Raw genomic sequence first — 52,138 nt, 5'->3', positions numbered from 1 at the left:
CCAGCATGCCGACCTCGCCGGGTTCGCCGGCCGGGACGTTCTGGTTGTCGGCGCAGGGCAGTCCGCGCAGGAGAGCGCGGCGCTGCTGCACGAGGCCGGGGCCAGGGTCCGACTGCTGGCCCGGGCCAGGGATCTGGTGTTCGGGGCGGGGCCGACGCCGGGGCCGCACTGGCAGCCGGACACCCCGCTGGGCCGGTCCTGGGCGCTGTACGCGGTCGTCCATCAGGCGGCGGCGTTCCGCTTCCTGCCTGAGGCCACCCGGCTGCGGCTGGTACGGCGGGTACTGGGGCCGTTCGGCTCCTGGTGGCTCAAGCCCCGCCTTGACGGGGTCGTCCCCGTGAGGTTGGGGGAGCAGATCATCGGCGCGAGGCGGGACGGCGACGGCGTCAGCCTGACCACCCGGGACGGCGACGGGCGAACCCACACGATGGAGACCGGGCACGTCCTGACCGCGACCGGCTACCGGGTCAGTCTGGACGCGCTGGACTTCCTCGCTCCTGAGCTGCGGGCCGAGCTGGCGCGTACGGGAGGGTTCCCGCGTCTCGACGCCGGGCTGCAGTCGTCTGTGCCCGATCTGTACTTCACCGGTATCCAGGCGGCGGCGACCTTCGGTCCGCTGATGCGCTTCACCTGCGGCACCCAGTTCGCGGCACCGCGGCTGGCGGCTGCTTTGGCGGCGCGTCTCTGAGGGCAGCGGGGTGCGGGCGGCGCTCCGTGTGAGCGCTGTCCCGCATCCTCCGGCAAGTCACCGATGCGGCATAGCGTAGTCAGTCGAATACGCTGTGTAGGTGATCGGACTGCGGGTCGAGGCGAGAGCCACCGGGCGTTCGGGCCGGGTCGGCCTGCTGCTCGGCCTCGTCGTGCTGATCATCACCCATCTCGCCGGCACCGGGCACGGCGCGTCTTTCGCCGGACCGCACGTGAGTGCCGCCGTCGAGGTCTCTGCCCACCACCACGAGGACGCCGACGACGGAACGCTCGCGCCGTCCCCCGGGCACGACCACGACCACGGCCACAATGCGGACGGACACGATCATGCGGCGGACCGGCCTCGCGCCGCCGTTGACGACACGGTCGCCGACGCCGGTCAGGATGGGCTCTCGCCGATCCCGCCCGTAGCCCCCGGGTCTTCTGCCGGGCGCGCTGCCTGGGATCGCCCACCTGGCGTTGCCCGCTCTCGGGACGGCCCTTCCACCCTCGCGCTCCACTGCGTCTGGCGGCAGTAGGCGCTGCCCGCACGCTCCGACCCGACCGGGCCTGTCGCCCGGGGGCTGAGGCGTGCCCGCGCGTCCATCGAACCGCCTGCACCGCACCCCTGCCTCCGTGCGGGGTGCGAAGGAGCCGTACGCACATGAACTTCTCCCTGCTCCACCTCCCCCTCGGGGCACATGCCCCTCTGCCCGTGATCGCCCGATGTCCCGCTCAGCTCGTGGGCAACACCCCCGTCCTGTGGATCGACGAACCCTTCGCGCCGCCCGGCCGCGGCTTCTACGCCAAGCTGGAAGGGGCCAACCCCGGCGGCATCAAGGACCGCCCGGGTCTGCACATGGTCCGTGAGGCCCGGCGCCGCGGAGAACTCACACCCGGCGCGCCGATCGTCGAGTCCTCCAGCGGAACCCTCGGGCTGGGCCTCGCCCTGGCCGGACTGACGTACGGGCATCCCGTAACCGTCGTCTCCGACCCCGGCATGGAACCGTCCATGGTCCGGCTGCTCACCGCCCTCGGCGCGCACGTCGACCAGGTCGCCGCCCCGCACCCCGAGGGCGGCTGGCAGCAGTCCCGGCGCGAGCGCGTCGCCGAAGTGCTGGCCGGCACTCCGGACTCCTACTGCCCGGAGCAGTACCACAACCCCGACAACGTGGCCGCCTACCGGCCCCTGGCCACGGAACTCATTGCCCAGCTCGGACGCGTCGACGTCCTGGTGGCCGCGGTCGGTACCGGAGGACACTCCGCCGGAACCGCATCCGTACTCCGTGAGTCCTTCCCCGGCCTGACCCTGATCGGCGTCGACGCGACCAGCTCGGCGATCTTCGGGCAGCCCGCCGGCCCCCGGCTGATGCGCGGCCTGGGCTCCAGCATCCATCCCGCCAACGTCGACTACGCGGCCTTCGCCGAGGTTCACTGGGTCGCCCCGGCCGAAGCGGTCTGGGCCTGCCGTCAGCTGGCTCGCCGCCACTACGCGTCCGGCGGCTGGAGCGTGGGTGCGGTCGCTCTCGTGGCCGGGTGGGTCGCCCGTACGTCCTCCGCCGGGACCCGGGTCGCCGCGATCTTCCCTGACGGCCCACATCGCTACCTGGAAACCGTCTACAACGACGCATGGTGCGACGAACACGGACTCCTCGGCCAGGAGCCGCCGCCGGAGCCGGACGAGATCGCCGAGCCCGACGAGTGCGTGGTGACCGGCTGGACGCGGTGCAACAAGGTCCGCGATCCGCTGGGCCGCACGCCCGCCGCCGACCGTTCAGAGGCAGGTGTCCGATGAAGGGCGGGAGCCTGCGGGTCCAGGTGGCCTCCTTCGACCGCCCGGCGCAGCTGTTGATGGTCAACCAGTTCGCCATCAACCTCGGCTTCTACATGCTCATGCCCTACCTCGCCGACCACCTCGCCCATGGCCTCGGCCTCGCGGCCTGGGCGGTCGGCCTGGTCCTCGGTATCCGCAACCTCTCCCAGCAGGGCATGTTCCTCATCGGCGGCACCCTCGCCGACCGCTACGGCTGCAAGCCGATGATCCTGGCCGGCTGCGCCCTGCGCACCGTCGCCTTCGGGCTGCTCGCGATCGCGGACACGCTGCCCGCGCTGATCGTGGCATCGGCGCTGACCGGCCTGGCGGGCGCGCTGTTCAACCCGGCCGTACGCGCCTACCTCGCCGCCGACGCGGGCGAGGAACGTCGCGTCGAAGCCTTCGCCGCGTTCAACGTCTTCTACCAGGCGGGCGTCCTCATCGGCCCGCTCGCCGGCCTCGCGCTGCTGACCTGGGACTTCAGCGCCGTGTGCGCCGTCTCGGCGCTCATCTTCGGAGCCCTGGCCGTGCTCCAGGCCCGTGCCCTGCCCACGCGTCCGCCGGCCGACCGGGGCGCCGAGCCCGCCTGGCGCGCGGTGGCCGCCGACTGGCGCACCATCGCCGCCAACCGCCCCTTCCTCCTCTTCGCCGCCGCGATGAGCGGCTCGTACGTCCTGGCCTTCCAGGTCTACCTCGCCCTCCCGCTGCGGGCCCGCGAACTCTTCGGCGACCACACCGGCTTGGTGACGGGCGCGATCTTCGCCGTCTCGGCGCTGGCCGCCCTGTCGGGGCAGCTGAAGCTGACCGCGTGGGCGAAGCGGAACCTGTCCGGGCCGCGGGCCATCGCGTACGGGCTGGCGGTGATGGGGATCGCCTTCCTGCCGCTGCTGCCCGGACCGTACGAAGGAGCGGTGGGCCTTGCGGCGGGAGTGCTCACCCTCGTCCTGTGTGCGGCCCTGCTGGCCTGGGGCGGGTCGCTGCTCTACCCGTTCGAGATGGACACAGTGGTCCGGCTGTCCGGGGACCGGCTCGTCGCGACCTACTACGGCGCGTACAGCACCGCGTCCGGCATCGCGATCTCGTTGGGGAACCTGGCGGTCGGAGCGCTCTTCGACACAGGGGTGCGCTGGTTGCCGTGGACGGCTCTCGCCGCCACGGGGCTGGGCTGCGCGGGGCTCGTGACGCGGCTGCACCGCGCGGGACATCTCGCGTCGCGCCCGGTCGCGGTGCCGGGGTGATGCGAGCGAGGCGTACGCCCTGTATCCGGCTCGCCGGCTATAGGGCGGCTTCGGCCGTGGCGACGGCCGGGGCGTCACGCAGGCCGAGACGCAGGTGCTCGACGTGGAAGAGGGCCTGCTCGAGCAGTTCGGCCACGTGGTTGTCGTACAGCGTGTAGATGACCGAGCGGCCCCGGCGCTCGCCGGTGACCAGGCCGAGGTTGCGCAGCAGGCGCAGCTGGTGGGAGCAGGCCGACTGCTCCATGTCGACGGCATCGGCGAGCTCGGTCGCCGCGCACGGGCCTTCCTGGAGCCTGGCCAGGATGCGCAGCCGGGAGGGGGTCGCGAGGGCCTGGAGCGTGGCTGCCACATCGGTGGCGCCCACGGTCTCCAGGCGCTCGCGCGCGGTGGCGGTGATCTTGGCGTCAGCTCCATGGCCCATGGCCTCATCCTACGGACATGAAGAGATGAATGACTCTTCATATGTTCCTGTATGGTGAGAGGGCAATGCCGGGCGCCCCCGTGTGCCCGTGCGCCTCATGCGTCCCTCGTGAAGGACCACACCTCTCATGACCTCCACCCTCACTCCACCGTCGGTCGACCGCGGCGCGGCTCTGTCCGAAGGCGGCGCCCTCCGGCGGCGTACCCGGGTTTTCACGCTGCCCGAGGTGCGCTGGGCGGCGGCTGCCACCGTCCTCTTCCTGCTCGCGCTTCCCTTGCAGTTGGCCGGCGCCCCGGCGTGGGTTTGGGGGTCGCTGTACGCGCTGTCGTACGCCACCGGTGGATGGGAACCGGGCTGGGAGGGCCTGAAGGCGCTCAAGGACAAGACCGTCGATGTCGACCTGCTGATGATCGTCGCCGCGTTCGGGGCGGCCTCGATCGGCCAGGTGATGGACGGGGCGCTGCTGATCGTCATCTTCGCGACCTCGGGCGCGCTGGAGGCGCTGGCCACGGCCCGCACCGCCGACTCGGTACGCGGTCTGCTCGACCTGGCGCCCGCGACGGCCACCCTCCTCGACGTCGATGGCGGTGAAGTGACCGTGCCCGTCGAGAAGCTGGCTGTGGGCGACACGATCCTCGTCCGTCCCGGCGAGCGCGTCGGGGCCGACGGCCGGGTATTGGACGGCGCGAGCGACGTGGACCAGGCGACCATCACCGGTGAGCCGCTGCCCGTGGCGAAGGAGCCGGGGGACGAGGTGTTCGCGGGCACCCTCAACGGCACCGGCGCCCTGCGCGTCCGCGTCGAACGCGATGCCTCCGACTCGGTGATCGCCCGGATCGTCCGCATGGTGGAGGAGGCGTCCGAGACCAAGGCGCCCACCCAGCTGTTCATCGAGAAGGTCGAACAGCGCTACTCGCTCGGCATGGTGGCGGCGACGCTCGCCGTCTTCCTCGTCCCGCTCGCCCTCGGTGCGGCGCTGACCGGTTCGCTGCTGCGGGCCATGACCTTCATGATCGTGGCCTCGCCGTGCGCGGTGGTGCTGGCGACCATGCCGCCGCTGCTGTCCGCGATCGCCAACGCCGGGCGGCACGGTGTGCTGGTCAAGTCCGCCGTGGTGATGGAGCGCCTCGGGCAGGTCGACGCGGTCGCGCTCGACAAGACGGGGACGCTGACCGAGGGCACTCCGCGGGTCACCGACATCCGGCCGCTCACCGGATCGGGCCTCGGGGAGAGTGAGCTGTTGGCGCTCGCCGCCGCGGCCGAGCACCCCAGCGAGCACCCGCTGGCCCGAGCCGTCGTGGACGCGGCACGCGAGCGCGACATGGTGTTGTCCGTGGCGGAGAACTTCGACTCCGCTCCGGGCGTCGGAGTGACTGCCGTGGTGGACGGGCGCGTGATCGCGGTGGGGGCCCCTGCCCGACTGCTCCAGGGAGACCAGGCGGAGGCGATTGCCGCACGCGCGCTGGTCCTGGCGGGCGAGCTGGAGGAGGGCGGGCGAACCGCGGTCCTCGTCGAGGCCGACGGCGTCCCGGTCGGAGTCCTGGGGATCGCCGACCGCCTGCGCCCGGATGCCGCGGCCACCGTCGCTTCCCTCACCGCACTCACCGGCACCGCACCCGTGCTGCTGACCGGCGACAATCCTCGGGCCGCAGCACGCCTGGCCGCCGAGGTCGGAATCGACGACGCACGGGCCGGTCTCCTCCCGCAGCACAAGGTGAGCGCCATCAAGGAACTGGAAGGCGCGGGCCGCAAGGTCCTGATCGTCGGGGACGGCGTCAACGACGCACCGGCCCTGGCCGCCGCCCACACCGGCGTCGCGATGGGCAGGGCGGGCTCCGACCTCGCCCTGGAGACCGCCGACGCGGTGATCGTCCGCGACGAACTCGCCACCGTCCCGGCCGTGATCGCCCTCTCCCGCCGCGCGCGGAAGCTGGTCGTCCAGAACCTCGTGATCGCCGGAGTGTTCATCACCGGCCTCGTCATCTGGGATCTGGCCGGCACCCTGCCCCTGCCGCTCGGCGTCCTCGGCCACGAAGGCTCCACTGTCATCGTCGGCCTCAACGGGCTGCGCCTGCTGCGTGACGCCGCCTGGAAGCGGGCCTTGTCGGAGGGAGCCCGATGAGCCCCCGCCGGACACGGGGTGCCGTGCCTTCGGCGGGTGCGCCGCAGTGCACGGTCACCGTCTGCCGGGGTTGCTGCTGCGGTACCCCGAAGGTCCCCGGCCTCGACCACGCTGCCCAGCTGTCCTCACTGAAGACGGAGTTGGACGGGGTCGCGCGCGTCCGGGCCGTGAACTGCCTGGACGCCTGCGAACAGGCCAACGTCATCGTCGTCCAGCCCTCACCGGCCGGACGCGCCGCGGGCGCTGCACCCGTCTGGCTCGGCCTGGTCAACGACCCCGACGCGACGGCCGACATCGCCACCTGGATACGCTCCGGAGGACCGGGCCTCGCCGAACCGCCCGACATCCTCGACCTGTACGCCTTCGGCCCGTCCCGGCGCGTGCGCCGAACCCTCGAAGCCTGACCCCCTACCGGTGGGCGTGCAGCCCGTCGGCCAGATAGTCGTGGTTGTGCCGCCAGCCGGCCGGAACCCGGTGGGCGTCGAGGATGTGCGGATGCCCTTCGCCGAGATCGCTGTACTCGTGTTCGTGCTCGACGGTCTTCGCAGCCTGCGACGGCCACAGCCGCACCGCGAGCAGGGAGGCGAACAGGGCGATCGCGCCCAGGGCGAGCACGGCCGACTGGAGTCCGGCCGCCGCGCCGAGCCAGCCGGCGAGCGGATACGTCAGCAGCCAGCAACTGTGCGAGAGGGAGAACTGCGCGGCGAACGCCGACGTACGCTCCTCGGGCGGCGCCGCGCGGCGGATCAGCCAGCCGGTCGGCGTGAGCACCAGCGAGCAGGCTGCGCCAAAGGCGGCCCAGGCGGCGAGCAGGGCGGGCCACCGCCAACCGCCGTCCTGCGCGGCCGTGATGGTGCCGAGCCCGGCGAAGACCACGGTGAGCAGCAGGGCGCCGCGCAGCATCACCGTGCGGTCCGAGGCCCGGTCGAGCAGGCGGGGCAGCAGCAGGGCGACCACCATCGAGCCCGCGCCGTACGCGCCGAGCGCGAGGGAGACGTCGGTGGCGCTGCGGCCGAGCCGGTCACGGACGTACACCACGCTGTTGACCGTGACCATCGCGCTCGCGGCGGCCACCGCGAGGTTGAGGGCGAGCAGGGCGCGCCGCGCCGCGTACTGGCCCAGCGCCTCCTGCGAGGTGTAGCCGAAGAGTTCCTCGGCCTGAGGGCTCCACAGCACGATCCGCCCCTCGGCATCCAGCAGCACAGCCGCGACACTGAGCAGATCCAGCAACTCACGCGGCTGTCTCGGCCCGGAACCCGGCTGGTCACCCTCGGCACCGAAGGGATCGGCTGTCCTCATCCAAGCACTCCCTCCGCCTGCCAGCGCGACAGGCCGCCCTGCGCCGGCTTCAGGCTGTGGCCTGTGTCCCCTGCACCTCGCGTGCTTCCATGGTCCCCCGGATCTGGGCGACCGCGCGGTCGCGCGAGACAGCTCGCCGCGCCCCAGGCCCCAGGCCCCAGCAGATGGGCACCGACGAGAAGCTCCGACCTCCCGGGTACAGGGGTGGGCGGCGCGGGTGGTGGCGAAGAGGCCGCCCCCGATCCGGGTCTCGTTCTCAGCGGTCAGGTACAAACAGGCCACACGCAACGGAACGACCAGGGAGCACCCGTCCGTAACCGCCACCGGCGACAAAGGGATGCACGACCTCGGGCCACGAGGCCGCTCACAGCGTCCCAGCGGAACCAAGGATGCCTCCGCCTCGACCGGTGTGGAGCCCCAGGACCTGCCCGGCACACGCAGCGCCGGATAGCGCACTGACAGACGTCGTCCTCTCCTCGACGGCGGCCCATAGGTACAGCGTGAGGTACGGCGTGCCGTCGAAGCGGTGACGTGGCGCGCGAACCCCACTAGGCCACCACTAGGCCCACGTCGACGTGCGTGTCGGTCCGCGCTGCGCCAGTCATGACGCGCGAAGCGCGGCTGCTACCGACTTCGGGCGGCCGGGGAAGAAGGTCCTCCGGCGCGGTGCCGGCCGCGGATGCGAGTGCGCCGGAGAACGCCCGCAACGCCGCCGGGAGCCCGGGCCCGGGGGCGCCGGCGACAGGGGAGCGGATGTCATCGCCACCGGAAGCCGCGGGGGGCGGATCGTCGCCCAGTGCAAGCTTCGGAGGACTCCGTCCGCCAAGATCGGATCACCCGAGGTGCAGACGTTCAACGGTACGGCCCGGCCCGATCACCAGGCCACGCATCCGCTGATGGTGACGAACGTACGCTTCACTCAGGACGCGGAGGCGCCAGCTGGGAGGTACGGCATTTTGCTGGTGGACAATACTGCGTTGCGCACGTGGGCAACTTATGGAGTGCCCCTCGAACTGGCTTGACAGGGACGGCGGCACAGGCCGTCGCGCACCGCCGCGACAAGCGGTAACCGAACATGACGGTGTCGGCGTTCCCGTCCACAGTGCGGGCACCTTGCCTGCGTTGATATCCAGCCCGGCCTTCGCCAGGCGGCGCCGAACGGTACGATGCGCTGTCGATCTGCGCATGACAGATCTACAACTTACTGTCCGGGGGGACTTCCACGTGAGACCACGCCTGTTCATCTCCACGTCGGTCGCGGCTGGCTTCCTCGCCACGCTGGCCCTGCCGGGCCAGGCCCTGGCCGAGACCTCGGTGCCAAGCCCTAGGCCCGTGACCACCGACGACACGCCGACGGCTGATGCCACGGGAGCGGCTACAGTCGGCGACGCCCCCGCTCCGCCGGGCGGACAGGGTCCTGTGGCACTCACCAAGCGGGTGTCGGGTCTGCCCTGGGCAGCTGCCTCCCCCATCGACTACACCAATGACCGCGCCAACTTCCGTGTCTCCGCATGGTCGTCCGGCGACGGTGCAACCGTCACATCGCTCACCGCCCGCTTCTACCCGCTGAACGCGCCCGCGGACACGGCACCCGTACTCACCGTGACGGACTTCGAATACACGGACGCGCATGTGTGGCGGGCGACGACCCCGGTCGTGACCTTCCCCTCGTAGCGTAGAGACCCTGACTGCAGGGGAAGTTGAGGGTCATGGCAGGCAAGAGGCGGAAGTTCGACGCGGAGTTCCGTGAGGGGGCTGTGCGGATCGTCGCCGAGACCGGCAAGCCGATCGCGCAGGTCGCGGAGGATCTCGGGATCAACGAGACCACGCTGGCGAGTTGGGTGTCGCGGGCTCGCAGGGCCGGCGGGGCCACGGCGACGGGTGAGAGCGAGGAGCTCGCGCGGCTGCGGCGGGAGAACGCGCAGCTGAAGAAGGACAACAAGGAGCTGGCCATGGAGCGTGATGTGCTCAAACGCTGCATGGTCTTGTGGGTGAAGTAGCTGTGGCGGACCCGGCGTTGCTTGTCGGGGTGATCAGCGACCAGAAGACCGTGCACAGCATTTCGCACCGCACCTCCTGTCGGGCCCTGGGCGTGTCGGAGGCGTGGTTCTACAAGTGGCGCCGCAGGCCGTCCGAGCCGACAAAACGCGAGATCAGACGCGCAGAGCTGGCCGAGCGGATCCGTTACTTCTTCGACTGCTCCGGCCGGACGTACGGCTCGCCGAGGATCACGCTGGATTTGTGGGAGGAGGGCTGGCAGGTGTCGCAGAACACCGTCGCCGAGATCATGGCCGAACTCGGCCTGCAGGGCCGCAAGCCGCCTCGTCGACGCCGCTCGCTCACCCGCCCAGGCAAGCGGAAGACCGCTCCTGACCTGGTGCGACGCAAGTTCGACGCCATCGCTCCCGACGTCTTGTGGTGGGGCGACATGACGGAGATCGAGACCGGAGAGGGCAAGCTCTACCTCGCATCCGTCCACGACGCCTTCTCCCGCCGCGCCCTTGGCTACGCGATGGGCGCGCGGCACGACGCCGCGCTGGTCAGCGCGGCCCTGCAGATGGCGATCGCGACCCGGGGCGGCCAGGTCGACGGCGTCATTTTCCATACGGACCGCGGCAGCGAATACACGTCCGAGGCGTTCCAGCAGCTGTGCGGCAGGTGGGGCGTGGTGCAGTCGATGGGGCGCGTCGGGTCGGCGCTGGACAACGCCGCCGCGGAGTCGTTCCACTCGGTCCTCAAGGTCGAGTACATCCACCGGCACACCTTCGCCACCCGCACCGAGGCCCGGCTGAAGACCGCCACGTGGATCGCGGACTTCTACAACACGAAACGCCGTCACAGCGCGGCCGGGGGGAAGCCACCCGCCGAGTTCGAACGGATCATCCAGGAAGCGCGAGCTCGGACCGATCAGGAAGGCCGGGCCGCATAACCAACGTCTCTACGCAACCAGGGGATTGACAGGTGAAGCTGAGTGCGAAAGCGCCGAGGTTGGGAAGCGCATCGCTCAGGGCCTTGTGGAATGCGGCGTCGTCCAGATGTGCGGGGATTGCCACGTTGATGACGAGCAGTGTCATCGCGATGGCGTAGATGCCGTCAGACAGAACGATCAGGCGTGCCGCGCCCGGGTCGTTCTCGTGCATGTGCGCCTCTGCCACTTGCTCCGTCATGTCGACGACAGTAGGGCGTTATGCCCTGGCTGTAGCGCATCGGCCAAGGCTTGGGCGGCTTCGCCTGTGGATGGCCGACTATTGCTGAACGTCGCACGAGGTACACCAGGCAGACCAGAGCACGCTGGTGCGGCGGGAGATTGCAGCGGCGGTCACCCTCACGGGTGACGATGAGCAGGGTGACCCACTCGACCAGGGCGTGAGGCAGGTCGAGACTCAGGTGTGCCGTCTGCTGTGGGTCGAGGAGACCGCTGTGGCGATCGCTTGGGTTTGTGGCTGTCGGTGACCGCTGAGAGTGCGTCCGGCGATGGCCGGTAGGCGCCAAGGAAACGGCCCCAAGAGGAAACGGCCCCGAGGGGTTACTCGACCCTCTGGTGTGGTGACCCACCTCCACCAGCGCGGAGAGAAGCAGCTCAGGGAACTCGGCTCCCACCTCGCCACCAGACCGGCCTCCGCCGGCGCGGAAAGTGCGTACGGTTGGCTTCGTTCACTTTCGGGGTGAATAAGGCCAGGCCACTACTGCAGTGCGTGGACCGCGGCTGAGAACACGGGGGGCATCCGGGACGCTGCGGGCACGATGAGGCGGGCGGCGCTGGGACGGCGGCTTGCGGCCAGCAGGGCCCCGGTCAGCAGCCGGTGGCGCCGGGTCAGCCGGGTCCAGGCGCGCTCGTACGTATCCGGTCGCCCGGCGGTCAGGCAGCGGACGGCGGCCCCGGCCGTTGCCAGTGCGAGGGCGATGCCCTCGCCGGTGAGGGCATCCAGGTAGCCCGCGGCGTCGCCGACGAGCAGGACACGGCCGACGGTTCTGCGCCGCACCCGCTGCCGCAGTGGTCCGGCGCCGCGTACCTCCGTCGCGGCCGGCCCGCGCAGCGACGCGGTGAGGGCAGGGAAGGCGGCCAGGTGCTCGTCGTAGCCGCCACGGCTGCGGCTGAGGACCGCAACGCCCACCAGGTCGTCGCCGACCGGTGTCACATAGGCCTCGCCGTGCCGGGACCAGTGGACCTCCACGAAGTCCGTCCACGGCTCGACGCGGTAGTGCCGGCGCAGTCCGTAGCGGCCGTGGGCGATGCCCGGCAACTCCAGCCCCAGGCTGCGGCGCACCGGTGAGTGCAGGCCGTCGGCGGCGATCAGCCAGCGAGCCGTGGTCCCGGCGGCGGTGACCGTGTCCGGGCTCTGGCGCACCTCGCCGACCTTGCCCGGCAGCATGCGCACGCCGAGGCCGAGCGCACGCTGGTGGAGTGCGGAATGCAGCGTCGTACGGCGGATCCCCAGCCCGCTGCGGCCGCGGAAGGACGCTTCGGCGCGGGCGCTGCCGTCCACGTAGCGGATGCCGCGCAGTTCGCGGCCGGTGACCTCGACGCCCAGTGCTCGCAGCGCGGTGACACCGCCGGGCATGACGCCTTCTCCGCAGGCCTTGTCCACGGGGGAGGTCCGGGGCTCGACGACGACGGCCTCCAGGCCGGCGAGCGCGGCGTGGATGGCGGCGGCCAGACCGGCCGGCCCACCACCGGCCACCAGTACGTCGATCACGCCGGAACGGTCGTGGTCGGCGTGGTCGCGGCGGCCAGCGCCCGGTTCTCGCAGCCGATGCGCACAGTGAGCAGGGCAGCGTTGAGTGCCGTGAACACGGCCGCGGTGACCCAGGCGGTGTGGACGAGTGGCAGGGCCACGCCCTCGGCGACGACGGCCACGTAGTTCGGATGCCGCAGCAGGCGGTAGGGGCCGCTCGTCACCAGTGGCAGGCCGGGTACGACGATCACCCGGGTGTTCCAACGGGGTCCCAGGGTTGCGATGCACCACCACCGCAACGCCTGGGCGCCTGCCAGCGCGGCCAGCATCGGCCAGGCCAGGGCGGGTACGAAGGGCCGGCCGGCCAGCCACACCTCGGCCGGGCAGCCGACGAGCAGGCCGGTGTGAAGGGCGACCATCGCCGGGTAGTGGCCTTGCCCGGTCACGATCGCGCCGCGGGCGGTGCTCCATCGCTCGTTGCGGCGGGCGACGACGAGTTCGGCGACGCGCTCGGCGGCGACGGCGGCCACCAGCAGTCCATACCAGATCATTTGTCCCATGTCCTTCGACGGTCCGCACTACCAGCGCAGCAGGACGAGTTCGCAAGAGAAGCCGGGTCCCATCGCCAGCAACACACCTGGCGTGCCCGGCGGTGGGCGGCGTTCGGCCAGGGTGTCGCGCAGTACGTGGAGCACCGATGACGAGGACAGGTTTCCCACGTCGGCCAGGTGACGCCATGTCACATCCAGTGCGTCGTCGGGCAGGTCGAGGGCTTCGGTGACGGCCTCCAGGACCTTGGGACCGCCGGGGTGGCACACCCAGGCGGTCACGTCCTTCGGCTTGATTCCGTGGTCTCCGAGGAACCCTTCGACGTCATCGGCGAGGTAGCGGCGTACGACATCGGGGACCTGCGGGTCGAGGACGACCTGGAAGCCGGAGCTCTTGATGTCCCAGCCCATGACGCGCCCGGTGTCCGGATACAGGTGGCTGCGGGTGTCCACGATCGTCGGGCCGGCGGTCTCGTCCGGGCGGCCCGGGCGGTTCGCGCCGCACGCGACGACTGCGGCTGCGCCGTCGCCGAACAGCCCGGTGGCGACCAGGTTCGCCATGGAGGCGTCGTTGCGCTGGAAGGTGAGCGAGCACAGTTCGACCGACAGCAGCACCGCCACGTGGCCGGGCCGGCCCAGCAGGTAGTCGTGCATACGGGCCAGTCCGGCAGCGCCGCCGGCGCAGCCCAGGCCGAACAGGGGCAGCCGTTTGACATCCGGCCTCAGTCCGAGGCGGCCGACCAGCCGCGCGTCGATTGAGGGGGCGGCGATGCCGGTGACGGAGGTGAAGATCAGCAGGTCCACGTCGGCCGCGGACAGGCCTGCGGCGTGCAGAGCGCCCCGGACGGCTTTGGCGCCCAGGTCGGTGGCGGAGGCGATGAAGACGTCGTTGGAGGCGCCGAATCCGTTCAGTTCCTCGTACCGTTCGAGGGGCAGCGTCATATGGCGCGAGGTGACCTTCGCGCTGCGGTGCAGCCGGTCCAGGACCCGGCGGTCGGTACCCTCCGGCAGGCAGGTGCGGGCCACCATGTCGGTGATCTCTGACTGGGTGCGACGGTGCGGTGCGAGGGCACCGTGAACGGCGGCGATCCGCGTCATATGGTTCCCGTCCGGTTACCGACTGGGGTGAGTTGCTCCCCACGTGTTCCCCGGACCGGGACTTCGACACCACGGATCGCCCGTCCGGCCGTTCCTCCCGGAGGGCGCGTGCTCCGGCTGGGTGGGGCCGGGGCGCCTACGATCGGCGGGTGGGCACTCCTGAGCAGTCGACGGCCGGCGGCCCGGCCACGAGTTGGGCCGGCCGGGTGGGCGGACTGGCCGGGTCGTGCCACCCCGGGCCTGTCGTGGCGGTCACCGTCTTGATGGCCGCGCTGGCCGTGACCGTCGGCCAGAGCGCCGCGCGTTGTGTGCTGACCGGCGCCGCCGTTCTGACCGGGCAGTTGTCCGTCGGCTGGTGCAACGACGCGTTCGACGCGCGCCGGGACATCGCCGCAGGCCGCCATGGCAAACCCGTCGTCGACGGCATGGTCGGCGTGACGGAGGTATGGGTGGCCGCGTATGCCGCGCTGGCGCTGTGCGTGCCGTTTTCGCTCGCTTGTGGCCTGTGGGCGGGCGCCGTTCACCTGGCCGGGGTGGCAGCGGCGTGGGCGTATGACCTGCGGCTCAAGGCGACTGCATGGTCCTGGGCGCCGTACGCGGTGGGTTTCGCCGCGCTCCCGGCGTTCGTTGCGCTGGGGCTCCCGGGGCAGCCGTGGCCAGCCTGGTGGGTTGTCACCGCCGGGGCGCTACTGGGGGTCGGAGCCCATCTGGGCGATGTGCTGCCGGACATCCGCGGGGATCTGGCGACGGGAGTACGGGGATTTCCGCACCGGCTGGGCCCGGACGGCGCGCGGCTGCTGCTGCCGGTGCCGCTGGTGGCCGCGTCCGCGATTCTTGTGCTGGGGCCCGCCGGACCACCCGGCAGGTGGGGAATGGCGGCGCTCGCGGTGGCCGTCCTGGTCGCGGTGGCGGGGACGGTGCTGGGACGCCGCTGGGAGCGGGCGGCGTTCGTGGCAGCGGTCGCCGTGGCGGTGGTGGACGTGGCGTTGCTGCTGCTGCGCGGCACCGGGATCGCCTGACCGTTCCGCCTCGCCGACCGGCTCACACCGTACGAAACCCGCGAGTGGAAGCGGGAGTTCCCCGACCCCTGCTGCGGTTGCCGTCAGCTCGCGAGTGCTGTTCCCAGTGGTGACCACGTCGCGGTTCGTCTGGCCCGTCGGCCCGCGTACCGAGCAGGACCAGGGTGACGATGTCGGCGAAGCCCAGTGCGTCGGCCAGCTCCTCCGGGTCCAGCCCGCCCGGCGGCGTGGCGACCGCACCGATCTGCGGGGGAAAAAACGCGAAGACTGCGCCCGCTCCGGCCAGCACGCCGACCCGGGTGCCCCGCCGGGCCGCCTGCTCGGCCGTCAGCCCCTGGACCCGGGGCGATCGGTCACCGGCCGTCACAGGACACACCTGCCACCCGGCGGCCGATCATGCGGTGATCGTCACATGCGTCCTCACCCCTGGTTCTCCTGCGACCACTGGATCCGTGCAAGAGGCGCGAGGCCGCCCGGCTGCGTCGCTGTCCCCTCTCCGAGGGGAAGGACCAGGGCCCGCAACACCGTAGGGCCCGGTGGCCTGTAGACCAGGCCGATGTCGCGCCATCCCCGCGACCGGAACCCGGCACAGGCCGCACGATGGGTTCGGTCCACCAGGGTCGCGCCGAGCAAGGCCTGGTGGTCGGTGAGCAGTCGCGCCTGCAGACGGTCGGCCAGGCCGTTATGCCGCTCGGAGGGACGGACCACGATCCCGCTGATGGCGAAGACCTGTCCGGACGCGGTGAGTTGCCCGACGTCTTGCGGGAGCGCTCCGCGGAATCCGTTCCACCAAGAGCCGTCACGCGGCACGGGGAATCCGAACGCGCACCCCACCAATCCGGGTGCCTCCGCGGTCAACATGGCGAACCCCGGCCGCCAGGTGTCACGTGTGAGGCGGCGCAGGAAGTCCTTCCGGCCGCGGTGCTCCCAACCGGGCGCTGTGACGCAGGACTGCGCGTACAGGTCTGCCAGGTCCTCGCGCAAGCCCTCGGTCTGCCAGCGGTTGAGCAGGCGCAGGTTCAGGGGCGTCGTGCGCGGGGTGGGAGGCCGGTGGTCTGCGCGTTTCCGCGGTCGGCTCGGCCCGGGCGGGGCCGTCACAGTACACCGCCCGGGAGAGCGGGCATGGCCGGAGGGAGCCGGTGAGTGGCCTGGTGCAGGGGAGAGGGCCTCGGGGGCGGTCGGCTCCCGGCCAGGGCGTCCGGGAGGGTGAGGAAGAGGGAGCCGGAGCCGGTGAGGGCGACGAGTCGTTCCAGCGCCGGGCTGGGGTGGTGCAGTTGCAGGGATCCTCCGGCCGTGGCGGTGTGCAGCAAGGCGTAGAGGAAGGCGTTGAGGCTGCTGCTGTCGCAGAAGGTCACGGCGGTGACATCGACGTCGATGGCGCGGATGCCGTCGTGCAGGCATCGCTCCAGTGATGCGTGCACCAGGGGCGCCGAATTCAGGTTGATCTCACCGGTCGGGGTGACCAGTGCCCGGTTGTCCGTGTAGTGCCGGTAGACGTTCAGGATGGGTGGGGTACTCATGGGCGGGGTGCCTCGGTTCACGAGACCGTGCCGGGCTCCCGGTACGGTCGTACTGTCGTGCAGGCAGGTGAATGACCGATCCGGCAGCCGGTGTTCCGGGGCGTAGGACCCAGCCGGTTCCCTCGGGGATGCACGGGGCGAGTGGACGAGTGATCCGCTCTCCGCAGGCATGTGGGCCAAGCAGCAGTGGCTCGCCGGGGTCTGGGACGTCCGTAGCCAGCATAGTCGTGAGGCCGGTCCCGCGGTCGGCCTGGGAGTGGGGCACCACGATGTTTACACGGTGATGATTGGGCGGCTCCGATGCCGTTCTTCCGTGCCGCACTCGACGTCTGCCGGCCAAGCGGCACGACCGCCCGGTCAAATCCTCTCCCTCCGGGGCTGGTCGCGGGGGCACTTTCCGCAGAGCAGAGGGTGGCACTGGGCTGCCTGGTGAGGCCCGAGCCCCCGGCAGCAGCTCAATCGCTCCGCTCCAGGGAGGCGCGCGGTGCACGCAGGTCTCGACATCAGCGATGTGCCACGTGCCAGTTCGGTGGCAGAGCATCGAGCGCATCGTGACGTGATCCTTCCGTCGGCCGGTGGGTGACCGTGCTGAGCGCCGCCCGGAAGCTGCCGACGGCATCCCTGGCCCGCCTTTCGGACCGGCTCCCCATGGAGGTCGCGTACGCGACCTCCATGCCGGCGAACTTCACGCCCAGCCCTGCAAGGAGTGCCCTGTGACTGCAATGCCGGTGATTTAGGGTGTTTTCGCAGGTGAGGATAGGTGTCCTGGGTTCCCTGTGACTTTGAGTGAGTAGCTGACTTGGCTCGGAGGGCGGGGTTCGTCCCGGCGTTTGGCTTCGAAGGTGTTCCTCGGTGGCTTCTTCAGTCGTTGGCAGCGGCGGTCACGGCGTGAGGGCAGGAGGTCGTTGAGGAGTTCCTGGACTGCTTCGAGTCGGGCGGCGCACAGGGTCTGCGGGTTCGCTGCGGTCTGTCCGGCGGTCGTGAGCCGGGCGAGCTGCACCGTCGTGGTGAAGGAGATCCGGTCGGGATCGACCTCGCCCTGTTCGGCTGCGTGGACTTTGAGCGCGCATAGTGCCTGGTAGACGGTGAGGAGTGCGTAGATCTCCTGGCAGATGAGCTCGGGGGTCTTGGAGCGCAGGATGAAGCCGGCGCCGCGCAGCCGGTTTTTGAGTTCGGCGAAGCCGTTCTCGATCTCCCAGCGTTGGTGGTAGAGCTGGGCCAACTGCCGTGCGGGCGCCTGCCGGTGGTCGAGCAGGCTGGTCGCCAGGCGGAACTTCTCCACCTGGGCCGCCTGTCCTGGGACCGGACGGTCACGGTGTAGTCGATGATGCGCACGAGGTGTCCTTCGGGCAGTCCCGTCGGGGTGCGGCCGTGGAAGCGGGCGTTGCCCAGGCGCTGGCCCTCGGCGGGGGTGGGCATGACGGACACGTACGAGCCGTCGGGCAGAACCCACAGGGGTGGCAGGACGAGGTTCTTCTTGATCCGCCAGGCGAGGTGGCAGCCGGTCGCCTCGACCAGGCCCCACAGTTCATGGCCGGCGAAGTTGCGGTCGGCCAGCAGCAGCATGCCGGGCCGCAGGGAGGCGAGCAGGCGGCGGGCGAGCTTGTGCTCGCTGAATCTGGCGATCGAGTCGAAGGCCGCGTCGATGATGGCGTGGGTGCCGCATTCGATCAGGGCCATAAGCCTGACCTGAGGGTTTCCGCTCTTGTTGGTGCCGTCGCGGCCGGTGAATCCGAACGCGGCGGCATTCCCCGGGGTGTCCGGCACGTCCAGCGCGGTGCCGTCCCAGGCGACCAGCCGCAGGCCGAAGGCGAACGCTCCCGGGGTCGCGGGTGTCGCCTGGGCGCCGCACCGGCGTTCGAAGAGCGCCTGGAACGGCTTGTCGCCCAGGCGCTGGCGGGCTCTGGTGAGGGCCGAACTGGTGGGCAGGCGCTGGACGAGGCCGCCGGGCAGGTGCCGCAGTTTCTCGGTCAGGGCTCGCAGGACCACCCGGTATCCCGGTGGCCCGGCACTGTCGGAGCTGCTGAACAAGCACAGGGCCAGGACGAAGTAGACCACCGCGCGGGCTGGCAGAAGCCTGCGACGGCACTCTGCCCTTCCGGTCAACTCCAGTACCTCGTCGACCACTTCGGGGGTGATCTCCTCAGTGAGTACGCCGAGCCGGATCCGGTCGCCGAACTGCGGCTCCAACCGCCTACGGGGACTTCGAGGAGACATCGGACGGGGCGTCGGCATGACGATTGAGGCAGCAGTGATGGCAGACTGAGCGCCCAACGGGACTCCCTTGCAGACAGTCGGATCTTGGTCGATCTTCTGTCCTACCGGGAGCCCCGTTGCCATGTCCCGAGATCATCTGGCGCATCATCAGATCGGGGCGAATCTCTGCATGCGCCCCAGGGGCCTACGCACCCAAAATCACCATCCGTATGGCGCCCACCTGCACCGATGCACTAAATCACCGGCATTGCCTGTGACTGCTACTGCTCTCGCGCCCGCCGAAGCCACCCTCGCCGAGGAGTTCGGCAAGGAACTCGACCGAATCCGCTCCGAGATCATCGCCACCCGCGGCGCCGACGACGTCCGTTACATCCGTACCGTGATCGCCGCCCAGCGCGGTCTGGAAGCGGGAGGCCGGATCGCGCTCGCAGTCTCGCTGTTTCCGCCCGCCTGGGCGGCGGGCACCGCCATGCTCTCCCTCGCCAAGATCCTGGAGAACATGGAGCTGGGCCACAACATCCTGCACGGCCAGTGGGACTGGATGGGCGACCCGGCCATCCACTCCACGACCTGGGAGTGGGATTTCCTCACGCCCGCCGAGGCCTGGAAGCACACCCAGAGGATGCGGTCTGATGCACGCTGATCGGGCGCACGCCTCACTGGCGTCCGCCGTACCTCTTCTCCATCTGCCAGTCCAGTCAGGCGTGAGCAGTTCCGGGCTCCGAGGTCGCGTCTCATCCTCGCCGTTTCAGTGCACGTGCCACGCGTGGGAGCTCCTCGTGCAGCAGGCGGCCGACCAGGGCACCGCCGAATACGACGATGCCCACACCGACCAGCCAGGACTGGATGACCAGGACGGTTCCGACGGGGCCGTAGGTGATGGCGTTGGATGCGATCAGCGGTGAGTAGACGAGCCGGGAGAAGACCCTGAGACCGAGCAGTCCGACCGTGGTGGCCACCGCGCCGGGCAACAGGGCGTGCCAGCGAACCCGCCCGCCGAGCAGTATGCGCTGCGACCACCAGAAGAACAGGACGGCGCTCAGCGATGCGGCGAGCGCGCCGGCCAGGGACTCGGGTCGCAGCGTGGTGGTGGCGGAGGCGAAGAGGTAGCCGGTGAGTAGGCCGAGCCACACCACATGGCGCCACCTGGCCCACCAGCGGGCCGCGGGTAAATCCCAGCCCTTCTCATAGCCGGACTGCACCGCTGCCCCGAAGGTCAGGCCGAAAGCGGCGAGGACGGCAATTCCGAACGCGGTCGTGGTCCGCAGAGCCTGACTGGGGCGGGTGAACAACTGCTCCACATGTTCTCTGGAGGCCGTCGACACACCGAGTCCTTCTCCCAGCCACTGCGCGAACCCCCGCCCATGCTCTGGATCGTTGTCAACCGTGGTAGTCGACAGGCATGCCGATGAACCAGCGAACGCTGCCCCACCTCCAGATCGCTACTCCGCCCCGCCATCCGCGTCCGACTGGTGAATGGCTGATCACGCGGCCCAGCCGTTCGAACAGAGAGGAACGGCCCGCGGCACCCGAGGTCTGCCGAGGAGACAATAATCAGCAGCGGTACCAGTGTGAGGAACCCCAGCGCCGCGAAGCGATACCCGTGAGTGGCGCAACCACAACGTCGTGGATCCTGGCCTCGCCGTCGCGCTTGGGTACGGCGGCTGTTGCGGCGGAAACACGAAAGTGCCTTCCTGACCTGGGGCGATGAACCTTGCTGAGGGGTAGTCGGTGGGGGCGCAGGGCGGCTCGGGCGGCGTTTGCGCCGGGCGCCCCATGGACGCCTCCGCCGGGGTGGGCGGCCGCGGAGGCGAGGTAGAGGCTCTTGACGGGAGTCTCGGGTCGGCCGGTGCCGGGTACGGGGCGCAAGACCGCCTGTTGGTGCAGGGCGGTGGTGCCGTTGTTGATGGCGCCGGTGTGGAGGTTCTCGTTCATGGCCTGGAGGGTGGTGGGGGCAAGGATCCGGCGAGCGCCGATCAGCGTGCGGAAGCCGGGCGCAAGCCGTTCCACCTGCGCTTCGATACGGTTGGCCATGGCCTCCTGTTCGCGGACGTCCCATCGGCCGGTGATGCGGTCGGGGCCTGCGTCGGAGGTGATGTGCTGCGGAAGGTGGGTGTAGGCCCAGGCCGATTCCGTGCCGGCGGGGGAGCGGCTGGGATCGGCCGCGGTCATCTGGCCGACGAGGGCGAACGGTTCGTCGGGAACGTCCCATGGCGATCTGGCAGGCGAACCGGGTCAGGCCATCGGCACCGTCGGCCACATGGACCGTCCCCGCCCCGGTGGCCTGCGGCGCGTCCCACGGCACCGGGCCCGTCAGCGCCCAGTCGACTTTGAAAGTCGCGAAGTCCCACTGAAAGCGCTCCAGGTCCCGCAGGAGGCGGGCCGGTAGATGTTCTTCGCCCACGAGGTCCCGGTAGAGGGCAGGCGCCGACACGTCGGCCGACACGGCCCGCCGCGCCGCGACGGCTTCCCCGCCGGCCGTCTCGACACCGACGGCCGCTCCGCCCCGCACGACGACGGATGCGACGTGCTCGCCGCATCGCAGGCTGCCCCCGCGGCGCTGGAGGCGGCTCACGAGTGCCGCCGTCAGGGCGCCGGCGCCGCCGACGGGCACCGGGAATCCATGGCTCTGTCCGAGCATCGACATCAGCCGGCCGAAGCCGCCACTGCCAGCGGCCTCAGGGGCCAGGTCGGCGTGGAGGGCATTGCCGGCCAGCAGGAGGCGACCCCCCTCCCCCGCGAACTCCTCCTCGCCCAAGCGGGGCACGGGCAGGGACAGGTTGCGGGCGAGCCGAAGGCCTCCAGCAGCGCGGAGTTTCGCGGCGAGGCGGAGTCCGGCGCGGACCGGGGGAAAGGGCGTGAACATGGCCTGTACCAGGTCCGGCCCGACACGTTTCCACACGTCGTACATGTCCTGCCAGATGCCTGCGTCGGACGCTGCGAACTCTGCCAGTCCGGCCGCAGTGTCCTGCACGCTGCGCTCCAGAACGGCGTACCCTCCGTGCTTCAGCGGGTGGGCCAGCACGCGCGGGGCGTGGCTCCACCGCAGTCCTTCCTCGGCGAGGTCGAGGCGGGCGAGGACCGGTGAGGCGGCGGCCAGAGGGTAGAAGGCGCTGAAGAGATCCGAGACGTAGTCGGGGTGGACGCCGCGGTCACTGCGGACCGCGCCTCCAGGCTCTTCCTGCGCTTCCAGGACTTCCACGCTCCAGCCGGCATCCACCAGCAGATTCGCGGCCACCAGCCCGTTGGGGCCGGCACCGATCACTACCGCGTCAGGCATGACTGGTCCCGTCGTGCTGCTGTTCCACGACCCTGGCCAGGCGGGCCAGCATGCCCCGGTGGCGCAGCTGCAGCAGCGCTTCGGTCGCGGGATTGTGGAGAGCGCCGCCCGGACCTCGCAGGGGGTGCTCGTCGCAGACGACGAGGGTTTCCTCGCCCCACGGCCGGAGCTGGAGGAAGATCCTCGCAGTACCCAGTGGCTTGAACGAAGCCTCCAGTTCCAGCTCCCTGCCCGTTTCGCTGTGGCGGACGGTCGTGACCCCGTCCGCCGACCAGGGACCCAGCCGCAGGGTGTAACGGATCCGGGAACCGACCTCGGGCCACGCCTGGTCGAGGGGCGTGGACTCGGAGGGTCCCACCACCCACTCCCCGTACCGGGCCGGATCGGCAAGGACTGCCCACACCGCGTGCGGGGGACGACGAATCAGGTGATGACGAACAGCCATACGACAAAACCTCCTGCCGTATCGGAACGTGTGGAGCGCCCATCGGAGCGGGCATCCCCCTGGGTGGGATCGCCCGCCGGTGGCCGGCGGCGGGCGGCAGCAGCGAGGAGGGCGGTGGCAGGCCGACGAGTGGTTCCGCCGCGGCAGGCGCGCGGGGGGCGCGCCGGCCGTGGGCGGTCTACTGGTCGGCGCTGGGAACCGCGAGGGGATCACCAGGGGCCTTCTTCTTGGCCGCTTCCATCTGTTCGCCGAGTTCGCCGAGTTCGCCGAGTTCGCCGAGTTCGCCGAGTTCGCCGAGTTCGGTGAGTCGGTTGCGGCCCATGGCCTTGCGAACATCGGGGAACCACTCCTTCTCCTCTTCCTCGACGTGGTGGCGGACGTTCTCCATGAGGACGGTCATCTTGGCGTCGAACCGCTCATCGGCCGGGTCGAGGTCCTTGAGCTCGGAGAGCATCCACAGCACGACGGGGTGTTCCTCGACGCTTTCCAGGACGTCGTCCTTGGTGTCGGGGTCCGCCTCGCGGGCGGCCGGGTAGAAAATCTTCTCCTCGATCCAGGTATGGGTGGTGAGTTCTTCGATCACCTGGTCGGCGATCTTCCGCTTCTCGGTAGGGGCGTCGTCACCGGCCTTCTCGAACTGCTTGAACAGCTTTGCCACCGTCTTGTGGTCCTCCTTGAGCAGCACAATCCCGTCCACAGTTCTTCCTCCATGTCAGCTTCCGCCGGACGGCCAGTGCCGCCCGGCGACCGTGTACCCACTGCGGCCTCACCTGCACAGACGAAAGCCCGGCCGGCCCGGAATGATGACCTGAGCTGAGGCATCAGCCGGTCGGAGGGCCTCGACGAGGGACTGGGTGCGGAAGGACAGCGGGCCCTGAGGCTGACCGGCGGATCTCGGGGACGACGCCGGTCTCCTGGTCGGAGACCTTGCGCCCGGGTCCTTGCCGGGAACGCACTGGTCGGGGCTGAACGAGCGGTGGGGTGCTCAGGTTGTCCGGCTTGGCGCCCGTCGACGTCCGGAGATCAGCCGTGCTGGTGGACGCCCTTGTGTTCGGCTGGAGCCCTCACCGCGCGGAGGCTGGGATGACTTCGGCCGCTTTGCGGAGTTCCCCGTGCCGATGTTGGTTGGTGCCAGTAGTGCTCGCGTCCGCCGACAGTGTGGTCGAGGGCGCCCACAACCCGGAGGATGGCCCCGATGACGAGCAGAGTGACACCGAGGACGATCATCGTGTCCTCCGATATCGCGGTGAAGCCCCTTCCGGAGTAGGCGCGGTCGCCCCCCCACCGCTCTGCCGTACGCGCGCCACCGGCGATTTCCAGGGCTCCGTGGTTCGGGATCGGGAAGGGTGCGGAAGCAGGGCTCGTGCGCTCTCGGGTGGTGAGACGACCTGGACTGTCCTCGGTGGGCGGTAGAGGACCTGACGTCGGTGAGTATGTGAGCGGTGTCGCTCAACTCGTTTGCTTCCGGTAGCGGCGGTGGGCGAGGACCGCCAGCGTCACCAGGCAGCCGGTCAACACAGCCATGCACGTGAACAGGAGTGGATTGACCCAGCCACTCACGAGTTCCTTCTGCTGACCGTCGTCCCAGTAGCAGGTGGCCTGCGGCGGGAAAACGCTGTTCTCGTAGCGGTCGAAGTGGACGATGGGGCGCATGTAGTCGAAGTTGGGACATGCGTGCGACGGGAAAGCGGAGACAACCTGCCACCAGCCGAGCAGGCAGCACAGGGTTCCCGTGGCGGTGGAGGCCTTGATCAGGCCGAGAAGACGCCGGCCCTTCTGGACACGCACGAAGGGCAGCCCGAAGCCCACGAAGAGCACCGCCAGGAACCAGGAATCCATCAGGCCGTACCGTCCGAGAACAGCCTGGCGTGGTTGGACTGCATCTTTACCTGGCTGCGGGCCTCCAGCCCGGCGCGCGCGGTCAGTGTCTCCGCGAGGCGGAGGCAGTACTCCCTCAGTTCGTCCTCCGACAGCGGGTGGGAAAGGACCATGGCGACTCCTCTCGTTGACTGTTCGAGGAAGATACGCCCGAGGTTGATGAGCGGAACATTGATCGACGTGAGCATGTAGTCCGCAACGTCCTCCGAGGTGGCCTGCAAGGTGAAGCGGTCCGTGATGGTCGGGGTGTCTGACACCTCGTCAACTGCCGTGGTTTCAGAATGTCATCATCGCTGATCACTCTCCTGGCCCGCCACCGCGACCATGATGCGGGCACCACTCTCGATGTCGGCCGGGTCGTGGACCTGGCCGACGTCCTGGACGTTCTGCCAGATCCTCGCCGTCGTCAGGGCCGCCCCTACCGGCTCGGCGCTCTGCTTGCCCTCTGCACGATCGCCGTACTCGCCGGCGCCACGACACTGGTCGCGGTCGCGCGGCATGCCGCCTACCTGCCCGAGGAGATCCGTGACCGGCTCGGCCTGCGGGCCGCCCCGCGGGCGACCATCCTCGACCGGATCCTGGCCCGCCTCGACGGTGACACCGTCGACGCCACGATCGGTGCCCGGCTCGCCCCCGCACTGCACCCACCCCGGAGGGAGTGACGACCTGTGCGCCGTCGTAGTCGACGGCAAGACCCTGCGCGGCTCGTGCACCGCCACCAGGCGGGCCGTGCACCTGATCGCCGCCGTCACCCATGGCGAACGTGCCGCGCTGAACCAGCGCCAGGTCCCCGACAAGAAAGGCGAGATCACCGCATTCGTGCCGCTCCTGGCCCCGCTGGACCTGGCCGGGTGGACGGTCGCCTTCGACGCGCTGCACACCCAGCACGCCCACGCCCGCTTCCTCGTCGAGGCCAAGAACGCGCACCACATCAGCGATCGTCAAGGACAACCACCCGAAGCTTCACGCCTTCCTCAAGCGACTGCCGTGGGCCGAGATCCCGCTTGGCCACCACTCCCGCGAACGAGCTCACGGCCGTGACGAGATCCGCCGCCCAAAGGCCACCGCGGTACCCCGCCGACTGCGTCTCCCGCACGCTGTCCAGGCCCTCAAGGTCACCCGTCGCCGGCGCAACAACCACACCGCGAAAGTCGAGATCGAGCGGATCTACGCGGTCACCTCCCACACCGCGCACACCGCGACCGATGCTCAACTCGCCCAGGCCGTACGGGAGCACTGGCACATCGAGGCCCACCACCACGTCCGCGACACCACCCTCGCCGAGGACGCCTCGAAGATCCGTACCGGCAGCGCACCCCGCGCGATGGCCACCTTTCGCAACCTCGCCCTCGCCTTGGCCCGCCTCACCGGCTGGACCAATACCGCAGAAGCCACCGACTACTACCGGTCACACCCCGATCACGCACTCGACCTCATCCGGCCCGCCAGGTGAACGCACGCGCCCTGGGTGCGGAAGTCCGATCGCCCATCGGCGGTATTGCCGTTCTGCGGCGCCGCGGACTGCTTCAACAACCACAAGCGGCACGCGCCGGGGGGAGAGAGGAGCCCAGAAGCTGGCTGATGACGACAGTGAGAAAGCCGCAAGTCTTTTTACCGGCGCCAAGCCCCTCAGCATGTCGCGCGAAACCCGCCGTGGACTCGTACCGCATGTTTTGAGCGTCGGCGGGAACCCGGAAAACCCAGCCCCTCTAGAAGCACGACGCGCCCATCGGAGAAGGTCGAACACACGGCCACGCTCTTTGCCTTTGCCGGTGGTTCACCCTTGTGGGCCTTCCGATCTGGGGGACCAGGGCATGCGACATGGTGGGAACCTTGTCCGTCATGCGTTTCTCCTGGCGAGCGGTGCTGTCGGCACGTTTCAACGCGATGCTCCGCCGTCAGAAGATCGCCGTCCGGCACAACGATCTGGCGTCCGCCGTCCCGGGACGGTCCTTCGACCTGGTGGTGCAACCCACCGTACGTTCCCTCACCTTGTGCGTGGCCATCGAAGGGAGCGAGCCGCTCCTGGGACGCGGGTCGGGATGGCCGGGCGCTCCTCGACCGTGTCTGCGATGCCGCGCCTGCGGTGCTGCGGCCGACCGGTGCGCTTCTGGTCGTGCACTCCGCTCTGTGCGGCGTGGAGGCCACGTTCGATCGTCTGACGACGGCGGGGCCGAGGGCATCGGTGACCGAACGGGCGAACATCCCGTTCGGACCGGCGCTGCTGTCCCGGCTGGATTGGCTGCGTGAGCGGGGAATGCCCGCTGCCGAGATTCTGGAAGAACTGGTGATCGTCCGCGCCGTACCCGCCTGAGCGCCGCGCCGCATCAGAGCCGACCACGACGGACCGCCACGCTGCTGGTCATGACCGCCTGACTTTTTGAGGGAGTGGCTGACGAGTGTCAGGCGGTCTGAGGGCCGGGGCTGGGTGACAGAAACGCGGTCGAGATGCTGCCGGCGCCGCAGGTGACAAGCCTTCAAGCCCTCGCAGTGCGTGACGCGGTGGTGCCGCGCATGACGATCGGAGGCCGCGTAACGCAGGGAGAGACATGATCGTTCTGAACGTCTTCTTCGATGTAGCTCAGGAGCATGAGGCGAACTTCCTGAAGCTCTTGAACCACATGGTCGTCGAGTCCAACAAGGAGGACGGGTGCAGCCTGTATCAGCTGTGGCGAAACGATCATGACCCATACAGCTACGCCCTCATCGAGCACTGGGAATCGCAGGACCACCTTGACGCGCACGGCAAGACGCCGCACTGGATCCACTTCAACGACACCGTCAATGGATATCTGAAGTCGGACTACGACGAGCACCACTACAAGGAGATTCCGCACTGAGTGCGGGTTTCTACGCCTTGGTGCTTCGGGGCGGCGCGTTGCTGTCAGAGCGGAGCCTCGTTCTCGCCGATGGTCTGGTCGGGGTGACGGTGCAGAGCGCTGATGAGTGTGGAGTCGATGTCGGCCGCCGCGTCTCAGGGGGTGGGCCACTCCTCACGTTCCCGGTGACCTCTTCGACGTGACATGACCGCCGCGCGCCGCTGGCCTCGCGGTCGAGCGGAGGGCTGGCCTTCGACATGCGGTCTCCGTTGTGATCGGAGACCCAGGCGTCAATGATGAACGTCGGTTTTAGAAGTAGGTTCGGGTCTCTGGCAGTGGGTCGGTCGACACTCCCGGGGCCTTTTTCGGTTCGGATGATGCTCAGGTGGAGGGCGAGTCGGGCGCCGGAGATCTCGCAAGAGTGGAGCAAGTGCTCGTCGACCGGTCGACGTCGTCCATCATGATCGCCGGCAGGCAGCGCTGTGGTTTGCGTAGGTTGCGGGATGCCCTCCGGCGGCCTGCCGATAGGCCACGTGCCCGCCCAGCGCACCGCTCACAGCGACCGCCGTCAGTCCGCCCAACGACCACAGCCTGCCCTTCGTCGAGCGACCGCGGAGCCGCGCCGTCAGGGACGCGGTGTAGAAGGCCACCGCAGCCACGTTCGAGACCGCGTGGGCCAGTCCGACCCGGGCCTGCTCGGGCGGCAGGTCCGCCCAGTCAGCCCAGCCGGCGACCGCTGCCGGGGCGACTCCGGCCAAACCGACGGCCGTGAGGGTTGTAGGCGCACGCTGCCCAGCCGGAGCGATGTCCAGTACGGCGGCCGACAGCCAGCAGCCGATCGGTACTTGTACCAGAACGGGATGCACAGGATGGCCCAGCGGCCTGCCGCGCAGCAGATCGCGTACCTCGCCCAGCGGGAGCGAGCGGATTCCCCGCTGGAGAACCCGGATCGCTGGATCCGCTACCACGGACCGTTCGATATGGTCCAGGGCCGTCAGCCACCATGCCGACGCGGTGTCTAGGGCCGAGGTCTTTCTGGCCTTTGTGGAGGTGTCGAGGGCGTGTGTGTTCATGTACAACGACTACCCGGCATCACGCCGTCATCCCACCATGGCCTCGACTGCACTCGAACTGTCTGCCTGCCAACGGGGAGTTATGGCCAGGTGTGTTCACGGGCCCCCACGGCCGCCTCGCGTGGGTCGCCGGGCCGACCGAGCGGGACACCGGGCGCGGACGCTACACAGCGGTCTCCACGCAGGCCTCTGCCGGGATGTTCCCGTAGGGAGGAACGAGACGGGTAAGGAGAAGCACGACGTACGTATCCCGTGCCGTCGGGGCCCGTGGGAGAGCTGGCATGGGGTCCGACAGCTGGTAGGACCGTTCCGGAGCCGACGGCCTTGTGAAGCTGGGCCGCGTACTCTCACCTTCGCTTCTGACCAGTCCGCTGACATGCCGGATTCCCCAGTGCGCCGGTCTGGTCTGCCGAGCGCCAGGTCCTCACCGCAGAAGTTGAGCCAGCCGGGGAATCAAGAGGAAGGGTGGCATGTGGGGCCGCCAGGAGGTGGAGGGGGTGCGGTCCTCCTGGCGGTGTTCCCGGCGGGGTTCGAAGGGTCAGCGGTCGTCGCGTCCCTGGTACATGGTGCGCCGGTCGTTGGGGTTGCCGGTGCTGAGGCGGCGGTTGTCGGTGTGGCCGCGGGCGGCTGAGGCGGCGGCGACGGCGAGGAGGGTGGCGATGACGCCGGTGATGAGGTTGCTGGTGATGGAGCGGGTGTGGGCGACGTCGCCTGCGACGACCCAGGGGGCGACGCAGGTCCAGATGCCGATGGCGGCGGCGGCCCAGGCCATGGAGTGGGTCCGCTCGTAGGAGCTGCCGAGACCGCCCAGGAGCAGCATGTAGGCGATGCCGGCGATGAGGTTGGTGACGGCGAGGGTGGTGAAGCCGTTGAAGCCGGTTATCCAGGGGGACGCGGCGAGGTACAGGCCGGTGATGAGGGCGAGCGCCTCGATCATCTGGGCGCGTGGGGTGGCGGCGGCGCGGTCGTGCCGGGCGCGCAGTTCCATCAGGTCGGGGTGTTCTTCGATGGGTGCGTGATGGGTTGACGCCATGACGGCCTCCAAGGGAGAGATATTCACCCATCATCTACCCCGTAAAGCCGACATAAATAGTCAAATAGGGCATGTTCTCTGGCTGTGGCGGCGTGCGCCGGTGCCGGATGTGGCCGCTGGCGCACCCCGCCCGCGGATGGTGGGTCAGCTGATCCGCACACCAGTGCCTGCGGCCCGATGGGCGTGACCGGCATCGAGCTCTGGCCCTGCGCCCGGTGGAAGCGCGTACGCCGCATCATGGCGCGGTCGACCGCTCGGCAAGACACCCCCCTCCGGGCAGGGAAGCACCATGGGACTGCAATCGCGAGTTGGATGCGGCGCACCAGGTACCCGACGGTGTCGACGTCAAGACGGTGCTCGCGCTGGGGTGACAGAGCGGTGGGGGCGCCGATGTGCCTAGTCTGGAAGAGGCATCACAGCGAAATCGGAGGACACCATGATCGTCCTCGGCATCATTCTGCTCGTCATCGGCCTCGTCGCCGGAATGAGCATCCTGTGGACCATCGGCGTGATCCTCGTCGTCATCGGAGTCGTCCTGTGGATTGTGGGCGCCCTGGGCCACGGCATCGGCGGACCCAAGCACTACTGGTAGCAACCGCATCGGCACAGGGAGCTCCGCAATCCGTGGATCTCACACAGTCCGTACCCAATGCAGGAAGTGGATCTCACACAGTCCGTACCCAATGCAGGAAAAGAAGGCAGGCCAGGCCATGGCCAAGCAGCCGAAGCCATCCCAGCCCCCGCACGGTGAGGGCCCCAGCCGGCACAAGGGCACCCAGCAGCACGGCTGGTCTCCGGACGTCGACGAGACCCGCCAACAGGACAACCCGAGCGCCCACCGCTCGTTCCACCCCGACCAGCACGCTCCCGACAAGGGCCCCGGCCGCAAGGTCTCCAAAGAAGAGGCCGGGAATCCGCATGGCACGCCCGTGAAGAGCACGAGCGACCGCGGAGAGGAACAGAGCGAGGCCCGCAGTGACGAGAAGGGCATGCACGACACCGGCCCCAAGGGCCGCTCCCAGCGTCCCAGCGGAACCAGGGACGCATCCGCCTCCACCGGCGTCGACCCTCAAGACCCGCAGGACCCGCCCGGCAGCCGCAGGGCCCGCTGACCTTCGCACCCGGTCTCCCGTCGAGGCCTACGACATACCCGCCACTCAAGGTGGCCGGCGAGGTCGAGCTGGAGTTGGTGGCCGCCTCGTCGGCCACCGACTGCGACTGGACAGCGCCTCTCACCGATGTCGCCCCGGACGGGACGTCGACAGGGATCGTCGATGGCATCGTCCGTGCTCGTTACCGCAACGGCCCCCATGCCGACATCGCCTCGTCCACCGTGCGTGCACGTGCCGCATCGGCGGTGCGGCAACGCCGGGCGGTCGTAGGTACGGCCGTTTGCGCCGCGGCGGCGGCCACGGTCACAAGGCCGATGTGCTCGGTGCCGGAGAAGCGGTAGCGGACCAGGTCGATGCTGTGCCGGTGCTTGCGTACGGCGTGCACGTCGTAGCGGGTGAAGTCGCCGACCATGCAGATCTGGGTTCGCTCCAGAGTGCCGGGGACACGGCCGCGGCCCCGAGTCGGTCGCGGACCAGGTGCCCGAACTCCCCGGTGGTCCATCAGCCACGACAGGCCCTGGCGCCGGTCGGGAGTACGGGTCTGTGTGGCGTCACGCCTGCCGCCGCGGGGAGACGCGCCGTCAGGGCGAGGTACCTGCCGGCGGGTAGCGGAGGGAATCCACCCGCGTGAGTGTAGGCCCGGGTGGCCGGGACTCCTCGTACAGATCGTTGATGGAGGGCTACCACTCCGCGCACGTCTGGGAGGCGGCGGTCCAGGACCACCATGCCGACGAGAGCGGCCAGCCCTGTGCCGCGTACGACAAGTGGAAGTCGAGCCAGTCCGCTCGTACGAGCTGCAGGTTTGAACTGCGCGGCACCGAGCCGGGGTGGCGGATCTACGCTATGAGCTTCGCCTGTGCCCCGGCTGCAAGGGGACTCTGACCGCTCCGAATATTTTCCAGAAGCACGTCCGCAGCGGCGATCGCATCCTCGACGGTTGCCGTCGCGGTCGTCACACACAGCGTGTAGGCGACATTGTCGAGGTCCCTGGCCGTGCGTGAATCTCCGCTGTGCGCGTGAGCGAGGCGAGCCTCCGTATAGCGTGCCAGGAGTGTCCGCAGGACCTTGGGGTGAGGTTCGAGCATCGTAGAGCGCCTCTCGTCTTGTGCTTCTCACGACCGGTTTCCCGCTTGCCATGTCCGCACACGTGCCGTTCTCGGCGACGCCTGAATTCTGGTTCTGGATCACTTTCAGAGCCGGGGCCACGGAGGGTCACCACAACTGGCTGGTCTGGGCCGACGGCGGTTACACCGGCAGCCTCGTCGAGTACTGCCTGGCCAGGCTCGCGCTGGTGCTGACGATCGTCAGACGCAGCGACGACATGCGGGGCTTCGTGGTGCTGCCCAAGCGGTGGATCGTCGAGCGGTTCTTCGCCCACCTGATGCGCACCCGCCGCCTGGTGCGTGACTTCGAGCGCCGCACCGCCAGTGCCGAGGCGATGGTCTACTGGTCGAAGATCCTGCTCATGACCCGCCGCCTGGCCCGGCCACACCCGCAGCAAGCGTGAACCGGCCCGGCGCTACCTCGGCCAGCCAGCCCCGCGGGACCAGACGTTTCGCCTTCGACCGCAGCGCCTCCACCCGTGCCGGCACCACGTCCATGCCGAACACTGCGGCCATCTCCTGGCAGGTCAGCGGTCCTTGACGAAGCCGGAACCGGTCCGCGAGCACTTCCAGGATGCGCTGGTAGTCCACCGACCGGGCCGGCCCCGCACGCCATACCGGCACCTGCGGCTTCGCCTTCGCCGTCGGCCCCTGCGGGCCCTTCCCGGTCTGCTCCCCGGCCGTCGGCACGGTCAGACCGGCCGGGGCGTCATCCTGCCCGGTCTCGTCTGTCGGGGCCAGCACCTCACCGACCCGTGAGCGGGCGATGGCCCACTCCTGCCATTCCCGCTCGGCCACGGCCAGTTCAGCCTGGATACGGTCGGCCTCCTCCCGCAGCTCGTCCACGCGACGGCGAGCACCCAGCTCACGCTGTTCCAGCAGCCCAACCACCGACGGCATCCACGACCTCCCGGAGAGCGACACAACGACAGGCCACTACTCCCCTTCGCTGGCAGGCCGGGTGACTTGGAAGACCTTGGCAGCTCTGCCCGATCAGGATGTCGTGATCGACAGGACAAATTCGGGACGCGGGTCACGCGGCGGGACGCAATCTCTCGTCTGGGCCATCCTCCTCGGCCGGGGAGCCTGCCGCCACAGTCTCGTCCTCGTCCTTCTGCTTGGCTCGTCCTTGGAGGGGCGCACCTTCGAAGACCGGGGCACGACTGCGCTCGTGGACTCCGCCTCGGCCGTCATGAGCTGAGGTAAAACGCTGGTGTACGTGTCCGATGTGATCTGCCGCGAGGTGTGGCCCAGCCGCTCCTGGACGACCTTGATGTCCGCCTTACCCAGCAGCGCCAGTGTTGCTGGCAGGTGTCGCGTGTCGTGCAGGCGGATTGGGGGAGCCCGGACAGCTCGACGAGCCGCTGGAACCGTCGACTCGTCCAGTCGGGGTGCAGGGGCTCGCCGTTCTCGTGAGTCCACACCCGATTGGTCTCCACCCACGCTTCCTCACCGCACCACTGCTCGCGCTCCTTGTCCTGGTGGGCCCGCCACTCTTGCCACAGCTCGCGAGTCCGGGAGTCGAGCGTGACGGTACGCACGCTGTCCTGCTTCGGGGCCTCGTTGTACTGCCTGTAGGCGATCTCGACGATCTGCGCAAAGATGTGGAACCACGCGCTCGGGGCGGTTGTCGGTCGCCGGGCTGATCGCCATGCGGCCCGGGTCCCGCACCCGGCCGTGCCACCGCCTGCCCACCCACCCCGCGGGCAAGGGCAAGCGTCGCAGCATGGGTGAGCGCGACTTCATCGCTCTGATCGACGGCGTCCACCAGCTCGTCAGCGCGCCGATCGTGCTGGTGTGGGACCGGTTGAACACCCATGTCTCCTGCATGACGCGGCAGTTGATCGCCGAGCGGGAATGGCTGACGGTGTTCCCGCTGCCCGCCTACTCGCCCGACCTCAACCCGGTCGAGGGCATGTGGGCGCACGTCAAACGCAGTCCGGCCAACCTCGCCGTTGTCGCCCTCGACCGCCTGGAGACGCTCGTCCGCAACCGGCTCAAACGCCTCCAGTACCAGCCCGAGGTCCTCGACGGCTTCATCGCCGGAACCGGCCGGGCCTCGACGACTCGACGTCACCCTGACGAGCCAAAGTCAGGTAAACGGGGGACCTCGCCAATGGAGTAGCGACTGCCCAGGCGGACCAGTTGGAGTGGACAGGACCCGAGCACCCGGGGCCAACTGGGAGAAGAGGTCCGCTGGGGTCGTTTCCCGCGGCTGCCTGACTGCGTCGTCCGACACCATGGAGCGCTCATGAAAGGAATGGCCGCGGCGACAGAGTCGGCGGTTTCCGCCATGCCGCTCGCTGCTGCAAGTGGCTGTCCCAGCCGGACGATCTCGTCCGCCTGCGCCAGGCCCACATCTGGAGCGCTGTCAGCGGGCATCCCCGTATACGTCGGCTCGGCCGCACCCGGCAGCGCGGCCGCCGCCACTGGCACGGCCACGGTGCACTTCAGCAAGCTCGGCCCCATCCTGGATGACGCCAAGGGGCGGACGCTCTACCTCCCCGAGGCCGCAAAGTCGACTACGCCGACCCGCGGCGGAGCATGCGCGTTTGCCTGGCCGCCGCCGCTCACCTCCGGCACGCCCAAGGCGGCCCCGTATGCCAGGAGCAACCTGATCAGTACCTCGAAACGCTCCAACGGCATCACTCAAGTGACCTACACCGGGCACCCGCTGCACTGCTTCGCGAGTGACACGACGGCCGGTGACACCACCGGCCAGGAAACCAGCGCGTCCGGGGCCACAGTGGTACGTCGTCAACGCATCCGGCAGCAGGGTCGAACCCGATTGATCGGGGACCGATGACCGGGCACACGGGCGCGCGGGCGCGACGGCCCGCACGAACGGTGGCGGGCTTTTTGGCTGCCTTGCTGCCGGTCGCGGTCGCGGTGGGGGTGTATGCGTTCGGCCGCACGCACACACCCGACTACACCAGCGGCCTGTTCGGGCAGCACGGCGTCGGCGTCTACGACCTCAAGGCGCGCCTGGGTAGCGCTCTGATGGCACTCGCGGTCGTCCAACTGCTGCTCGGGCTGTGGATGTACCGGCGCCTACCGGGAGCGGGGGCCGCGCCGCACCGAGTGCACCCCACACACCGGCTCATCGGCCTCCTTGCCTTTCTGCTCTCGCTGCCCATCTCCTACCACTGCATCACCGCCTACGGAGTTGAGTTCACGAGCAGCCGAGTAGCGGTGCACTCCATCACGGGCTGCGTCCTGTACGGCGCGTTCGTCGCCAAGGTGCTGGTAGTACGCAGCCGCCGACTGCCCGGTTGGGCGCTTCCGGCCGCCGGCGGCGTCCTGGTCACCGCCATCGCACTGATGTGGTACACAGCCGCCTTGTGGTTCTTCACCGGCTCCGCTCCCGGCTTCTGATGAAGCGGCAGCTCACGGTGCAGGAGTTCCGTCACAAGCTCGCCCGGGACGTCTGCCACGGCAGGCGCGGGCAGATCATGCAGGCGTACCGCGAGGGGCAGGAGGACCAGCTCGATGCGCTCGACCTGGTCCTGAACGCCGCGGTGCTATGGACGACCCGCTACCTGGATGCCGCTGTCACCGCTTTGCGGGCGCTGCCCGCCGACCAGCGCCAGCAAGAGGTCCAGTACGAGGACATCGCCCGCCTGTCTCCCCTCAAGCACGCGAACCTCAACTGCCCGGGCCGCTACAGCTTCCGCGCCACCATCCCGGCTGACGGGGATTTGCGCCCGCTGCGCGACCCCGCTGCTCCGGACGAGGGCGACGATCAACGGTGAGACAGAGTACGGCGGGCAACACCTGCCTCGGCGTGCCTGTCAGCCTCGCGCGCACTGCAGCGTGATCACATAGGGCATGGCATCGTCCTGGACTGGTAGACGGGTACGCCTACGCGCTATCGAGCCCGACGACTGGACAGCGTTCACGCGCTTCGCCGACGATGACGGGCGGCGAGGGAGCCGACTGGATCTACCGCGGTCCGCCGAGAGCTACTGTGCCTGGGCGAAGGAGCAGGCCGTTGCCCAGTGCGATGACGACCGCTTCCGGTTGGCAGTCGAAACGACGGCCAGGGGAGAGCTGGTTGGCACAGTCGGCTCACATCGCACCGGCCCTCGTTCAGGCTGGTTCGAGTTTGATGTCACGATCGGCGCCGACCACCGGCGCAAGGGCTACGCGGCAGAAGCCGTAGTGCTGCTGATGATGTGAAGCTCCCCCTGTGACCTGGACAGCCTGATACTGGGACGGAAGGTCCCGGAGGAAGCAGTCACAGGTAGTGAGTAAGAAGAGCAATACGAGCAAGCGGTACACGGCGGAGTTCAAGCGGGATGCCGTCGCGCTGGCGTTGTCGTCGGACAAGACGGTCACCGAGGTCGCCCGGGACCTGGGGGTGAGTCCGGAGGGTCTGCGTGGCTGGGTGAAGCAGGCCAAGGTCGATCGGGGCGAGGGGCCTGCCGGGGCTCTGACCAGCGCCGAGCGGGAAGAACTCGCCCAGCTGCGGCGCAAGGTCCGCGAGCTGGAAAAGACGGTCGACATCCCTGGAAAAGCGACCGCCTTCTTCGCGCAGGACAAGATGAGGTAGACACCGCCGCGCGGTGCCGCTTCATCGACGCGGAGAAGGCATCTGACAGCCATCTTGCAGGTCACAGCGTGGCGCTGCTGTGCCGTGCACTGGGAGTGCCGCGCTCTACCTACTACGCGCACCACGCGGCCGCGTCGGCGCGGCGGGCCGCACGGCGCGAGGAGGAGCGCCTCGTGGACGAGATCCGAGTGCTCCACGCCGGGTCGCGCGGCGCCTACGGAGCCCCGCGGATTCACGCCGCCCTGCGGCGGGCCGGGCGGGCGGTGAACCCGAAGAAGGTCGAGCGGCTGATGCGCAAGCACCGGATCGTCGGGATCACCCGTCGTCGGCGTCGGGGCCTGACCCGGCAGGCGAAGCGGGCGGTGTTCGCCGCCGACCTGATCGGCCGGGACTTCACCGCACCCCGCCCCGGGATGCGGCTGGTTGGTGACATGACCGAACTCGTCACCCTGGAAGGGAAGTTGTATCTGGCGACCTGCATCGATCTCGCGACGCGGGAGGTGATCGGCTGGGCGATGGCCGGCCACCACCGCGCCGAGCTGCCGGTCGCCGCCCTGCGGATGGCGGCCGGACGCGGTGGCCTGGAGGACGACTGCATCATGCACACCGACCGCGGCAGCGAATACACAAGTGACGAATTCCGAGCCGAGATACGTCAGTTGCACATGAGGCAGTCGATGGGACGTGTCGGCTCTTGTTACGATAATGCTGCTGCGGAAAGCTGGTTCGCCGTCCTCAAAGCGGAGATCGGTACCACCGTCTGGGAAACCCGCGAGGCTGCCCGGGCCGACGTCTTCCGCTACATCGAGATCGAGTACAACCGCAGCCGACTCCGCAGGCATCCCGAGTACGGGTACGTCACCCCGCTCGAAACGAGAACCTTGCTCCGGCAGGACCTCACCCCCGCAGCGTAAACACCCGCTGTCCAGGCCCCGGGGGGAACTTCAGATGCGCTTCATGTTTGCCGAGCGGCGGTATCACAAATGCCTAGGAGCGATCTTCGCCCACAACGAGGCATCGCTGGCACTTACCCGTCGGCTCGGCTTCACCGAGGAGGGGCGCTTGCGGGAACACGTCTTCTTCGCCGGCCGGCACCACGAACTCGTCATGATGGGCATGCTCGCCAACGAGTTCGACCAGCGACACGCGATGAGCGAACCATGAGCTGGGCATCCAAGCGTGTGCGGAACGGCACTCGAACTTGATCATCGTTCGCTGTTCGCTGTTCGCTGTTCGCTGTTCGCTGTTCGCTGTTCGCTGTTCGCTGTTCGCGGGCGGAGGCGGCCTGTCATTGCAAGCAGGACTGCCTTCAGCTGCGCAAGGTGGCACGCAGGCGCAAGCCGACCGTTGCGAGACCTACGAAGGTGGTGACCTGGTAGCTGGGTTCCGGTCCGGGCGGCTCGCTCAAGTGGTAGCGGCGGGCGGTCTGCGCAGTCAGGAGCGTCAGCATCGCCATGGCCAGAGCGGCTCCCTCGCAGCCATGGGGCCCGGTACCGAAGGAGAGGAAGACCCCGGGTTTCGCCGGCGAGCCCGAATCATCGAGCCAGCGCTCGGGCTGGAACCGGTCCGGCTCGGAGTGTTCCCGTGCGTCGCGGTGGGCGGTGTAGGGGCAGACGAGAACGGTGGACCCGGCGTCGATGGTGTAGTCGGCGAGCTGAGTCTGTCGCGTGGCGCGCCGGGTCAGTAGCCAGCTCGGGGGGTGCAGTCGGAGCACCTCGCGTACCAGTGCCTGGGTGTATTGCAGGCTGTCGAGGTGGGCGCTGGTCGTCGCGGCCGGGTCCGCGGGCAGCAAGTCGGCTTCGGCCGCGACGCGGCCCGCTGCCTGGGGATGCCGGGCCAGGTGGAGCAGGATCCATCCGGCTGCTCGGGAAGGTGCCTCGAAGGTGGCGACGGTGATTCCGGGAAGAGTGTCGAGGATGGCCTCTTCCGGCAGCAGGCCGTAGCGGGAGGAGGGCCGGAGCATCTGTCCCAGCATGTCGTCACCGAGCCGGCCCGATGAACGGCGCCGGCGGATGATGGGCCGCAAAGCGTTGGTGAAGGCGACTTGCTGCCGTGTGCGGAACCGCCGTGCGGGTGTGGGGATCCAGCGCGGCCATATCCAGCGCGAGGGGCTTACGAGCACCTCCCGGGCCAGGAAGAGCTGTGAGGCAAAGGGCAGCAGGGTGGGAGCGTCTTCGGAGAAGAGGTAGCGCACGCCGATCTCTGCCAGGGCGTGCCGGACCGGGGGCAGAATCTCGACGTCCTGGCCCGTGGGCCACTGGTCAGCAAATCGAGCGGTCAGGGGCGCAATCTCACCGATCCGGGCTGCAACCGCCTGCGGGCGCAGCCCGCGCATGCGGGCGGCGTGAGCGTGGGCACGCTCCTCAGGCGTCGGTGCTCCGCTCGACCCCTTCAACGGCGGGAAGAGAGGCGAGGATGCCTTGGGGAAGTCCTGCGCGCGGTGCAGGACTGCTTCACACGGCCCGGCCGTTGCGGCCACGTAGACACCCGGCTCCAGCTGCCAGACGTCCCCGCACTCGTCAGCGCCACGGCGCGCCAATGCCAGCCGGTCGCGGCTCCAGGCCGCGAAGCTGGCTTCGGGCAACCGCGGCGGCTCATTCATTCGGCCCATGAGATCGTCCCTGACTCTGGTACCTGTCCAGGCCGATACCGTCGGCAGCGTGGCTGGGAGCCGACGGGCGCCCGGGGCGCCCGTCGGCAGTGCGGTCAGACCCGGTCGTCGCCGGCGTACCCGTCCCATTCGTGTTCCCCGTACGCACCGTAGTGGCGGGTGAAGGACAGTTTGCCGAGCAGTTTGGCGATCATGATGCACTCCTCTCGCCTGTCTGAGACCTCTCAGCCGAGGGCTCAGCCAAGAGGTTCCCGGCAGCATCAAATGCCACGCATACCATATTTCCACACATGCCATATATGTCATATTCGGAGCGTCAGTCGCACGCATGGATACCTGGTCGCGAGAACCTTCGGCAACGGGTGCAGCAGCCACCGAGCCCGTAATTCAGCCCGACGCCGGTCGATCCGTGCAGGATCTTGACCGGCACGCGGGATGGCAGGAGGGCTCTCCGACCGTCATCGGCCCGATGCGGTTCCCGCTCATGATGGCTTCCGGTCGGTGTGTCCTCAGCCGACGCAGCAGGAGAGCTTGGCGACGTCCGCGGTGAAGGTCTGGGCGGCGAGCTTCAGGACCTTGGCCATGGTCAGATACGGCGCCCAGGTGTGGGCGAGCTGGTCGACGGTGAGCCCCGCGGTGATGGCATAGGTGGCCGCGGTGCTCAGGTCACCGGCGCCGCCGCGTTCATGATCTCCGGCAACTCGGTGGCGATCGGGGACAGCAGCAGCGCGGTGACCGTGGCCGACAGGCCGAGCATCGGGCCGATCGCGTTCAGCTGCTTCACGAACAGCTGCGAGGCGAAGAAGATCACCACCAGGGTCACCAGGGTTTGCGCGACTACCGCCCAGGTGGCCGGGGAGACGGCCTCGGGCTGGAACTTCAGCGGCTCCAGCTCCGGACCCTCGTCGTCGCCCCCCGTCGTCCCCGTCGTCGCCACCGCGGAACTCTCGCCAGAAGTAGACGGCGTAGGCGGCGAAGAACAGCAGGCCGAGCACGGGTTTGAACGCGAACGCGACCAGGCCGAGCGCCACCACAGTCTCCGGGGGCTGGCCGTGCCGCCGCCCCTTGCCTTCTTGAGATCCCTGCGCGTCAATGAGGCAAGTATCTGACGTCGTATCAGTAGCAATCAACCTTGACCGGATGGGACGACCGATGAGGCGTACGACGCCGAAGTTACGCGCCGCCACGACCGCCGCCGCCTCGGCGGCACTGCTCGCCGGCGTCGTGGCGCTGGCACCCTCGGCAACTGCTGTGTCACCGACCACCGCCACGGCCGAATACAGCTGCGGTACCTGGGGCAGCACGACCTTGACCCTCACCGCCACCCAGAACGGCACGACCCGCGACGATCACGCTCACCTCACCGGACGTGCTCATTCCGATTGCGCTCCCGGCGGACACCGTGAACGCCGCGCTGCGGCTCGAAAAGAACGGCGGACCGGCTACGACCCTCTTCGCGGGCCAGACCAACCCGGCGGGTCCCCTGACCAGGTTGGGCCCGCTCGTCGGCACCGTGGCCCCGGGCGACAGCCTGGACTCCAACCTGGGCGGGGACTCGCTGAACTTTGTGGTCTTCGGTGTGAGCGGGCGGTGTGTTGCGGTGACCAAGCAGTCGCCGGGCCCGTTTGTCTTCGACTGACGCGCCCGGGCGGGCAGGGACGTGGAGGCCGCGGGCGGTACGTCACCTATTCACCCCGCATCGGTCGAGGGGGGCTGAGGCAGGCTGCTGGCTCAGCCCCCTGAGGGTGCGTCGGGTTACCGCGTGAGGAAGGCGGTGAGAGCAGCAGTTCCGGCGCCGCCGCTCAGCAGCGCGGTCAGGGCGGCGGGCGAGACGTAGAGCTTGGGTTCGAAGTAGCGCCCGATACGCAGGTGGAGTGCGTGGCGGTCGCTGTCTGTGTCCGTGCCCGCAGCGGACGGATCGGGAGGGGCAGTGGCGGGCAGGTCGAGGGTCATGGCTGGGTTCTCGGGTGGTGTAGGCCCGGTGGTGGGGCATTGCCCGGGCGGTGTCTGGCGAGTGAAGACCAGCGCTCGGTGGGCTCCGGCCAGAAGGCCACCGGGTGCTGGGAGCGTCAGCAAGCACGGGCTGCATGGCGGGGGCAACTTCCTGTTGTACGCGCAGTATTGGCCCCGGGAACCGAGGGTTTGGGGCGTACGTTTGTAGTGCCGCGGCGCCTCGCCCCAGGTTGGGCAAAACGGTTCACTGCTGGGCTAATCGCCGCATGAGCGTCCAACAGTGCGTCAATCCCGGGTACATGCGCCCGGTATCGAACGAGTGGTGCCCTGCCGCTGGTCGACCGCTGTCCGTGTGGCCGGGATCGCCCTGTCCGCCAGGGGGATCGGCCGCCGATCCCTCCTTCTCTGGCCGGAGCGGGGAACGGCGGCTTTCGCCAGACATGGCAGCCGCACCTGTGCCCCCTGCCCACCGAACGCACCGCGCGCAGGTCACGGGCACACCGGCATGCAGAGACGTTCGAGGGTAGGCCCCATCCGGTGATCAAGGTCCCAGAAGCAGTAAGAACTCCCCTCTGACGAACCGACACGGAATCGGGCCTCGAAGTCAACCCCCGAAGGATTTCCGGAGTCGACCACTGAGGAGGACGGCATGTCCTCCGGCGCCGTGACCGGTGTGATCGTCGTCGTCCTGCTCGTTCTCGGCGGCGGCGTGTGGTGGCTGGTCAAGCGTCGGGCTGCCTCGTCCGAGAGCTGACGTTCACCGCCGTTGCCCTGGGGCGGGAATGCCTCAGGGCAACGCCCCGCACGTTGCCGCGAACGCTTTTGTGCCGACCGGCGTCACAGTGGTGACCGACACCGAGGAGTCACCATGACCACCGGACGTTCCCGTCCTCGTTACGTGTCCACCGCCGCGCTGGTCGGGGCACTGATGTGCGCAGCCACCGCCTGCGGCTCCTCGACGTCCTCAGGATCCGCCGAGGCGAGCGAGCCGAAGACCACCTGGGAAGAGCCCGTCTCGTACGCCTACACGCTGACGTCGACCACCCAGGTTCTGGCGGGGACCTTCCGGGTGAAGGTCCGGGACGGCAGAGTGACGGAGGCGGTCGGGGGCGACGCGGACAGTCGGCGTCAGGTGCAGGAGCTGCCTGGTGAAGTGCCCACCATCGGCGAGCTGTTGAGGAGACTCAAGAAGGCCCGAAGCGAAGACGCGGACACAGCGGAGGTGGATTACGCGGCCGACGGGCGCCCGGTGCGGATCTCTCTGGACTGGGACAAGAACGCCATCGACGACGAAGCCCTGTACGTCATCAGCTCTTACGAACCGAACCCCGGATAGTGCGGCAGGGCCGTTTCAAAGGCACGTTGGCCGTGCAGGTGTGCTGGTCGCGGCGGTGTGACGATGCGCTGCTGGGGCGCTACGAACGCAACGAAGCTCCCGTTGAGAGGGGTGACCTTGCCAAGTCGCCCTGTTCAACCGGAGCTTCGATGTGCCGTCAGTCTGCCACTGTTTGTCTGGTCAAGTCGCCGCTGCGCGAGTACGTGTCCGCCGGCACACTGGCCGGGCGCCTGGCGGGCCTGGCTGATGCGCGCCGTCGCCGCGGGCGGCGTCACCCGTTCGTGAGCGTGCTGCTGATCGCCGCGTCCGCCGTCCTGGCCGGGGCGCGTTCGTACGCGGCGATCGGCCAGTGGGCACGCAGCGCGCCGCAGGACACCCTGGCGCGCCTCGATGCCCGGGTCGCCGGCGTGCTCCAGGTCCGTGTCCCGCCGAGCACGGCCACGATCCGCCGGATCATCGCCCTGACTGCCCGGGCGGCCTCGCAGACCTGACCGGCGCCGATCCGGCCGGCACCGCCACAATGGCCGTGGACAGCAAGAGCGCCCGGGGCTCACGCCGGGGAGACGTTACCGCAGCTCATCTGCTGGCCGCGATGACCGGCGACGGGCAGACCGTCACCCAACTGCGGGTGCCGCGCAGGACTAACGAGATCACCTGCTTCGCCGCGCTGCTGGCGCCGTTCGATCTGACCGGTGTCACGGCGACCGCCGACGCCTTGCACACCCAGCGTGACCACGCGCGGTTCCTCGTCGAGGACAAGCAGACCCACTACCTGCTGATCGTCAAGGCCAACCAACCCGGACTGCACCAGCAGTTGCGCTCGCTGCCCTGGAAGGACGCCACCGCCCGGCGCTACGACCGCGAGCGGGGCCACGGCCGTAAAGACCCGCGCGACCCGGGTACTCACCATCACCGGCCTGATGCTGGACTTCCGGCACGCGGTCCAGGCCGCCCGCATCACCCGCCGCCGCACCGACCTCAAAACCGGCAGACGCACCCGCCAGGCGCACCCGCCAGACCGTCTACGCCCTCACCGACCTGACCACACGACAGGCATCGCCGCAGATCATCGGGCGACTCGCACGAGCCCAGTGGGTCATCGAGAACCGGCTGCACTTCGTGCGGGACACCGCCTTCCGTGAGGATGCCTCGAAGATCCGCACCGGCCGAGGACCGGAGAACATGGCCACCCTGCGCAACCTCGCGATCAACGTGCTCCGACACAACGGCCACACCAACATCGCCGCCGGCCTCCGCCGCACCTCCTGCAACCCCTTCACCAGGGCGCTCGACCTGCTCGGCATCGCCTGACCTGCACGATCACACCGCAATCCGACTCTGAAACGACCCTGTCGTGATGACCCTCCAGGTGAGCCGCGTCATACGTTCGGCCCGGTTTACCGCATCCTGGTAGTCCGTGTCGTCGTACCAGCCACGATCGGTTATGAGAACTCCCCAGCCGGCGCTTGGAACGTAGGCATCTGCCCCGGAGGCTGCGTCGCCGGCATGATCGGCCGGACACGGCTTAGTGACCCCGGCTGGGGCAACCCGGGCCGCCGTCGCAGTGGTACCCGTGTGGCCCCATCATGTGCGTGTGCCCACCTCGCGGCGGACTGTATTGCGGCGAGGGCAAAGGTCGCGGCGAGGGCAACGGTCGCTGCGGGGACTCCGGACGGCGTCCGTGCCTGACGGCATTCCGGATCTCCGGGACAATCAACCGGAGGTGTAGCTGCGCGAGTACGTCCCTGGCGGCGCCCACCACCGCAGCGCCCACCCCCATCGTCGATGAGGAGCCGAAGATCGGTCCGGCCTCCGGAAGATCTGTGTCACGGATCTCGCAGCTCACCTGGTGCGGGTTGAGCCCCAGCACGTCACAGGCGATCTGGGTGAGGACCGTCACGATGCCCGTGCTGATGTCCTGAGTGCCCGACTGGACCACTGCCCGGCGGTCGGCGCGCAGGCGCACCTGCGCGCTGGACGCGAACCGAATCGTGCCCATCGCGCAATCGGCCATTCCCTGGCCCACCAGCCACGGTCCGTCGCGCTCGGGTGCGCTCGGACGCCGACGCCATCCGAACACGCGGGCGCCTTCCTCGTAGCACTCGCGTCGTTTCTTCGACGGCCAGGGCCGTCTGGCCCGGGACTACGAGACGAAACCGGAGAACAGCGAGGCGATGGTGGGGTGGTCGATGGTCACACGGATGAGCAGGCGTCTGGCACGGCCACGGGCAGCCGACCGGCACTGAACGCCCCCGACGCCTCCAGGAGGAGCCACCCGCGATCCGTCAGGCGTCTGGCCTTCGACCGCACCCCCTCGACCTTCGCCGGCGTCGTCCCAAGGCCCAGTTCCACCGCGATCCCCTTGGCTCGTAGCGGACCGTGACCCACTGATCGCTGCTGTTCCGGCACGCCCAGAACCCGCTGATGGTCCGGCGCCAGAGCCGTCACCGGCGGCACGTCCCGCCAGGGCGACACCGTCGAGCCCGGCACCGGCGCGAGCGAGGGCGCCGCTTCCTTCTCCGCCTCGGTCACGGCAGTGGTCTCGGCCGCAGAGACTGCCAGGCCTCGATCAGCTCCTCCCGCGCGGTCACCCGCCGGTCCAGCTCGATCTCGGCGGCCTCCACCACCTCGGCCGGCCGCGCGACTTCCTCTCGCAGCCCCTCCACCCGCACACGGGCAGCCGCCTCCCGTGCCTCCAGCATTCCCAGCATCGACGCCACCGAGCACCCCTCGCCCACGAAGCGGACACAAGGCGCCACATGCCTCCCACACCCCGAGCGGAACCACGCCTGACCAGCAAGAATCAAACGATCAAGTTCGGTTGAGATACGGCTTCTGAATACCTGATCGGCAAGATCAGGATCTACGGCCGGAGCGTCAGGTCGATGGGCGCGCCTGGAGCAGGCAGCGTTCGAGCCGCTGTAGAAAGCCGTCAAAGGCCTCGTCTTCGGGCCAGGTCTCGTACGCGGTGTTGATGGCGGCCAGGGCAATGTTCAGCTGCAAGGTCACCGTCAACTGGTCGGACTGGGGGGAACGAGAAGACACCCACTCCCTGAGGTCGGCGAAGAACTGCTCGCCGAAGCTCTGGGCGGTCTGGGCGAAGGCCGGCGACTCCGCTTTGAGGCGGCGTTGCAGCGGCATGCGGTCGCGCAGGCTTGTGCACCAACCTGTCAGGATCGCAGTCAGCGCGTCCCACAACGGTTCGTTCGCCGGGCGTTCGCGCATCGCCTCCTGCCAGCCTCGCCGCTCCTCGGGGTCCGGGTCGAGGACCGCGGCCTCCTTGCTGGCGAAGTAGTTGAAGAAGGTGGCGCGCGATACATTCGCTGCGGCAGCGATCTGCTCGACCGTCGTCGCGTCGTAGCCCTGTTCCGCGAGCAGCCCCAGCGCGGCGTTCCGGACGGCGCGCCAGGTCGCGAGCTTCTTGCGTTCCCGCAGGTTCATGGTTGTTCGTTCCCTCCCTTCAGGTCATCGTACGTCCCAGCGGCTCAATTTCTGGACGAGTCCCTTTCTGGACGAGTCTCTTTTTGGACGAGTCTAGGTTTTGGGTTACGGTGGTGACAGACCCGGAAGGAGAAGTCATGAACAAGGTCTGGTTCATCACTGGCACGTCCCGCGGTATCGGCCGCGCGTTTGCCGAGTCCGCCCTGGAGCGCGGCGACAAGGTCGCCGCGACCGCCCGAGACACCGCCACCCTGGACGACCTGGTCGTCAAGTACGGCGACGCGATCCTGCCGCTGCTGCTCGATGTCACCGACAAGGCCGCCGTCGACAGCGCTGTGGCGGCCGCGCACGAGCAGTTCGGTCATCTCGACGTCGTGGTGAACAACGCCGGCTACGGTCTGTTCGGCACGATCGAGGAGACCTCCCAGGAGCAGGCGCGCGCGCAGATGGAGACGAACTTCTTCGGTGCGCTGTGGGTGACACAGGCCGTCCTGCCGATCCTGCGCGCTCAGGGCAGCGGCCACATCATCCAGATCTCGTCGGTCGGCGGCATCGCTGCGTTCCCGACCATCGGCGTGTACAACGCGTCCAAGTGGGCGCTTGAGGCGCTGAGCGAGTCCCTCTCGCACGAGCTCACCATCGCCGGCACAGGCATCAGGATCACGATCGTGGAGCCGGGTGGCTTCACCACCGACTGGGCCGGCTCGTCCGCAAAGCACGCCGAGCGGATCCCCGCGTACGACACGGTCCGTGAGACCATCGCGACTCAGATGGGTGACGCCAGCTACGCCGACCCGAGCGACGCGGGCGCCGCCCTGCTGCAGATCGTCGACGCGGAGAACCCGCCGCTGCGGGTGTTCTTCGGCACGGACGGCCTCGAGATCGCCAAGAACCTCTACGCCGACCGCCTGAAGACCTGGGACGACTGGGCGCACGTCTCCCAGCGGGCACAGGGCGTTCAGCAGTAACCCCCCGATTCTGTAGGCGAGTTCTGGCCCCACCTACGGGCTTGGGTTCTAGAGGTGGTCGCAACACCTGACCCTGAGGGGTGTTGCAATGACCAAGCCGCGGCGGAAGCCCAAGAAGCCCGGACCTGCTTCGCTCGCAGACTGGCGTGATCAATACCTTCGGCTCGTGGCGCAGGGAATGAGCAACTCGGCGGCTGCCGCGAGGTAGGGATCAACCGCAGCAAGACGGGGAACCGATGGCAGTACGGACGGAAGGCCGTCGATCGGTCAGGACGCGAGCACGTCTACCCGCCCATCACAGACGAGCGGGACACCAGCTCGGTCTCGCCGCGGTACTTGTCTGAGGACGAGCGGATCGTCATCGCCGACCTGCTGCGGGCCAAGAAGTCCCTGCGCGTGATCGCCCGCGAGCTCGGCCGGGCCCGGCCGCGATCAACCGCGAGGTACGTCGCAACCACGACCCACGCACCGGCAGGTACCACCCGTTCCAGGCCCAGCGCCGGGCCGCCGTGCGCCGCGCCCGATCCAAGGAAGGCAAGATACGGCGCGACCCGGAACTGAAGGAGTTCATCCAGCAGCACCTCGACCGGCGCTGGAGTCCGGAGCAGATCAGCCAGGTTCTGCGCTGTGCCGTCCCGGACGAGCCAGACCGCCACCTGACTGACGCGGCCGACCGCATCGCCATAGGTGAAACATTGATCACCTGTCTCGCCGACGGTTTCGGCGCACACAACCCGGACAGCATGATGCCGGGAGTGGACTGGGCGGCTCACCCCGGCTCTCTTGAAGACGGCCAACTCGTCCTCACGTTCGGGTCGTTCCTTATTCGGACTGGGGGCCGGAAGATTCTTGTGGACCTCGCCCTGGGCGACATGGATGCGGACATTCCCGGCCTCGCCCATGTGAAGGGCGGAAGGCTCCTGGAGAGCCTCGTCGCGGAAGGCCTGAGCCCCGACGACATCGACATGGTGGTCTACACCCACCTGCACCTCGACCACATCGGCTGGACCAGCGACGTCGCACCGGCTCCGAACGGGCCCGAGAAGAAGGCGCCGAGCAGGCTCACCTTCGCCTGGGCACGGCATCTCATGGCGGAGGCCGAGTGACAGTACTGGACCACCGAGGCGGTCGGCGACATGGCGGCCCGGACGCCGAGGTCACGATCAAGTCACTCGAAGGGGTGATCGAGTTCATCCGGGGCGGCGACATCATCGCACCCGGCGTCACCGTCGAGGACACCTCAGGCCACACCCCCGGACACCTGGCTGTCGTCGTCCGCGACCCGTCCGGCGCCGACACCGAAGCGGTGTTCATCGCGGGAGACATCTTCCACGCACCGGTAGAGATCGCCGACCCGATGTGTGCGTTCTCCTCGGACGTCGACCCGGACCAGGCCCGAGCCGTGCGCGACCGTGTGCTCCAGAGGCCGGACACGGTGATCGCCGCCGGACACTTCACCAACGGCGTCTTCGGCCGCGTCACACCATCGGCCAGCGCCTACACCTGGACCCCTGTCGGCCACGCGCTGGCTTCTGGCTGACCGCACCTGTCGCGCCAGGTGTCATCACCGCTACCGTGCTGCGTGACGCGCTCATCGGGTACCGCGAGCTCGTGGGGACCAACTCTTCACTGTTCGGATCAGCACTCGGCCTCTGCAGCATCCTCCCTGTCCGGGCCAAAGGCTTCGTCGATCCGGACCATTTACGGGCCGGCAACTGACCACTCACCTCGATCACCGCTGTTCTTGCCGGTCAACCGAGTACCTACCGTGCGCCGCCAACAGACCAAGAATCTGCGGACAGGCTTCTGCCGCGCCCGCGGTAATCACTTGACGTAGCTACAGCAATGTCTCAGATGGAGCGGCTTCCCTCGTCGCCATCGCTGACGGCATGGGCGATGTACCCCTGAAAGACGCTGAAAGACTCATCGGCGCAGGCCAGAGGTTTGGCATGGGTGGGATGGTCTTGGCCCGGCTTGTCCCACCAACGTGTGCCCGCGCCGCAGGCAATGACAGCGTCGGGCACGTGCCTGGTGGCGACGCCGCCACTGGGACCAGTCCACCGCGTGGTCGAGGCATGAAGAATGGCGGCGGGGTTCAGCTGCCGTGGCAGACAACGAATTTCGGCTGGTGTGAGGTCCACGAGGTCTGGTTTGTCGGCCTCGACACCTTTTTCGCGCCCCTGCACGGCCATCGCCGCGAGGAACGTGTCGGCAAGCATGGCCAGGAGATGTGCCGTTACCAGCTCACGTAGCGACGGACCTCGTACTGGCAACAACGCAGGAGAGCTGCGCGTCTCCCAGACCGCGATGCCCAGTTCGCCCACCTGAACGCCACCGCCAGGGTTCGGCATAACCGATCGACATCCTGATCGTGATGGCGTTGGCTGGCCGGCATGCCAGAACTGCGTACCGATCGTCTCCTGCTCCGTCGGTGGCGGGAGTCCGACCTCGAACCGTGGGCGGCGATGAACGCCGATCCCGAAGTCCGAGAACACCTGGGGGAACTGCTGACGCGGGAGCAGAGCGATGCCGCGGTGACACTCATGCAGGCCGAGTTCGACGAGCGAGGTTTTGGGTGGTGGGCGCTCGAAGCACGGGAGACTGGTGAGTTCATCGGCCGCGTCGGCCTGGACGAGGTGGATGAGGACATGCCGTTCGCGGGGGTGGATATCGGGTGGCGGTTGATGCGTTCGGCGTGGGGGCACGGTTACGCCACCGAGGCCGCCCTGGCCTGCCTGGCCTTCGGTTTCGAGTCCCTCGGGCTGCCGGAGGTCGTTGCATCGACGACCGTCAACAACCTTCGTTCCCAGGGAGTGATGCGCCGGATCGGCATGACCCGCGACCCGGCCGACGACTTCAAGGATCCGAGCGTGCCCGAGGGGCCGCTTCGCCAGTGTGTGCTGTACCGGACCTCCCGCAAGATGCCCACGGGTTACACCACGCGGCGGGACACGACCGCCATCAGCCCACTGCACTCAAAACACGTCCCTGACCAGCAGGAATAGTTAGCCGCTGCTGGAGTCCTCATGCCGCACACGGACGACGAGCTTGCCGGTGGCGCGGTCGTGCTCCATGTCGTCGTGGGCCTGCGGCACCTGCTCCAGGCCGTCGTAGACGCGGTCCACGGGGAAGGTCAGCCGGCCGGCCGCGACCGCGTGGAGGATTTCCTGGAAGGCTTCCCTGGGCAGGTCGGCGGCGTCGCCGAAGTAGCCCGCCAGGCGCACACCCCTCGGCAGGTACTCGTTGGGGGAGAAGTCCCGCACCGTCCACTGGTTGGAGAGACTGCCGCCGAAGCAGGCCGTGCCGTGCACGCGCACCGCGCGCAGAGTGTCGGGCAGGGTCGGCGTGCCGACGAGATCAAGGGCGGCGTCGACGCCGCCCGGGTACAGCTCACGCACGGCGGGTGCGACCTCGCCGGTGTCGAGCAGAGGGTGGTCGACGCCGTGCTCCTTCAGCAGAGCGAGGCGGTCGGTCCGCCGGGTGGTGGACAGCACCGTGGCGCCGCGCCATGCGGCCAGCGCGGCGGCTGCCAGGCCCACCGAGGAGGTGCCGCCGCGGATCAGTACGGACTGACCGGGCTTCAGGTCCAGGCCGATGGTGAGCGAGCCGTAGGCGGTCTGCACCATCTCCGGCAGGGCGCCCAGCACCTCCCAGCGCAGGTCGGTGTCGACAGGGATGACCTGGGAGAGCGGCACCGACGTGTACTCGGCATAGCCGCCGTCGTAGGTGCGCCCCATGTCCCCCATCATCGCGACGACCTTCTGCCCGGGAGCCAGCCCGCTGCCGGCCGGGGCCGCGTCGACGGTGCCGACGGCCTCGATACCCGGCACCCGGGGAAAGATGACGCCCTGGCTCACTCCCAGCCGAAGCTTCAGCTCCGAGCGGTTGAGGCCGAACGCCTCGACGCGGATGCGCACCCAGCCGTCCCTCTCGGGCGGGAGTGGGAGCGTGGTCAGCCTCAGGTTGTCCACGGGGCCGGGGACGGAGAGCCGGACGGCGCGCATAGTGGTCGGCGAGGACGTCATGGGCCTGCCTTCTTCCCGAAGGGAGGAGAGTCGGTCGGCCATGCTCAACACGCAGCCGCTGCGGCTTCATTCCCGACTCGCCCCGGTCTTCCGCCTGTTGAGATTCACCCCCGACCATGTCCTTGCCGACCGCTCCTGCTCCTCCCGCCCCGCCCTCGCTCACCTGCGGCGCCGCCGAATCCCGCACACCATCCCGGAAAAGCGCGACCAGGCCGGGCACCGGCTGCGGCGCGGTTCCGCCGGCGGACACCCACAGGGCTTCGACCGGGAGCGGTACAAGGTCCGCCACCGCATCGAATGCCGGATCGGGTTACAGATCAGCACCCACAACCGCTCATGATCGCTCACGGACCACGCATGACGTGAGACATCCTCTCGGTCCAAATGGCGTGCCGGTATCGGTGGCTCGTACGGTCGGGGGCCGGGCGCGCCCGGACTCGTGCGGTGCCGCGGTGTGAGCGTCCGGCGAGCAGCCGCCGGGACGTCGCACGTCCCGGCGGGTCGGCAGCGTGCTTCCAAGATCCCGACCGCTGGCCGCGCGCAGACACGCAGGCCCTAAACTGCTGAGTTATGGCGAGACCACCAGGGCATGGGCCGGGGTACGAGATCAAGCGGCAGGAGATCATCGACAAGGCGGCCGCGCTGTTCGCCAAGAAGGGCTACGCCGCCACGGGCATCGCTGAGGTGGGCGATGTCGTCGGGCTGGCCAGGGGTGCGCTGTACTACTACATCGGCTCGAAGGAGCAGTTGCTCGTCGAGATCCAGGACCGGGTCATGCGCCCCATGCTCACCAATGTGCACCGGATAGCCGCCTTGGACGAGGACCCGCTGATCCGGCTCCGGATGTTGTCGCTGACGCTGCTGGAGAACATCCTGGCCCGGCTGGATCATGTCTGGGTCTACGAGCACGACTACCGCAACCTGCACGGAGTCAACCGCACGCGTCTGCTGAGCCAGCGCAGCGAGTTCGAGGATGTCGTTCAGCGACTGATCGTCGCCGCGATGGACGAGGGATTGTTCCGCAAGCTCGATCCGCGACTCGCCACGCTGCAGTTCCTGAACATGCACAACCACACGTACCAGTGGATCAATCCCGGTGGTGAGTGGGATGCCGAGTTCCTCTCCCGTGCGTACTGCGCGACTCTCTTCCTGGGTTTCGCCAGCCCCGGCCGTCGGTTCGACGACCTTGAGAGCCGCATGAGTGAGCTCCTCGCCAAGAGGCAGACCGCTACCCCCGAACCGCTGCCGGACTTCCGGAAGGGATGACGTCGACCGTCTGTGGACGCACATCGGCAGCGCGTCGAGCCCGTTGCTCTCGGTCTGCTGTGGGCCGGGCATCTATCAGCTCGACCGTGCCCGGGCGGAGGGCTTTTCCGCGGTGCTGCTGGAGGTCGGCCTGGGGGTCGGCAGGCTCTGGTCTTGGAACTGCTCCTTCGAGACGTGCTTCGAGACGTGCTTCGAGATGTGCTTCGAGGCGGAGAGCAGCGTCCGCGGGTGCTTCTTCTCCGCTGAGCTGGGGGCGGAGTGGAAGTGGCCGGGGGAGGGCGTCGGGCAACCCGAGATCGAGCGCTGCCTGAACCACCTGGTCGACCGCCACGACTTGCGTCGGGACATCGAACTCGGCGCCAGGGTCGACTCGGCCGTCTTCGACGAACCGTCCGGGACATGGTTGGTCGTGACCAGCGATGCCGGCGAGTACCGCGCCCGTTTTCTCGTGGCCACCACAGGCGTTCTCCCGATCCCCCCCCGGAGCGGAGTGTTGACGCCTACCGTGATGCAGGCGACGGGCTGATCCATGACGGATCCGTCCGTGCGGGCCGCTGTCAGCGGTCCGGTACCGGGCAGCACGAG

The 52,138-nt window shown here is 69.0% G+C and carries 67 protein-coding genes and 11 pseudogenes (1 of these 78 running past the window's edge); 43 read left to right on the top strand and 35 right to left on the bottom strand.

The genetic code is table 11. The annotated features are described in order from the left end of the window. The 4 genes from RV986_RS03820 to RV986_RS03805 all read left to right on the top strand — a co-directional run. Nucleotides 1-688, top strand: the 3' portion of a protein-coding gene (locus RV986_RS03820) for an FAD-dependent oxidoreductase (RefSeq protein WP_475916012.1). It extends 488 nt beyond the left edge of the window; 688 of the gene's 1,176 nt are visible here — the last part of the coding sequence; its start codon lies off the left edge, out of view; its stop codon occupies nucleotides 686-688. Between the two features lie 100 nt (nucleotides 689-788). Further along, on the top strand, nucleotides 789-1,226 hold the full coding sequence (locus RV986_RS03815; RefSeq protein WP_475916011.1) for a hypothetical protein: 438 nt from the start codon (nucleotides 789-791) through the stop codon (nucleotides 1,224-1,226). 125 nt (nucleotides 1,227-1,351) lie between these two features. Further along, on the top strand, nucleotides 1,352-2,482 hold the full coding sequence (locus tag RV986_RS03810) for a PLP-dependent cysteine synthase family protein (protein WP_475916010.1): 1,131 nt from the start codon (nucleotides 1,352-1,354) through the stop codon (nucleotides 2,480-2,482). Further along, on the top strand, nucleotides 2,479-3,738 hold the full coding sequence (locus RV986_RS03805; RefSeq protein WP_475916009.1) for an MDR family MFS transporter: 1,260 nt from the start codon (nucleotides 2,479-2,481) through the stop codon (nucleotides 3,736-3,738). Before RV986_RS03810 ends, RV986_RS03805 begins: the two co-directional genes overlap by 4 nt. A 37-nt stretch (nucleotides 3,739-3,775) precedes the next feature. Here RV986_RS03805 and RV986_RS03800 read toward each other — a convergent pair whose 3' ends face one another. Further along, a complete protein-coding gene (locus tag RV986_RS03800) occupies nucleotides 3,776-4,159 on the bottom strand; it encodes an ArsR/SmtB family transcription factor (protein ID WP_475916008.1) in 384 nt (127 codons plus the stop codon). Between the two features lie 127 nt (nucleotides 4,160-4,286). Between RV986_RS03800 and RV986_RS03795 the strand changes: the two genes are divergently transcribed. Next, on the top strand, nucleotides 4,287-6,281 hold the full coding sequence (locus RV986_RS03795) for a heavy metal translocating P-type ATPase (RefSeq protein ID WP_475916007.1): 1,995 nt from the start codon (nucleotides 4,287-4,289) through the stop codon (nucleotides 6,279-6,281). Beyond that, entirely contained in the window at nucleotides 6,278-6,685 is a 408-nt protein-coding gene (locus RV986_RS03790) for a (2Fe-2S) ferredoxin domain-containing protein (RefSeq protein WP_475916006.1), read from the top strand. Before RV986_RS03795 ends, RV986_RS03790 begins: the two co-directional genes overlap by 4 nt. Before the next feature lie 4 nt (nucleotides 6,686-6,689). Here RV986_RS03790 and RV986_RS03785 read toward each other — a convergent pair. Continuing rightward, nucleotides 6,690-7,382, bottom strand: a pseudogene (locus tag RV986_RS03785) (MFS transporter); the annotation flags it as partial. Beyond that, nucleotides 7,383-7,580 (bottom strand): annotated as a pseudogene (locus RV986_RS03780) (PAS domain-containing protein); the annotation flags it as partial. Nucleotides 7,581-8,155: 575 nt separating this feature from the next. Between RV986_RS03780 and RV986_RS03775 the strand changes: the two are divergent. From RV986_RS03775 to RV986_RS03760, 4 genes are all read left to right on the top strand, one after another. Beyond that, the gene (locus RV986_RS03775; RefSeq protein ID WP_475916005.1) at nucleotides 8,156-8,602 is read left to right on the top strand and encodes a restriction endonuclease; all 447 of its coding nucleotides are present in this window, start codon (nucleotides 8,156-8,158) and stop codon (nucleotides 8,600-8,602) included. Between the two features lie 202 nt (nucleotides 8,603-8,804). Then, the gene (locus tag RV986_RS03770; RefSeq protein ID WP_475916004.1) at nucleotides 8,805-9,254 is read left to right on the top strand and encodes a hypothetical protein; all 450 of its coding nucleotides are present in this window, start codon (nucleotides 8,805-8,807) and stop codon (nucleotides 9,252-9,254) included. 35 nt (nucleotides 9,255-9,289) lie between these two features. Next, nucleotides 9,290-9,580 carry a transposase gene (locus tag RV986_RS03765; RefSeq protein WP_102914224.1) on the top strand — a complete coding sequence of 97 codons (291 nt, stop codon included), beginning with the start codon at nucleotides 9,290-9,292 and terminating at the stop codon, nucleotides 9,578-9,580. Further along, nucleotides 9,568-10,509 carry an IS3 family transposase gene (locus RV986_RS03760; protein WP_475915735.1) on the top strand — a complete coding sequence of 314 codons (942 nt, stop codon included), beginning with the start codon at nucleotides 9,568-9,570 and terminating at the stop codon, nucleotides 10,507-10,509. The genes RV986_RS03765 and RV986_RS03760 overlap by 13 nt, the downstream gene beginning before the upstream one ends. Here the strand turns inward: RV986_RS03760 and RV986_RS03755 are convergent. The 5 genes and pseudogenes from RV986_RS03755 to RV986_RS03735 form a co-directional block, all read right to left on the bottom strand. Continuing rightward, nucleotides 10,460-10,747: a TMEM175 family protein gene (locus RV986_RS03755; protein ID WP_475916003.1), complete on the bottom strand. Its 288-nt coding sequence runs from the start codon at nucleotides 10,745-10,747 to the stop codon at nucleotides 10,460-10,462. The two genes, RV986_RS03760 and RV986_RS03755, sit on opposite strands and share 50 nt — an antisense overlap. Nucleotides 10,748-10,826: 79 nt before the next feature. After that, a pseudogene (locus RV986_RS03750) lies at nucleotides 10,827-10,967 on the bottom strand (IS5/IS1182 family transposase); the annotation flags it as partial. A 296-nt stretch (nucleotides 10,968-11,263) separates the two neighbouring features. Further along, nucleotides 11,264-12,277, bottom strand: coding sequence for an NAD(P)/FAD-dependent oxidoreductase (locus RV986_RS03745; protein ID WP_475916002.1), 1,014 nt, complete (start codon nucleotides 12,275-12,277; stop codon nucleotides 11,264-11,266). Then, nucleotides 12,274-12,807 carry an isoprenylcysteine carboxyl methyltransferase family protein gene (locus tag RV986_RS03740; protein ID WP_475916001.1) on the bottom strand — a complete coding sequence of 178 codons (534 nt, stop codon included), beginning with the start codon at nucleotides 12,805-12,807 and terminating at the stop codon, nucleotides 12,274-12,276. Before RV986_RS03740 ends, RV986_RS03745 begins: the two co-directional genes overlap by 4 nt. A 27-nt stretch (nucleotides 12,808-12,834) precedes the next feature. Continuing rightward, nucleotides 12,835-13,902 (bottom strand): type III polyketide synthase, encoded by a 1,068-nt coding sequence (locus RV986_RS03735; protein WP_475916000.1) that lies wholly within the window; start codon nucleotides 13,900-13,902, stop codon nucleotides 12,835-12,837. Nucleotides 13,903-14,051: 149 nt separating this feature from the next. Between RV986_RS03735 and RV986_RS03730 the strand changes: the two genes are divergently transcribed. After that, nucleotides 14,052-14,921 (top strand): UbiA family prenyltransferase, encoded by an 870-nt coding sequence (locus RV986_RS03730; RefSeq protein ID WP_475915999.1) that lies wholly within the window; start codon nucleotides 14,052-14,054, stop codon nucleotides 14,919-14,921. A 22-nt stretch (nucleotides 14,922-14,943) separates the two neighbouring features. On the opposite strand, the gene RV986_RS03725 is transcribed toward RV986_RS03730, so the two are convergent. The 5 genes and pseudogenes from RV986_RS03725 to RV986_RS03705 form a co-directional block, all read right to left on the bottom strand. Further along, the gene (locus tag RV986_RS03725; RefSeq protein ID WP_475915998.1) at nucleotides 14,944-15,288 is read right to left on the bottom strand and encodes a hypothetical protein; all 345 of its coding nucleotides are present in this window, start codon (nucleotides 15,286-15,288) and stop codon (nucleotides 14,944-14,946) included. Between the two features lie 53 nt (nucleotides 15,289-15,341). Further along, nucleotides 15,342-15,905: a hypothetical protein gene (locus RV986_RS03720; protein WP_475915997.1), complete on the bottom strand. Its 564-nt coding sequence runs from the start codon at nucleotides 15,903-15,905 to the stop codon at nucleotides 15,342-15,344. A gap of 110 nt (nucleotides 15,906-16,015) precedes the next feature. Beyond that, on the bottom strand, nucleotides 16,016-16,441 hold the full coding sequence (locus RV986_RS03715) for an STAS domain-containing protein (RefSeq protein WP_475915996.1): 426 nt from the start codon (nucleotides 16,439-16,441) through the stop codon (nucleotides 16,016-16,018). Nucleotides 16,442-17,174: 733 nt separating this feature from the next. Then, complete coding sequence (locus tag RV986_RS03710) at nucleotides 17,175-17,894, bottom strand: transposase (protein ID WP_475924173.1); 720 nt, start codon at nucleotides 17,892-17,894, stop codon at nucleotides 17,175-17,177. Nucleotides 17,895-17,962: 68 nt separating this feature from the next. Next, nucleotides 17,963-18,658 (bottom strand): annotated as a pseudogene (locus tag RV986_RS03705) (transposase domain-containing protein); the annotation flags it as partial. Between the two features lie 253 nt (nucleotides 18,659-18,911). On the opposite strand from RV986_RS03705, the pseudogene RV986_RS03700 reads away from it, so the two are divergent. Continuing rightward, nucleotides 18,912-19,274, top strand: a pseudogene (locus RV986_RS03700) (acyl-CoA desaturase); the annotation flags it as partial. Between the two features lie 118 nt (nucleotides 19,275-19,392). On the opposite strand, the pseudogene RV986_RS03695 reads toward RV986_RS03700, so the two are convergent. The 7 genes and pseudogenes from RV986_RS03695 to RV986_RS03665 all read right to left on the bottom strand — a co-directional run bounded on the left by RV986_RS03695 (nucleotide 19,393) and on the right by RV986_RS03665 (nucleotide 24,518). Continuing rightward, a pseudogene (locus RV986_RS03695) lies at nucleotides 19,393-20,155 on the bottom strand (ribonuclease BN). Between the two features lie 230 nt (nucleotides 20,156-20,385). Next, a pseudogene (locus RV986_RS03690) lies at nucleotides 20,386-21,938 on the bottom strand (phytoene desaturase family protein); the annotation flags it as partial. Further along, nucleotides 21,931-22,383, bottom strand: coding sequence for an SRPBCC family protein (locus RV986_RS03685; RefSeq protein WP_475915995.1), 453 nt, complete (start codon nucleotides 22,381-22,383; stop codon nucleotides 21,931-21,933). The gene RV986_RS03685 and the pseudogene RV986_RS03690, both read right to left, overlap by 8 nt. Nucleotides 22,384-22,561: 178 nt before the next feature. Further along, nucleotides 22,562-23,080 carry a hemerythrin domain-containing protein gene (locus RV986_RS03680; protein WP_475915994.1) on the bottom strand — a complete coding sequence of 173 codons (519 nt, stop codon included), beginning with the start codon at nucleotides 23,078-23,080 and terminating at the stop codon, nucleotides 22,562-22,564. Nucleotides 23,081-23,406: 326 nt separating this feature from the next. Continuing rightward, nucleotides 23,407-23,610: a DUF6131 family protein gene (locus RV986_RS03675; protein WP_475915993.1), complete on the bottom strand. Its 204-nt coding sequence runs from the start codon at nucleotides 23,608-23,610 to the stop codon at nucleotides 23,407-23,409. Between the two features lie 222 nt (nucleotides 23,611-23,832). Beyond that, complete coding sequence (locus tag RV986_RS03670; protein ID WP_475915992.1) at nucleotides 23,833-24,222, bottom strand: hypothetical protein; 390 nt, start codon at nucleotides 24,220-24,222, stop codon at nucleotides 23,833-23,835. Then, entirely contained in the window at nucleotides 24,222-24,518 is a 297-nt protein-coding gene (locus RV986_RS03665) for a hypothetical protein (RefSeq protein WP_475915991.1), read from the bottom strand. Before RV986_RS03665 ends, RV986_RS03670 begins: the two co-directional genes overlap by 1 nt. A 24-nt stretch (nucleotides 24,519-24,542) precedes the next feature. Between RV986_RS03665 and RV986_RS03660 the strand changes: the two genes are divergently transcribed. From RV986_RS03660 to RV986_RS03640, 5 genes are all read left to right on the top strand, one after another. Beyond that, complete coding sequence (locus tag RV986_RS03660) at nucleotides 24,543-24,923, top strand: transposase family protein (RefSeq protein ID WP_475915990.1); 381 nt, start codon at nucleotides 24,543-24,545, stop codon at nucleotides 24,921-24,923. Beyond that, on the top strand, nucleotides 24,880-25,302 hold the full coding sequence (locus RV986_RS03655; RefSeq protein WP_475915989.1) for a hypothetical protein: 423 nt from the start codon (nucleotides 24,880-24,882) through the stop codon (nucleotides 25,300-25,302). Before RV986_RS03660 ends, RV986_RS03655 begins: the two co-directional genes overlap by 44 nt. 283 nt (nucleotides 25,303-25,585) lie before the next feature. Beyond that, a complete protein-coding gene (locus RV986_RS03650) occupies nucleotides 25,586-25,714 on the top strand; it encodes a hypothetical protein (RefSeq protein WP_475915988.1) in 129 nt (42 codons plus the stop codon). 633 nt (nucleotides 25,715-26,347) lie between these two features. Then, nucleotides 26,348-26,575, top strand: a complete 228-nt coding sequence (locus RV986_RS03645) for a hypothetical protein (protein WP_475915987.1) — start codon at nucleotides 26,348-26,350, stop codon at nucleotides 26,573-26,575. Between the two features lie 235 nt (nucleotides 26,576-26,810). After that, nucleotides 26,811-27,101 carry a putative quinol monooxygenase gene (locus RV986_RS03640; protein ID WP_475915986.1) on the top strand — a complete coding sequence of 97 codons (291 nt, stop codon included), beginning with the start codon at nucleotides 26,811-26,813 and terminating at the stop codon, nucleotides 27,099-27,101. A 437-nt stretch (nucleotides 27,102-27,538) separates the two neighbouring features. On the opposite strand, the gene RV986_RS03635 is transcribed toward RV986_RS03640, so the two are convergent. Both RV986_RS03635 and RV986_RS03630 read right to left on the bottom strand, forming a co-directional pair. Then, a complete protein-coding gene (locus tag RV986_RS03635) occupies nucleotides 27,539-28,153 on the bottom strand; it encodes a DUF2231 domain-containing protein (protein ID WP_475915985.1) in 615 nt (204 codons plus the stop codon). Nucleotides 28,154-28,691: 538 nt separating this feature from the next. Further along, the gene (locus RV986_RS03630; RefSeq protein WP_475915984.1) at nucleotides 28,692-29,186 is read right to left on the bottom strand and encodes an SPW repeat protein; all 495 of its coding nucleotides are present in this window, start codon (nucleotides 29,184-29,186) and stop codon (nucleotides 28,692-28,694) included. Between the two features lie 436 nt (nucleotides 29,187-29,622). On the opposite strand from RV986_RS03630, the gene RV986_RS03625 reads away from it, so the two are divergent. The 3 genes and pseudogenes from RV986_RS03625 to RV986_RS03615 all read left to right on the top strand — a co-directional run. Beyond that, entirely contained in the window at nucleotides 29,623-29,778 is a 156-nt protein-coding gene (locus tag RV986_RS03625) for a DUF6131 family protein (RefSeq protein WP_475915983.1), read from the top strand. Nucleotides 29,779-29,896: 118 nt separating this feature from the next. Beyond that, nucleotides 29,897-30,298, top strand: coding sequence for a hypothetical protein (locus tag RV986_RS03620; RefSeq protein ID WP_475915982.1), 402 nt, complete (start codon nucleotides 29,897-29,899; stop codon nucleotides 30,296-30,298). A gap of 50 nt (nucleotides 30,299-30,348) precedes the next feature. Beyond that, nucleotides 30,349-30,435: pseudogene (locus RV986_RS03615) on the top strand (hypothetical protein); the annotation flags it as partial. A gap of 44 nt (nucleotides 30,436-30,479) precedes the next feature. Here RV986_RS03615 and RV986_RS03610 read toward each other — a convergent pair. After that, nucleotides 30,480-30,710 (bottom strand): hypothetical protein, encoded by a 231-nt coding sequence (locus tag RV986_RS03610; protein ID WP_475924723.1) that lies wholly within the window; start codon nucleotides 30,708-30,710, stop codon nucleotides 30,480-30,482. A 260-nt stretch (nucleotides 30,711-30,970) separates the two neighbouring features. Between RV986_RS03610 and RV986_RS03605 the strand changes: the two genes are divergently transcribed. Then, nucleotides 30,971-31,180 (top strand): hypothetical protein, encoded by a 210-nt coding sequence (locus tag RV986_RS03605; protein ID WP_475924722.1) that lies wholly within the window; start codon nucleotides 30,971-30,973, stop codon nucleotides 31,178-31,180. On the opposite strand, the gene RV986_RS03600 is transcribed toward RV986_RS03605, so the two are convergent. Next, nucleotides 31,135-31,383 carry a DUF5133 domain-containing protein gene (locus tag RV986_RS03600; protein ID WP_475915981.1) on the bottom strand — a complete coding sequence of 83 codons (249 nt, stop codon included), beginning with the start codon at nucleotides 31,381-31,383 and terminating at the stop codon, nucleotides 31,135-31,137. The genes RV986_RS03605 and RV986_RS03600 overlap by 46 nt on opposite strands. Nucleotides 31,384-31,433: 50 nt before the next feature. Here RV986_RS03600 and RV986_RS03595 point away from each other — a divergent pair, with 50 nt between their 5' ends. Then, the gene (locus RV986_RS03595; protein ID WP_475915980.1) at nucleotides 31,434-31,805 is read left to right on the top strand and encodes a transposase; all 372 of its coding nucleotides are present in this window, start codon (nucleotides 31,434-31,436) and stop codon (nucleotides 31,803-31,805) included. Here the strand turns inward: RV986_RS03595 and RV986_RS03590 are convergent. After that, nucleotides 31,762-32,301: a hypothetical protein gene (locus RV986_RS03590; RefSeq protein ID WP_475915979.1), complete on the bottom strand. Its 540-nt coding sequence runs from the start codon at nucleotides 32,299-32,301 to the stop codon at nucleotides 31,762-31,764. The genes RV986_RS03595 and RV986_RS03590 overlap by 44 nt on opposite strands. A gap of 715 nt (nucleotides 32,302-33,016) precedes the next feature. Here RV986_RS03590 and RV986_RS03585 point away from each other — a divergent pair. From RV986_RS03585 to RV986_RS03550, 8 genes and pseudogenes are all read left to right on the top strand, one after another. After that, nucleotides 33,017-33,483, top strand: a pseudogene (locus RV986_RS03585) (transposase); the annotation flags it as partial. Between the two features lie 169 nt (nucleotides 33,484-33,652). Continuing rightward, a complete protein-coding gene (locus RV986_RS03580; RefSeq protein ID WP_475915978.1) occupies nucleotides 33,653-34,207 on the top strand; it encodes a COG4315 family predicted lipoprotein in 555 nt (184 codons plus the stop codon). Then, on the top strand, nucleotides 34,204-34,776 hold the full coding sequence (locus tag RV986_RS03575) for a DUF6529 family protein (RefSeq protein ID WP_475915977.1): 573 nt from the start codon (nucleotides 34,204-34,206) through the stop codon (nucleotides 34,774-34,776). The genes RV986_RS03580 and RV986_RS03575 overlap by 4 nt, the downstream gene beginning before the upstream one ends. Continuing rightward, nucleotides 34,767-35,153 (top strand): annotated as a pseudogene (locus RV986_RS03570) (Tn3 family transposase); the annotation flags it as partial. The gene RV986_RS03575 and the pseudogene RV986_RS03570, both read left to right, overlap by 10 nt. A 76-nt stretch (nucleotides 35,154-35,229) precedes the next feature. Further along, a complete protein-coding gene (locus RV986_RS03565; RefSeq protein WP_475915976.1) occupies nucleotides 35,230-35,580 on the top strand; it encodes a GNAT family N-acetyltransferase in 351 nt (116 codons plus the stop codon). Between the two features lie 67 nt (nucleotides 35,581-35,647). After that, nucleotides 35,648-35,953, top strand: a complete 306-nt coding sequence (locus RV986_RS03560) for a transposase (protein WP_475915975.1) — start codon at nucleotides 35,648-35,650, stop codon at nucleotides 35,951-35,953. 23 nt (nucleotides 35,954-35,976) lie between these two features. Beyond that, nucleotides 35,977-36,867, top strand: coding sequence for an IS3 family transposase (locus RV986_RS03555; RefSeq protein WP_475924140.1), 891 nt, complete (start codon nucleotides 35,977-35,979; stop codon nucleotides 36,865-36,867). Nucleotides 36,868-36,901: 34 nt separating this feature from the next. Then, entirely contained in the window at nucleotides 36,902-37,117 is a 216-nt protein-coding gene (locus tag RV986_RS03550; protein ID WP_475915974.1) for a GNAT family N-acetyltransferase, read from the top strand. Between the two features lie 145 nt (nucleotides 37,118-37,262). Here the strand turns inward: RV986_RS03550 and RV986_RS03545 are convergent, their stop codons facing one another. The 3 genes and pseudogenes from RV986_RS03545 to RV986_RS03535 all read right to left on the bottom strand — a co-directional run bounded on the left by RV986_RS03545 (nucleotide 37,263) and on the right by RV986_RS03535 (nucleotide 39,348). Next, complete coding sequence (locus RV986_RS03545) at nucleotides 37,263-38,288, bottom strand: cytochrome P450 (RefSeq protein ID WP_475915973.1); 1,026 nt, start codon at nucleotides 38,286-38,288, stop codon at nucleotides 37,263-37,265. Nucleotides 38,289-39,073: 785 nt separating this feature from the next. Then, a pseudogene (locus tag RV986_RS03540) lies at nucleotides 39,074-39,241 on the bottom strand (mercury(II) reductase); the annotation flags it as partial. After that, nucleotides 39,226-39,348 carry a hypothetical protein gene (locus RV986_RS03535; protein ID WP_475924172.1) on the bottom strand — a complete coding sequence of 41 codons (123 nt, stop codon included), beginning with the start codon at nucleotides 39,346-39,348 and terminating at the stop codon, nucleotides 39,226-39,228. The gene RV986_RS03535 and the pseudogene RV986_RS03540, both read right to left, overlap by 16 nt. A 585-nt stretch (nucleotides 39,349-39,933) precedes the next feature. Here RV986_RS03535 and RV986_RS03530 point away from each other — a divergent pair. Then, a complete protein-coding gene (locus RV986_RS03530) occupies nucleotides 39,934-40,203 on the top strand; it encodes a hypothetical protein (protein WP_475915972.1) in 270 nt (89 codons plus the stop codon). 116 nt (nucleotides 40,204-40,319) lie between these two features. Here the strand turns inward: RV986_RS03530 and RV986_RS03525 are convergent, their stop codons facing one another. Beyond that, on the bottom strand, nucleotides 40,320-40,517 hold the full coding sequence (locus RV986_RS03525; protein ID WP_475915971.1) for a hypothetical protein: 198 nt from the start codon (nucleotides 40,515-40,517) through the stop codon (nucleotides 40,320-40,322). Between the two features lie 868 nt (nucleotides 40,518-41,385). Here RV986_RS03525 and RV986_RS03520 point away from each other — a divergent pair. The 4 genes from RV986_RS03520 to RV986_RS03505 all read left to right on the top strand — a co-directional run bounded on the left by RV986_RS03520 (nucleotide 41,386) and on the right by RV986_RS03505 (nucleotide 43,164). After that, nucleotides 41,386-41,853 (top strand): DUF6174 domain-containing protein, encoded by a 468-nt coding sequence (locus RV986_RS03520; protein ID WP_475915970.1) that lies wholly within the window; start codon nucleotides 41,386-41,388, stop codon nucleotides 41,851-41,853. Between the two features lie 149 nt (nucleotides 41,854-42,002). Further along, complete coding sequence (locus tag RV986_RS03515; RefSeq protein ID WP_475915969.1) at nucleotides 42,003-42,344, top strand: transposase family protein; 342 nt, start codon at nucleotides 42,003-42,005, stop codon at nucleotides 42,342-42,344. Nucleotides 42,345-42,379: 35 nt separating this feature from the next. Continuing rightward, complete coding sequence (locus RV986_RS03510; RefSeq protein ID WP_475915968.1) at nucleotides 42,380-42,895, top strand: transposase; 516 nt, start codon at nucleotides 42,380-42,382, stop codon at nucleotides 42,893-42,895. Further along, on the top strand, nucleotides 42,892-43,164 hold the full coding sequence (locus tag RV986_RS03505; protein ID WP_475924171.1) for a transposase: 273 nt from the start codon (nucleotides 42,892-42,894) through the stop codon (nucleotides 43,162-43,164). Before RV986_RS03510 ends, RV986_RS03505 begins: the two co-directional genes overlap by 4 nt. Before the next feature lie 214 nt (nucleotides 43,165-43,378). Here RV986_RS03505 and RV986_RS03500 read toward each other — a convergent pair whose 3' ends face one another. From RV986_RS03500 to RV986_RS03485, 4 genes are all read right to left on the bottom strand, one after another. Continuing rightward, nucleotides 43,379-43,933 (bottom strand): molybdopterin cofactor-binding domain-containing protein, encoded by a 555-nt coding sequence (locus RV986_RS03500; RefSeq protein WP_475915967.1) that lies wholly within the window; start codon nucleotides 43,931-43,933, stop codon nucleotides 43,379-43,381. Nucleotides 43,934-44,046: 113 nt separating this feature from the next. Continuing rightward, nucleotides 44,047-44,385 carry a hypothetical protein gene (locus RV986_RS03495; RefSeq protein ID WP_475915966.1) on the bottom strand — a complete coding sequence of 113 codons (339 nt, stop codon included), beginning with the start codon at nucleotides 44,383-44,385 and terminating at the stop codon, nucleotides 44,047-44,049. Continuing rightward, entirely contained in the window at nucleotides 44,382-44,573 is a 192-nt protein-coding gene (locus RV986_RS03490) for a hypothetical protein (RefSeq protein ID WP_475915965.1), read from the bottom strand. The genes RV986_RS03495 and RV986_RS03490 overlap by 4 nt, the downstream gene beginning before the upstream one ends. A gap of 157 nt (nucleotides 44,574-44,730) precedes the next feature. Then, a complete protein-coding gene (locus tag RV986_RS03485; protein WP_475915964.1) occupies nucleotides 44,731-45,294 on the bottom strand; it encodes a TetR/AcrR family transcriptional regulator in 564 nt (187 codons plus the stop codon). Between the two features lie 137 nt (nucleotides 45,295-45,431). On the opposite strand from RV986_RS03485, the gene RV986_RS03480 reads away from it, so the two are divergent. The 4 genes from RV986_RS03480 to RV986_RS03465 all read left to right on the top strand — a co-directional run bounded on the left by RV986_RS03480 (nucleotide 45,432) and on the right by RV986_RS03465 (nucleotide 47,802). Continuing rightward, a complete protein-coding gene (locus tag RV986_RS03480) occupies nucleotides 45,432-46,262 on the top strand; it encodes an SDR family oxidoreductase (RefSeq protein WP_475915963.1) in 831 nt (276 codons plus the stop codon). 336 nt (nucleotides 46,263-46,598) lie between these two features. After that, nucleotides 46,599-46,823: a helix-turn-helix domain-containing protein gene (locus RV986_RS03475; protein ID WP_475915962.1), complete on the top strand. Its 225-nt coding sequence runs from the start codon at nucleotides 46,599-46,601 to the stop codon at nucleotides 46,821-46,823. 182 nt (nucleotides 46,824-47,005) lie between these two features. After that, a complete protein-coding gene (locus RV986_RS03470) occupies nucleotides 47,006-47,368 on the top strand; it encodes an MBL fold metallo-hydrolase (protein ID WP_475924170.1) in 363 nt (120 codons plus the stop codon). Next, the gene (locus RV986_RS03465; protein WP_475915961.1) at nucleotides 47,365-47,802 is read left to right on the top strand and encodes an MBL fold metallo-hydrolase; all 438 of its coding nucleotides are present in this window, start codon (nucleotides 47,365-47,367) and stop codon (nucleotides 47,800-47,802) included. Before RV986_RS03470 ends, RV986_RS03465 begins: the two co-directional genes overlap by 4 nt. A 310-nt stretch (nucleotides 47,803-48,112) precedes the next feature. Here the strand turns inward: RV986_RS03465 and RV986_RS03460 are convergent, their stop codons facing one another. Then, nucleotides 48,113-48,586, bottom strand: a complete 474-nt coding sequence (locus tag RV986_RS03460) for a hypothetical protein (RefSeq protein WP_475915960.1) — start codon at nucleotides 48,584-48,586, stop codon at nucleotides 48,113-48,115. Nucleotides 48,587-48,655: 69 nt separating this feature from the next. On the opposite strand from RV986_RS03460, the gene RV986_RS03455 reads away from it, so the two are divergent. Beyond that, nucleotides 48,656-49,267 (top strand): GNAT family N-acetyltransferase, encoded by a 612-nt coding sequence (locus tag RV986_RS03455; RefSeq protein ID WP_475915959.1) that lies wholly within the window; start codon nucleotides 48,656-48,658, stop codon nucleotides 49,265-49,267. Here the strand turns inward: RV986_RS03455 and RV986_RS03450 are convergent, their stop codons facing one another. Continuing rightward, a complete protein-coding gene (locus RV986_RS03450; protein ID WP_475915958.1) occupies nucleotides 49,268-50,287 on the bottom strand; it encodes a zinc-binding dehydrogenase in 1,020 nt (339 codons plus the stop codon). Nucleotides 50,288-50,327: 40 nt separating this feature from the next. Between RV986_RS03450 and RV986_RS03445 the strand changes: the two genes are divergently transcribed. The 3 genes from RV986_RS03445 (at nucleotide 50,328) to RV986_RS03435 (ending at nucleotide 52,079) form a co-directional block, all read left to right on the top strand. Then, on the top strand, nucleotides 50,328-50,627 hold the full coding sequence (locus RV986_RS03445; protein WP_475915957.1) for a hypothetical protein: 300 nt from the start codon (nucleotides 50,328-50,330) through the stop codon (nucleotides 50,625-50,627). 230 nt (nucleotides 50,628-50,857) lie between these two features. Further along, nucleotides 50,858-51,553 (top strand): TetR/AcrR family transcriptional regulator, encoded by a 696-nt coding sequence (locus tag RV986_RS03440; RefSeq protein ID WP_475915956.1) that lies wholly within the window; start codon nucleotides 50,858-50,860, stop codon nucleotides 51,551-51,553. A 112-nt stretch (nucleotides 51,554-51,665) separates the two neighbouring features. After that, nucleotides 51,666-52,079, top strand: coding sequence for a hypothetical protein (locus RV986_RS03435; protein ID WP_475915955.1), 414 nt, complete (start codon nucleotides 51,666-51,668; stop codon nucleotides 52,077-52,079). Nucleotides 52,080-52,138: the final 59 nt, after the last annotated feature.

This window comes from Streptomyces sp. RLA012 (genome assembly GCF_056270325.1).
Note: the sequence above shows the minus strand (reverse complement) of the source record. Positions and strands in the feature narration are given on the sequence as shown.

Bases quoted from the DNA above. Each gene is read 5' to 3' on its own strand.
- RV986_RS03810 (WP_475916010.1), top strand. From the start codon at position 1,352: ATGAACTTCTCCCTGCTCCACCTCCCCCTCGGGGCACATGCCCCTCTG.
- RV986_RS03805 (WP_475916009.1), top strand. From the start codon at position 2,479: ATGAAGGGCGGGAGCCTGCGGGTCCAGGTGGCCTCCTTCGACCGCCCG.
- RV986_RS03800 (WP_475916008.1), bottom strand. From the start codon at position 4,159: ATGGGCCATGGAGCTGACGCCAAGATCACCGCCACCGCGCGCGAGCGC.
- RV986_RS03795 (WP_475916007.1), top strand. From the start codon at position 4,287: ATGACCTCCACCCTCACTCCACCGTCGGTCGACCGCGGCGCGGCTCTG.
- RV986_RS03790 (WP_475916006.1), top strand. From the start codon at position 6,278: ATGAGCCCCCGCCGGACACGGGGTGCCGTGCCTTCGGCGGGTGCGCCG.
- RV986_RS03765 (WP_102914224.1), top strand. From the start codon at position 9,290: ATGGCAGGCAAGAGGCGGAAGTTCGACGCGGAGTTCCGTGAGGGGGCT.
- RV986_RS03755 (WP_475916003.1), bottom strand. From the start codon at position 10,747: ATGACGGAGCAAGTGGCAGAGGCGCACATGCACGAGAACGACCCGGGC.
- RV986_RS03740 (WP_475916001.1), bottom strand. From the start codon at position 12,807: ATGATCTGGTATGGACTGCTGGTGGCCGCCGTCGCCGCCGAGCGCGTC.
- RV986_RS03735 (WP_475916000.1), bottom strand. From the start codon at position 13,902: ATGACGCGGATCGCCGCCGTTCACGGTGCCCTCGCACCGCACCGTCGC.
- RV986_RS03715 (WP_475915996.1), bottom strand. From the start codon at position 16,441: ATGAGTACCCCACCCATCCTGAACGTCTACCGGCACTACACGGACAAC.
- RV986_RS03685 (WP_475915995.1), bottom strand. From the start codon at position 22,383: ATGGCTGTTCGTCATCACCTGATTCGTCGTCCCCCGCACGCGGTGTGG.
- RV986_RS03675 (WP_475915993.1), bottom strand. From the start codon at position 23,610: ATGATCGTCCTCGGTGTCACTCTGCTCGTCATCGGGGCCATCCTCCGG.
- RV986_RS03670 (WP_475915992.1), bottom strand. From the start codon at position 24,222: ATGGATTCCTGGTTCCTGGCGGTGCTCTTCGTGGGCTTCGGGCTGCCC.
- RV986_RS03660 (WP_475915990.1), top strand. From the start codon at position 24,543: ATGTCATCATCGCTGATCACTCTCCTGGCCCGCCACCGCGACCATGAT.
- RV986_RS03650 (WP_475915988.1), top strand. From the start codon at position 25,586: ATGGCCACCTTTCGCAACCTCGCCCTCGCCTTGGCCCGCCTCACCGGC.
- RV986_RS03640 (WP_475915986.1), top strand. From the start codon at position 26,811: ATGATCGTTCTGAACGTCTTCTTCGATGTAGCTCAGGAGCATGAGGCG.
- RV986_RS03635 (WP_475915985.1), bottom strand. From the start codon at position 28,153: ATGAACACACACGCCCTCGACACCTCCACAAAGGCCAGAAAGACCTCG.
- RV986_RS03630 (WP_475915984.1), bottom strand. From the start codon at position 29,186: ATGGCGTCAACCCATCACGCACCCATCGAAGAACACCCCGACCTGATG.
- RV986_RS03625 (WP_475915983.1), top strand. From the start codon at position 29,623: ATGATCGTCCTCGGCATCATTCTGCTCGTCATCGGCCTCGTCGCCGGA.
- RV986_RS03620 (WP_475915982.1), top strand. From the start codon at position 29,897: ATGGCCAAGCAGCCGAAGCCATCCCAGCCCCCGCACGGTGAGGGCCCC.
- RV986_RS03610 (WP_475924723.1), bottom strand. From the start codon at position 30,710: ATGGTCGGCGACTTCACCCGCTACGACGTGCACGCCGTACGCAAGCAC.
- RV986_RS03605 (WP_475924722.1), top strand. From the start codon at position 30,971: ATGGAGGGCTACCACTCCGCGCACGTCTGGGAGGCGGCGGTCCAGGAC.
- RV986_RS03600 (WP_475915981.1), bottom strand. From the start codon at position 31,383: ATGCTCGAACCTCACCCCAAGGTCCTGCGGACACTCCTGGCACGCTAT.
- RV986_RS03595 (WP_475915980.1), top strand. From the start codon at position 31,434: ATGTCCGCACACGTGCCGTTCTCGGCGACGCCTGAATTCTGGTTCTGG.
- RV986_RS03590 (WP_475915979.1), bottom strand. From the start codon at position 32,301: ATGCCGTCGGTGGTTGGGCTGCTGGAACAGCGTGAGCTGGGTGCTCGC.
- RV986_RS03580 (WP_475915978.1), top strand. From the start codon at position 33,653: ATGAAAGGAATGGCCGCGGCGACAGAGTCGGCGGTTTCCGCCATGCCG.
- RV986_RS03575 (WP_475915977.1), top strand. From the start codon at position 34,204: ATGACCGGGCACACGGGCGCGCGGGCGCGACGGCCCGCACGAACGGTG.
- RV986_RS03565 (WP_475915976.1), top strand. From the start codon at position 35,230: ATGGCATCGTCCTGGACTGGTAGACGGGTACGCCTACGCGCTATCGAG.
- RV986_RS03550 (WP_475915974.1), top strand. From the start codon at position 36,902: ATGCGCTTCATGTTTGCCGAGCGGCGGTATCACAAATGCCTAGGAGCG.
- RV986_RS03545 (WP_475915973.1), bottom strand. From the start codon at position 38,288: ATGCGCGGGCTGCGCCCGCAGGCGGTTGCAGCCCGGATCGGTGAGATT.
- RV986_RS03525 (WP_475915971.1), bottom strand. From the start codon at position 40,517: ATGACCCTCGACCTGCCCGCCACTGCCCCTCCCGATCCGTCCGCTGCG.
- RV986_RS03520 (WP_475915970.1), top strand. From the start codon at position 41,386: ATGACCACCGGACGTTCCCGTCCTCGTTACGTGTCCACCGCCGCGCTG.
- RV986_RS03515 (WP_475915969.1), top strand. From the start codon at position 42,003: ATGTGCCGTCAGTCTGCCACTGTTTGTCTGGTCAAGTCGCCGCTGCGC.
- RV986_RS03485 (WP_475915964.1), bottom strand. From the start codon at position 45,294: ATGAACCTGCGGGAACGCAAGAAGCTCGCGACCTGGCGCGCCGTCCGG.
- RV986_RS03480 (WP_475915963.1), top strand. From the start codon at position 45,432: ATGAACAAGGTCTGGTTCATCACTGGCACGTCCCGCGGTATCGGCCGC.
- RV986_RS03470 (WP_475924170.1), top strand. From the start codon at position 47,006: ATGATGCCGGGAGTGGACTGGGCGGCTCACCCCGGCTCTCTTGAAGAC.
- RV986_RS03455 (WP_475915959.1), top strand. From the start codon at position 48,656: ATGCCAGAACTGCGTACCGATCGTCTCCTGCTCCGTCGGTGGCGGGAG.
- RV986_RS03450 (WP_475915958.1), bottom strand. From the start codon at position 50,287: ATGACGTCCTCGCCGACCACTATGCGCGCCGTCCGGCTCTCCGTCCCC.
- RV986_RS03445 (WP_475915957.1), top strand. From the start codon at position 50,328: ATGCTCAACACGCAGCCGCTGCGGCTTCATTCCCGACTCGCCCCGGTC.
- RV986_RS03440 (WP_475915956.1), top strand. From the start codon at position 50,858: ATGGCGAGACCACCAGGGCATGGGCCGGGGTACGAGATCAAGCGGCAG.